This is a genomic window from Chitinophaga sp. CF118, assembly GCF_900112615.1.
Taxonomy (GTDB): Bacteria; Bacteroidota; Bacteroidia; order Chitinophagales; family Chitinophagaceae; genus Chitinophaga.
Map to the genome: position 1 here is coordinate 2,018,497 of NZ_FOMK01000001.1, position 57,131 is coordinate 2,075,627.

General features: G+C 43.5%; 60 protein-coding genes, 1 tRNA gene and 1 riboswitch (2 of these 62 only partly in view). Of the genes, 39 read left to right on the forward strand and 22 right to left on the reverse strand.

What is annotated here, in order from left to right:
- Positions 1 to 887, reverse strand: the 5' portion of a protein-coding gene (locus BM176_RS07940) for a pyridoxal phosphate-dependent aminotransferase (RefSeq protein ID WP_090101334.1). 373 nt of this gene lie to the left of the window's left edge; the window shows 887 of its 1,260 coding nt (coding positions 1–887); it begins with the start codon at positions 885 to 887; its stop codon lies beyond the left edge, outside the window.
- A 386-nt stretch (positions 888 to 1,273) separates the two neighbouring features.
- Here BM176_RS07940 and dnaN point away from each other — a divergent pair, with 386 nt between their 5' ends.
- The 3 genes from dnaN (at position 1,274) to BM176_RS07955 (ending at position 3,681) form a co-directional block, all read left to right on the forward strand.
- Positions 1,274 to 2,392, forward strand: a complete 1,119-nt coding sequence (gene dnaN, locus BM176_RS07945; RefSeq protein WP_090101336.1) for a DNA polymerase III subunit beta — start codon at positions 1,274 to 1,276, stop codon at positions 2,390 to 2,392.
- Positions 2,393 to 2,582: 190 nt separating this feature from the next.
- Entirely contained in the window at positions 2,583 to 3,419 is an 837-nt protein-coding gene (locus BM176_RS07950; RefSeq protein WP_090101338.1) for a sterol desaturase family protein, read from the forward strand.
- A gap of 4 nt (positions 3,420 to 3,423) precedes the next feature.
- A complete protein-coding gene (locus BM176_RS07955) occupies positions 3,424 to 3,681 on the forward strand; it encodes a hypothetical protein (RefSeq protein WP_090101340.1) in 258 nt (85 codons plus the stop codon).
- Between the two features lie 34 nt (positions 3,682 to 3,715).
- Here BM176_RS07955 and BM176_RS07960 read toward each other — a convergent pair whose 3' ends face one another.
- Positions 3,716 to 4,222: a lipocalin family protein gene (locus BM176_RS07960; RefSeq protein WP_090101342.1), complete on the reverse strand. Its 507-nt coding sequence runs from the start codon at positions 4,220 to 4,222 to the stop codon at positions 3,716 to 3,718.
- 36 nt (positions 4,223 to 4,258) lie between these two features.
- A riboswitch (TPP riboswitch) is annotated at positions 4,259 to 4,365 on the forward strand.
- A gap of 53 nt (positions 4,366 to 4,418) precedes the next feature.
- Between BM176_RS07960 and thiS the strand changes: the two genes are divergently transcribed.
- From thiS to thiH, 6 genes are all read left to right on the forward strand, one after another.
- A complete protein-coding gene (gene thiS / locus BM176_RS07965) occupies positions 4,419 to 4,622 on the forward strand; it encodes a sulfur carrier protein ThiS (protein WP_090101343.1) in 204 nt (67 codons plus the stop codon).
- Positions 4,623 to 4,705: 83 nt separating this feature from the next.
- Positions 4,706 to 6,508 (forward strand): phosphomethylpyrimidine synthase ThiC, encoded by a 1,803-nt coding sequence (thiC, locus tag BM176_RS07970; RefSeq protein WP_090101344.1) that lies wholly within the window; start codon positions 4,706 to 4,708, stop codon positions 6,506 to 6,508.
- A gap of 30 nt (positions 6,509 to 6,538) precedes the next feature.
- Entirely contained in the window at positions 6,539 to 7,141 is a 603-nt protein-coding gene (locus BM176_RS07975) for a thiamine phosphate synthase (RefSeq protein ID WP_090101346.1), read from the forward strand.
- A gap of 5 nt (positions 7,142 to 7,146) precedes the next feature.
- Entirely contained in the window at positions 7,147 to 7,776 is a 630-nt protein-coding gene (locus tag BM176_RS07980) for a thiamine phosphate synthase (RefSeq protein WP_090101348.1), read from the forward strand.
- The gene (locus BM176_RS07985) at positions 7,758 to 8,525 is read left to right on the forward strand and encodes a thiazole synthase (protein WP_090101350.1); all 768 of its coding nucleotides are present in this window, start codon (positions 7,758 to 7,760) and stop codon (positions 8,523 to 8,525) included. The genes BM176_RS07980 and BM176_RS07985 overlap by 19 nt, the downstream gene beginning before the upstream one ends.
- Positions 8,526 to 8,538: 13 nt before the next feature.
- Positions 8,539 to 9,648 carry a 2-iminoacetate synthase ThiH gene (gene thiH / locus BM176_RS07990; RefSeq protein WP_090101353.1) on the forward strand — a complete coding sequence of 370 codons (1,110 nt, stop codon included), beginning with the start codon at positions 8,539 to 8,541 and terminating at the stop codon, positions 9,646 to 9,648.
- 66 nt (positions 9,649 to 9,714) lie between these two features.
- Here thiH and BM176_RS07995 read toward each other — a convergent pair whose 3' ends face one another.
- Positions 9,715 to 10,182 (reverse strand): ferritin-like domain-containing protein, encoded by a 468-nt coding sequence (locus BM176_RS07995; RefSeq protein WP_090101355.1) that lies wholly within the window; start codon positions 10,180 to 10,182, stop codon positions 9,715 to 9,717.
- A 344-nt stretch (positions 10,183 to 10,526) separates the two neighbouring features.
- Here BM176_RS07995 and BM176_RS32130 point away from each other — a divergent pair, with 344 nt between their 5' ends.
- A complete protein-coding gene (locus BM176_RS32130) occupies positions 10,527 to 10,679 on the forward strand; it encodes a lmo0937 family membrane protein (protein WP_143097749.1) in 153 nt (50 codons plus the stop codon).
- Positions 10,680 to 10,896: 217 nt separating this feature from the next.
- On the forward strand, positions 10,897 to 12,003 hold the full coding sequence (locus tag BM176_RS08000; protein WP_090101357.1) for an esterase-like activity of phytase family protein: 1,107 nt from the start codon (positions 10,897 to 10,899) through the stop codon (positions 12,001 to 12,003).
- 196 nt (positions 12,004 to 12,199) lie between these two features.
- Here BM176_RS08000 and tmk read toward each other — a convergent pair whose 3' ends face one another.
- Positions 12,200 to 12,892, reverse strand: coding sequence for a dTMP kinase (tmk, locus tag BM176_RS08005; RefSeq protein WP_090101358.1), 693 nt, complete (start codon positions 12,890 to 12,892; stop codon positions 12,200 to 12,202).
- Positions 12,893 to 12,971: 79 nt separating this feature from the next.
- Positions 12,972 to 13,045, reverse strand: a tRNA-Ile gene (locus BM176_RS08010).
- A 154-nt stretch (positions 13,046 to 13,199) separates the two neighbouring features.
- On the opposite strand from BM176_RS08010, the gene BM176_RS08015 reads away from it, so the two are divergent.
- Complete coding sequence (locus tag BM176_RS08015) at positions 13,200 to 13,814, forward strand: HAD family hydrolase (protein WP_090101360.1); 615 nt, start codon at positions 13,200 to 13,202, stop codon at positions 13,812 to 13,814.
- Between the two features lie 3 nt (positions 13,815 to 13,817).
- On the opposite strand, the gene BM176_RS08020 is transcribed toward BM176_RS08015, so the two are convergent.
- From BM176_RS08020 to BM176_RS08030, 3 genes are all read right to left on the reverse strand, one after another.
- Complete coding sequence (locus BM176_RS08020) at positions 13,818 to 14,066, reverse strand: hypothetical protein (RefSeq protein ID WP_090101362.1); 249 nt, start codon at positions 14,064 to 14,066, stop codon at positions 13,818 to 13,820.
- Between the two features lie 137 nt (positions 14,067 to 14,203).
- Positions 14,204 to 14,557: a TM2 domain-containing protein gene (locus tag BM176_RS08025; protein WP_090101364.1), complete on the reverse strand. Its 354-nt coding sequence runs from the start codon at positions 14,555 to 14,557 to the stop codon at positions 14,204 to 14,206.
- On the reverse strand, positions 14,554 to 14,871 hold the full coding sequence (locus BM176_RS08030) for a DUF2752 domain-containing protein (protein WP_177230327.1): 318 nt from the start codon (positions 14,869 to 14,871) through the stop codon (positions 14,554 to 14,556). The genes BM176_RS08025 and BM176_RS08030 overlap by 4 nt, the downstream gene beginning before the upstream one ends.
- Before the next feature lie 186 nt (positions 14,872 to 15,057).
- On the opposite strand from BM176_RS08030, the gene BM176_RS08035 reads away from it, so the two are divergent.
- The 6 genes from BM176_RS08035 (at position 15,058) to BM176_RS08060 (ending at position 24,669) form a co-directional block, all read left to right on the forward strand.
- Positions 15,058 to 15,522 (forward strand): LSm family protein, encoded by a 465-nt coding sequence (locus BM176_RS08035; RefSeq protein ID WP_090101366.1) that lies wholly within the window; start codon positions 15,058 to 15,060, stop codon positions 15,520 to 15,522.
- A 22-nt stretch (positions 15,523 to 15,544) separates the two neighbouring features.
- Positions 15,545 to 16,798: a transcription termination factor NusA gene (gene nusA / locus BM176_RS08040; RefSeq protein WP_090101368.1), complete on the forward strand. Its 1,254-nt coding sequence runs from the start codon at positions 15,545 to 15,547 to the stop codon at positions 16,796 to 16,798.
- A 126-nt stretch (positions 16,799 to 16,924) separates the two neighbouring features.
- Positions 16,925 to 20,521: a translation initiation factor IF-2 gene (infB, locus tag BM176_RS08045; protein ID WP_090101370.1), complete on the forward strand. Its 3,597-nt coding sequence runs from the start codon at positions 16,925 to 16,927 to the stop codon at positions 20,519 to 20,521.
- 88 nt (positions 20,522 to 20,609) lie between these two features.
- Positions 20,610 to 21,998, forward strand: coding sequence for a peptidylprolyl isomerase (locus BM176_RS08050; protein WP_090101372.1), 1,389 nt, complete (start codon positions 20,610 to 20,612; stop codon positions 21,996 to 21,998).
- A gap of 119 nt (positions 21,999 to 22,117) precedes the next feature.
- Positions 22,118 to 23,965, forward strand: a complete 1,848-nt coding sequence (locus tag BM176_RS08055; protein WP_090101374.1) for an amidophosphoribosyltransferase — start codon at positions 22,118 to 22,120, stop codon at positions 23,963 to 23,965.
- Between the two features lie 203 nt (positions 23,966 to 24,168).
- Complete coding sequence (locus BM176_RS08060) at positions 24,169 to 24,669, forward strand: SixA phosphatase family protein (protein WP_090101375.1); 501 nt, start codon at positions 24,169 to 24,171, stop codon at positions 24,667 to 24,669.
- A gap of 6 nt (positions 24,670 to 24,675) precedes the next feature.
- Here BM176_RS08060 and proC read toward each other — a convergent pair whose 3' ends face one another.
- Complete coding sequence (proC, locus tag BM176_RS08065; RefSeq protein WP_090101377.1) at positions 24,676 to 25,476, reverse strand: pyrroline-5-carboxylate reductase; 801 nt, start codon at positions 25,474 to 25,476, stop codon at positions 24,676 to 24,678.
- Positions 25,477 to 25,586: 110 nt separating this feature from the next.
- On the opposite strand from proC, the gene BM176_RS08070 reads away from it, so the two are divergent.
- Positions 25,587 to 26,144: a thermonuclease family protein gene (locus tag BM176_RS08070; RefSeq protein ID WP_090101748.1), complete on the forward strand. Its 558-nt coding sequence runs from the start codon at positions 25,587 to 25,589 to the stop codon at positions 26,142 to 26,144.
- Between the two features lie 89 nt (positions 26,145 to 26,233).
- Here the strand turns inward: BM176_RS08070 and BM176_RS08075 are convergent, their stop codons facing one another.
- A complete protein-coding gene (locus BM176_RS08075; RefSeq protein ID WP_090101379.1) occupies positions 26,234 to 26,803 on the reverse strand; it encodes an NUMOD4 domain-containing protein in 570 nt (189 codons plus the stop codon).
- A 32-nt stretch (positions 26,804 to 26,835) separates the two neighbouring features.
- Positions 26,836 to 27,900 carry a tRNA dihydrouridine synthase DusB gene (gene dusB / locus BM176_RS08080; protein WP_090101381.1) on the reverse strand — a complete coding sequence of 355 codons (1,065 nt, stop codon included), beginning with the start codon at positions 27,898 to 27,900 and terminating at the stop codon, positions 26,836 to 26,838.
- A gap of 92 nt (positions 27,901 to 27,992) precedes the next feature.
- On the opposite strand from dusB, the gene BM176_RS08085 reads away from it, so the two are divergent.
- The 5 genes from BM176_RS08085 (at position 27,993) to BM176_RS08105 (ending at position 31,082) form a co-directional block, all read left to right on the forward strand.
- On the forward strand, positions 27,993 to 28,928 hold the full coding sequence (locus tag BM176_RS08085) for a CPBP family intramembrane glutamic endopeptidase (protein WP_090101393.1): 936 nt from the start codon (positions 27,993 to 27,995) through the stop codon (positions 28,926 to 28,928).
- Between the two features lie 31 nt (positions 28,929 to 28,959).
- Positions 28,960 to 29,181 carry a putative signal transducing protein gene (locus BM176_RS08090; protein ID WP_090101395.1) on the forward strand — a complete coding sequence of 74 codons (222 nt, stop codon included), beginning with the start codon at positions 28,960 to 28,962 and terminating at the stop codon, positions 29,179 to 29,181.
- A 99-nt stretch (positions 29,182 to 29,280) separates the two neighbouring features.
- On the forward strand, positions 29,281 to 30,168 hold the full coding sequence (locus BM176_RS08095; RefSeq protein ID WP_090101397.1) for a phosphatidate cytidylyltransferase: 888 nt from the start codon (positions 29,281 to 29,283) through the stop codon (positions 30,166 to 30,168).
- A 24-nt stretch (positions 30,169 to 30,192) separates the two neighbouring features.
- Positions 30,193 to 30,846 carry a phosphatidylserine decarboxylase family protein gene (locus BM176_RS08100; RefSeq protein WP_090101399.1) on the forward strand — a complete coding sequence of 218 codons (654 nt, stop codon included), beginning with the start codon at positions 30,193 to 30,195 and terminating at the stop codon, positions 30,844 to 30,846.
- Positions 30,847 to 30,878: 32 nt separating this feature from the next.
- Positions 30,879 to 31,082 (forward strand): hypothetical protein, encoded by a 204-nt coding sequence (locus BM176_RS08105; RefSeq protein WP_090101401.1) that lies wholly within the window; start codon positions 30,879 to 30,881, stop codon positions 31,080 to 31,082.
- A 226-nt stretch (positions 31,083 to 31,308) separates the two neighbouring features.
- On the opposite strand, the gene BM176_RS08110 is transcribed toward BM176_RS08105, so the two are convergent.
- Positions 31,309 to 32,010 carry a YjjG family noncanonical pyrimidine nucleotidase gene (locus tag BM176_RS08110; RefSeq protein ID WP_090101403.1) on the reverse strand — a complete coding sequence of 234 codons (702 nt, stop codon included), beginning with the start codon at positions 32,008 to 32,010 and terminating at the stop codon, positions 31,309 to 31,311.
- A gap of 63 nt (positions 32,011 to 32,073) precedes the next feature.
- On the opposite strand from BM176_RS08110, the gene BM176_RS08115 reads away from it, so the two are divergent.
- From BM176_RS08115 to BM176_RS08125, 3 genes are all read left to right on the forward strand, one after another.
- A complete protein-coding gene (locus BM176_RS08115) occupies positions 32,074 to 32,778 on the forward strand; it encodes an SDR family oxidoreductase (protein WP_090101750.1) in 705 nt (234 codons plus the stop codon).
- A 111-nt stretch (positions 32,779 to 32,889) separates the two neighbouring features.
- Positions 32,890 to 34,845, forward strand: a complete 1,956-nt coding sequence (locus BM176_RS08120) for a BatD family protein (RefSeq protein WP_090101405.1) — start codon at positions 32,890 to 32,892, stop codon at positions 34,843 to 34,845.
- A gap of 14 nt (positions 34,846 to 34,859) precedes the next feature.
- Positions 34,860 to 35,621: an SH3 domain-containing protein gene (locus BM176_RS08125; protein ID WP_090101406.1), complete on the forward strand. Its 762-nt coding sequence runs from the start codon at positions 34,860 to 34,862 to the stop codon at positions 35,619 to 35,621.
- Between the two features lie 13 nt (positions 35,622 to 35,634).
- On the opposite strand, the gene BM176_RS08130 is transcribed toward BM176_RS08125, so the two are convergent.
- From BM176_RS08130 to BM176_RS08160, 7 genes are all read right to left on the reverse strand, one after another.
- Positions 35,635 to 36,390, reverse strand: coding sequence for a LytR/AlgR family response regulator transcription factor (locus BM176_RS08130; RefSeq protein WP_090101408.1), 756 nt, complete (start codon positions 36,388 to 36,390; stop codon positions 35,635 to 35,637).
- Positions 36,391 to 36,510: 120 nt separating this feature from the next.
- The gene (locus BM176_RS08135) at positions 36,511 to 37,140 is read right to left on the reverse strand and encodes a sensor histidine kinase (RefSeq protein WP_177230328.1); all 630 of its coding nucleotides are present in this window, start codon (positions 37,138 to 37,140) and stop codon (positions 36,511 to 36,513) included.
- A gap of 441 nt (positions 37,141 to 37,581) precedes the next feature.
- Positions 37,582 to 38,289 (reverse strand): response regulator transcription factor, encoded by a 708-nt coding sequence (locus tag BM176_RS08140; RefSeq protein ID WP_090101412.1) that lies wholly within the window; start codon positions 38,287 to 38,289, stop codon positions 37,582 to 37,584.
- 23 nt (positions 38,290 to 38,312) lie between these two features.
- The gene (locus BM176_RS08145; RefSeq protein ID WP_090101414.1) at positions 38,313 to 39,329 is read right to left on the reverse strand and encodes a sensor histidine kinase; all 1,017 of its coding nucleotides are present in this window, start codon (positions 39,327 to 39,329) and stop codon (positions 38,313 to 38,315) included.
- Entirely contained in the window at positions 39,310 to 39,819 is a 510-nt protein-coding gene (locus BM176_RS08150) for a gliding motility lipoprotein GldH (RefSeq protein WP_090101416.1), read from the reverse strand. Before BM176_RS08150 ends, BM176_RS08145 begins: the two co-directional genes overlap by 20 nt.
- 48 nt (positions 39,820 to 39,867) lie before the next feature.
- Positions 39,868 to 40,743, reverse strand: coding sequence for a YicC/YloC family endoribonuclease (locus BM176_RS08155; protein WP_090101418.1), 876 nt, complete (start codon positions 40,741 to 40,743; stop codon positions 39,868 to 39,870).
- Between the two features lie 79 nt (positions 40,744 to 40,822).
- Positions 40,823 to 41,410 carry a pseudouridine synthase gene (locus BM176_RS08160; RefSeq protein ID WP_090101421.1) on the reverse strand — a complete coding sequence of 196 codons (588 nt, stop codon included), beginning with the start codon at positions 41,408 to 41,410 and terminating at the stop codon, positions 40,823 to 40,825.
- A gap of 63 nt (positions 41,411 to 41,473) precedes the next feature.
- Between BM176_RS08160 and BM176_RS08165 the strand changes: the two genes are divergently transcribed.
- From BM176_RS08165 to BM176_RS08220, 12 genes are all read left to right on the forward strand, one after another.
- Positions 41,474 to 42,184 carry a Crp/Fnr family transcriptional regulator gene (locus tag BM176_RS08165; RefSeq protein ID WP_090101423.1) on the forward strand — a complete coding sequence of 237 codons (711 nt, stop codon included), beginning with the start codon at positions 41,474 to 41,476 and terminating at the stop codon, positions 42,182 to 42,184.
- A gap of 83 nt (positions 42,185 to 42,267) precedes the next feature.
- Complete coding sequence (locus BM176_RS08170; protein ID WP_090101425.1) at positions 42,268 to 44,661, forward strand: heavy metal translocating P-type ATPase; 2,394 nt, start codon at positions 42,268 to 42,270, stop codon at positions 44,659 to 44,661.
- 86 nt (positions 44,662 to 44,747) lie between these two features.
- On the forward strand, positions 44,748 to 44,966 hold the full coding sequence (gene ccoS / locus BM176_RS08175; protein WP_090101427.1) for a cbb3-type cytochrome oxidase assembly protein CcoS: 219 nt from the start codon (positions 44,748 to 44,750) through the stop codon (positions 44,964 to 44,966).
- Positions 44,967 to 45,002: 36 nt separating this feature from the next.
- Entirely contained in the window at positions 45,003 to 47,114 is a 2,112-nt protein-coding gene (ccoN, locus tag BM176_RS08180) for a cytochrome-c oxidase, cbb3-type subunit I (RefSeq protein WP_090101436.1), read from the forward strand.
- 12 nt (positions 47,115 to 47,126) lie between these two features.
- A complete protein-coding gene (locus BM176_RS08185) occupies positions 47,127 to 47,300 on the forward strand; it encodes a CcoQ/FixQ family Cbb3-type cytochrome c oxidase assembly chaperone (protein ID WP_090101441.1) in 174 nt (57 codons plus the stop codon).
- 19 nt (positions 47,301 to 47,319) lie between these two features.
- A complete protein-coding gene (locus BM176_RS08190) occupies positions 47,320 to 48,396 on the forward strand; it encodes a cbb3-type cytochrome c oxidase N-terminal domain-containing protein (protein ID WP_177230329.1) in 1,077 nt (358 codons plus the stop codon).
- A gap of 22 nt (positions 48,397 to 48,418) precedes the next feature.
- Positions 48,419 to 49,807 carry a cytochrome c oxidase accessory protein CcoG gene (ccoG, locus tag BM176_RS08195; RefSeq protein ID WP_090101446.1) on the forward strand — a complete coding sequence of 463 codons (1,389 nt, stop codon included), beginning with the start codon at positions 48,419 to 48,421 and terminating at the stop codon, positions 49,805 to 49,807.
- An 11-nt stretch (positions 49,808 to 49,818) separates the two neighbouring features.
- Positions 49,819 to 50,247, forward strand: coding sequence for a FixH family protein (locus BM176_RS08200; protein ID WP_090101447.1), 429 nt, complete (start codon positions 49,819 to 49,821; stop codon positions 50,245 to 50,247).
- Positions 50,248 to 50,254: 7 nt separating this feature from the next.
- The gene (locus tag BM176_RS08205) at positions 50,255 to 50,971 is read left to right on the forward strand and encodes a sulfite exporter TauE/SafE family protein (protein WP_090101448.1); all 717 of its coding nucleotides are present in this window, start codon (positions 50,255 to 50,257) and stop codon (positions 50,969 to 50,971) included.
- Between the two features lies 1 nt (position 50,972).
- Complete coding sequence (gene hemN / locus BM176_RS08210) at positions 50,973 to 52,331, forward strand: oxygen-independent coproporphyrinogen III oxidase (RefSeq protein WP_090101449.1); 1,359 nt, start codon at positions 50,973 to 50,975, stop codon at positions 52,329 to 52,331.
- A 516-nt stretch (positions 52,332 to 52,847) separates the two neighbouring features.
- Positions 52,848 to 53,792, forward strand: coding sequence for a UDP-3-O-(3-hydroxymyristoyl)glucosamine N-acyltransferase (locus BM176_RS08215; protein WP_090101450.1), 945 nt, complete (start codon positions 52,848 to 52,850; stop codon positions 53,790 to 53,792).
- A gap of 91 nt (positions 53,793 to 53,883) precedes the next feature.
- Positions 53,884 to 54,555: a hypothetical protein gene (locus BM176_RS08220; RefSeq protein ID WP_090101451.1), complete on the forward strand. Its 672-nt coding sequence runs from the start codon at positions 53,884 to 53,886 to the stop codon at positions 54,553 to 54,555.
- Here BM176_RS08220 and BM176_RS08225 read toward each other — a convergent pair.
- The 3 genes from BM176_RS08225 to pheS form a co-directional block, all read right to left on the reverse strand.
- Positions 54,544 to 55,530, reverse strand: a complete 987-nt coding sequence (locus BM176_RS08225; RefSeq protein WP_090101452.1) for an NAD-dependent epimerase/dehydratase family protein — start codon at positions 55,528 to 55,530, stop codon at positions 54,544 to 54,546. The genes BM176_RS08220 and BM176_RS08225 overlap by 12 nt on opposite strands.
- Before the next feature lie 74 nt (positions 55,531 to 55,604).
- A complete protein-coding gene (locus BM176_RS08230; protein ID WP_090101453.1) occupies positions 55,605 to 56,465 on the reverse strand; it encodes a 3-hydroxyacyl-CoA dehydrogenase NAD-binding domain-containing protein in 861 nt (286 codons plus the stop codon).
- A 127-nt stretch (positions 56,466 to 56,592) separates the two neighbouring features.
- On the reverse strand, positions 56,593 to 57,131 hold the 3' portion of the coding sequence (gene pheS, locus BM176_RS08235; protein ID WP_090101454.1) for a phenylalanine--tRNA ligase subunit alpha. It continues 490 nt past the right edge of the window; only the last 539 of its 1,029 coding nucleotides appear in the window; its start codon lies off the right edge, out of view; it ends in the stop codon at positions 56,593 to 56,595.

Below are 57,131 nucleotides of genomic sequence, written 5' to 3' on the forward strand. Positions count from 1 at the left end.
TTACGACGCAGGTATTTCGCAGCAGCATGTTGTTCTGCCATTGGGCTCCATGCGCCTACGTGAGAAAGGATGGCTTTCATTTTGCCAATCACATGAGCGGGGCCTAATGCCCAACCCACTCTTACACCGGTAGCAGCAAATGCTTTACTCATACCATCGATAATGATAGTATAATCTTTCAGCTCAGGGCGTAATGATACGGGAGTATAATGCACCGTCTGTCCAAAGGTTAAAACCCAGTACATCTGATCAAACAGGACGTATAAAGGTTTTTCATCTGCACCACGACTCTTGTTCTCAGCAATCACAAGATCACAGATTTCTTCCAGTTGTTGTTTGCCAAAAGCAGTACCTGTAGGGTTCTGAGGAGAACATAATGCCAGCAGGGTAGCGCCTTTCAGTAAAGGTTTCAGCTCGGCAGCAGTAGGCATAAAATCATTTTCAGCCTTTGTTTCCAGTACTACATGCTCTGCTTCAAGAAAATGGGTATAGTGATTATTGTTCCAGGATGGAGTGGCATATACAACCTTTTCTCCTCTGTCCAGGATTGTTCTGAAAGTGGCATAAATAATCGGACGACCTCCGCATGAGATAACAATCTCCTTTGCAGGATCATAAGTCAGGTGTTCATGTTCTTCAATGAACTCACCTACTGCTTTTCTCAACTCAAGGATACCATCTGCCGGTGGGTAGTTGGTATAATGTTCCTTATAAGCAGTTATGATCTCTTCCTCAAACTCAGCCGGAATAGGAAATACCTTGGGGTCAAAATCCCCAATTGTAAAATTGTAGATCTTCTCGCCCTTGGCCTGCTTCTCCTTTATCTCACCGGCCAGCTTAATAATTTCAGACCCGATCAACGTTTCGGCTAAATGAGACAGTTTCATAACCCAAAAGATTTTTAAGTTTTAGAAATATTTTTTTTGAGTCCGCAAAGCTAACGGATATGCAGATCATTTAAAAGAAACCCTACATTTTTTCAGAACATTCGAAATATAGACCAAATTATTAAGTATAATTCAATAAACGACCTATTAAATGTTATTTTATTCAACATAGCATTTTACCTTAATATCTGTATCAGGTAATACATCTCTTGTTTATTGCATGCCTGTTTGTAGATTGACAAAACTTTCTATCTTTGTTTGCTTTCATATAAAAGGATTATTTTTAGTGGCTTTTACAGCCGGAAATATGGGTTACAATCCCCACAGCCTTAATGGCAGTATGTTTCATGAATAGTTCGACAAAAAAGTATAAATAATAATATCACATGAAGTTTATCGTTTCTTCCTCTACTTTGTTAAAACAATTGCAGCAGATCAGCGGGGTGATTAACTCCAACACCGTGTTGCCTATCCTGGAAGATTTTCTTTTCCTGATTGACAAGAACGAACTAACTGTAGTAGCTACAGATCTGGAAACTGTAATGAAGGTAAGGCTGGAGGTAGAAGCCAAAGAAAGCGGCCGCATTTGCATACCGGCTAAAATAATAATGGATTCTCTCAAGAACCTTCCCGATCAGCCACTTACTTTTCATATAGACCTGAACTCTTACGCAGTTGAGATCACGTCGGACAATGGTAAGTATAAGGTGATGGGCGAAAATCCGGAGAACTTCCCCAAAGAGCCGACTGCCGACGATACAACCTCTTTCACGCTTCCATCTACTGCACTGGTAACAGCAATCAACAAAACACTGTTTGCTGTAAGCAATGATGATCTCCGTCCTGCTATGACAGGTGTGTTCTTTGAACTCACCACCAGCAGCCTGACCTTCGTGGCTACAGATGCTCACCGGCTGGTAAAATATGTAAGAACAGGCATAGAATGCCCTAAAGCAGAAACTTTCATCGTGCCTAAAAAACCTTTGAACCTGCTGAAATCTTCATTACCGGATAATGAAAGTGAACTGAAAATATCATACAGCCAGAATCACTTCTTTGTATCACATGATGGCTCCCAGATGATCTGCCGCCTCATTGATGCCCGCTTCCCGGACTATAAAGTGGTGATTCCAAAAGATAATCCTTACCGCCTCACCCTGGTAAAAAGCGACTTCCAGAATGCACTGAAACGTATCAGCGTATTCTCTAACAAAAGCACCAACCAGGTAGCATTGAATATTACCGGCAGCGAACTGCAACTCTCTGCACAGGATGTGGACTTCTCTTTTGAAGGTAACGAACGCATGAATTGCCAATACACCGGTGAAGACATGCAGATCGCCTTTAACGCCAAGTTCCTTATAGAAATGCTGAACGCCGCTGAAGGTGATGAAATCACCATCGAATTGTCCACACCTACAAAAGCAGGGATACTCAGACCTTCCGAAAAAGAAGAAAATGAAGACCTCCTGATGCTGGTTATGCCGCTTATGCTGAACAATTAGCAGACCGGACAACAACTAATAACTTATATATATTTATAAAGCAATCTCTCACAAGGAGATTGCTTTTTTCTTTTCCAGCAAGCATTTCAGAGCAAAAAAAGTCGTAAATTATCATCAGAAATAAGACAAAAAAGGACAGTAACGACGTTATTACCCCCTGTTCTGTTTATCCCACAAACTCAATTCCCGTATGGAATCGTTTTTTGACAGCATTCCTTCATGGTATCGTACTGCCATTCTGGTAGCCGGATTATTATTGCTTTGGATTATAGAAGGTGCTATTCCGCGCTTATCTTTTAAAAGCAACCGCTATCGTCATGCAGGTACAAATCTATTCTTTACACTCACAACAGCTGTTGTGAATCTCGGCTTCGCCTTTCTGATAGTAAAAGCATCTGAATGGAGCAGCAGGGAACAATTCGGTCTGTTATATATCATACACCTTCCAATTTGGCTGCATCTCATCCTGGCATTACTCATGCTGGATTTTATCGGTGCTTACCTGGTACATCTCATCCAGCATAAAATAGCCTGGATGTGGCACTTCCATAAGGTCCATCACATAGATACAGCCATTGATGCCACTACCGCCTTACGGCACCATCCCATAGAGAGCATATTCCGCGTAATAGCATTGTTCCTTGCTATTATTACTATGGGGGTACCCATCTGGATGGTAATGTTATATCAGACCCTTTCCGCGTTTATGTCGCAGTTTAATCATGCTAATATACACCTGCCCCAATGGCTGGACAATGCACTGAGCTGGATCATCGTATCGCCCGATATGCACAAGGTGCACCATAGCCATTACCAACCAGAAACGGACTCTAATTATGCGAATATTTTCTCTTTGTGGGATCGCCTTTTCGGCACGTTTGTTAAAGTAAAGGACACCACCTTAATCCGGTATGGGCTGGATGAATACCAGGATGCCCGTTACCAGGAAATAGGACAACTGCTGAAAGTGCCATGGGAGAAAACGAATAATGAACAGTGTAATCAATTATATAATTCAAAACAGTAATTTTATGCAACAGCACACCACCTCCACTCCGACTAAAATAGCCTGCTTCGTATCGCTGTTTGCAGGCGTATTTTCTGCCATTTATTCTTTCGCGGCAAGAACTCCGGGCACCGCCCTCGCATTCGGTATTGCCTCAATATTGATAGGTGGATTTTCTGTACTAAAAGCCCGTAGAAATATTGACGATATGCAGGTAGCAACTGCCGGTATATTCATGGCCGTAGTAGCCTGCGCCGTAGCATTGTGGCAGATGTATAGCTGAAAAAGACACGGAGGAAAGGGGAACGCAGGGTCTCCTACTTTTTCCCTTTTCTCCCAGTATTTTCTTTTGTGTATTTTTCCTCGTAACCGATTGCCGCTTTAATAGGGAATAACACCAGTGTGTTGTCTGTAAGCGACTTGATGATCGTAGTATCTATTGTGGCTGCAGTGTCTGTGCTATGCTCCCCCTCCACGTAACTCCACAGCAATAATGTATCATGCTGTAATCTCCACCTGTCATAAATAACAGCATACGTATTGATAGAAAAAGCTTTTCCGTTCTTCTTCAGATGAAACCCCTGTAACTCTTTTTCAAGTCCTGCAACTGGTTGTAACCACCGTCCCAGTAACTGATTCTCACTATATGTTATCGTATCTGTTGTTGGCATAATGGCCACTGAATCTATGATCTGCATTGGCGTACTATCCGGCACATCAAGCAAGCTGCTGTCCCTTGCTGCGATAGTAGTAGCTGGTCTGGAAGATGGCTCACAGCCATATAAAATAAAGAGGGATGTTGCCAGCGCAATACATTTTTTCATAGCCTCAAAGATATGGACTTTTTCCCCTACCTTTATGCCTCACTTTAGGGGTGTTTTCCGGAAATAAACAGCCGGGAAGCTGAGATGAGACCCTCAGACCTGACGCAGTTCATACTGCCGTAGGGAAAAGTACCTGAACTCTCTTCATCTTTTACCATCCTTAAAGTTTATTGTTTCACTTAAATTCCTTGCAAACATGGAAGTGTGCGTAAACAATAAACTTTATGCGGTGCAGCCTGGTATCACCATCGCTGCTCTCTTACAGTTTATTCAACTCTCATCAGACAAAGGCATTGCTATTGCCATTAACAGCCAGGTTATACCAAAAACTACCTGGCAGCAACAAGTGCTGCAAAGCGCAGATAATATAACGATTATCCGCGCTACACAAGGAGGGTAAATCCAATCTCCATACAGGAAAAATTTATGGTCAGACGGCTCAATGCCGCCCGCCCTCTCATGTCCATACTCTAAAAAAAATTTATGCAATCACAACCCATTTCCCGTGCGCCCTTTACGGGCTCAAAAAAGATTTATGTAAACGGCGTAGCCATGAGAGAGATAACGCTAAGCCCCACACGCCTGCATGGCAGTCAGGGTGCAGAAGTCTCTAATCCGCCAGTAGTCGTATACGATACCAGCGGAGCATACACAGATCCCGACATCCAAATCGATGTAAAAAAAGGATTACCCAGACTCCGTGAAAGCTGGATAAAAGACCGCAATGATGTGGAACAACTCACCGCCATTACTTCTGTATATGGACAGGAAAGACTGGCAGACAGTCGCCTCGATGAGTTACGTTTTTCCTATCTGCACTCACCCATGAAAGCAAAGAAAGGCAGTAATGTTACACAACTACATTATGCCCGGAAAGGTATCATCACACCGGAAATGGAATACATTGCCATCCGTGAGAACCAATGCCTGGAACAACTCTTCGAAAAAGATAATGCACTCTGGGAACAACATAAAGGACATTCCTTTGGTGCTAATACTCCAGTAAAATTTATCACACCGGAATTTGTACGGCAGGAGGTAGCCGCAGGCCGTGCCATCATCCCCGCAAATATCAATCATCCTGAAAGTGAGCCGATGATTATTGGCCGTAACTTTCTCGTAAAAATAAATGCCAATATTGGCAACTCTGCTGTTACTTCAAGTATAGAAAAAGAAGTGGAAAAAGCTGTATGGTCCTGCCGCTGGGGAGCAGATACTATTATGGATCTCAGCACGGGTAAACATATTCATGAAACCCGGGAATGGATCATCCGCAATTCTCCTGTTCCCATCGGTACTGTTCCCATCTACCAGGCTCTGGAAAAAGTGAATGGTAAAGCAGAAGCCCTTACCTGGGAAATATTCCGGGATACACTGATAGAACAGGCAGAACAAGGCGTTGATTACTTTACCATCCATGCTGGCGTATTACTCCGCTACGTGCCTTTAACAGCCAAACGTACTACCGGTATTGTATCCCGCGGAGGTTCCATCATGGCAAAATGGTGCCTGTCCCATCACAAGGAAAATTTCCTGTACACACACTTTGAAGAAATATGCGAGATCATGAAAGCTTACGATGTAGCCTTTTCGCTGGGCGATGGTCTTCGCCCCGGTTGTATCGCAGATGCCAATGATGCCGCACAGTTTGCAGAACTGGAAACGTTGGGAGAATTAACACAGATTGCCTGGAAACATGATATCCAGGTAATGATAGAAGGACCAGGCCATGTGCCCATGCACCTGATCAAAGCCAATATGGAGAAACAACTGGAACATTGCCAGGAAGCGCCTTTTTACACCCTTGGACCACTGACTACAGATATTGCTCCTGGTTATGATCATATTACCTCTGCCATCGGTGCAGCCATGATAGGCTGGTTTGGAACCGCAATGCTCTGCTATGTAACTCCCAAAGAACATCTTGGACTGCCAAATAGAGAAGATGTACGCCAGGGAGTAATAGCCTATAAAATAGCTGCTCATGCTGCCGATCTCGCCAAAGGACATCCCGGTGCACAACACCGTGATAATGCCTTGAGTAAAGCCCGTTTTGAGTTCCGCTGGGAAGATCAGTTCAACCTCTCCCTGGATCCAGAAACAGCACGCTCTTATCATGATGAAACATTACCGGCAGATGGAGCCAAAGTGGCCCACTTCTGCTCTATGTGTGGCCCACATTTCTGTTCTATGAAAATAACACAGGAAGTTCGTGATTATGCCGAATCAGGTATGGCGGCCCAGGCGGCAGCCTTTAACGAACAAGGGGGAGAAGTCTATTTCTAAAAGACCGTTGTAAACAAAAACTTTCAGGCTTTGATACAGATAATCACCCATACGGAAAACATTCCCGACGAAACAGACATCTGGAAACAATTACTGAACGAAGGAGCGGACAGCATCCTGGTACGTAAACCAGGATGGCAGGAAGCCGATTACGAGCTATTGTTGTTACAGGCAGATCCTGGTTGTTACGGCAGACTGATGATCCCTGAACATGCCACTCTTTGTGAACGGTATGGATTACTGGGCCTGCATTTCGGAGAAGCTGCCAGAGGGAATATTACCATGGAACATCTTAACAGCTACCGACAAAAAGAGTGGTTGTTAAGTACCAGTATCCATAATGTAGAAACCCTGCATGCCACAAGCAATGACTGGAATCAGCTTCTGCTAAGCCCTGTGTTCAACAGCATTTCAAAAAAGGGTTATGCCGCTGCTTTTGACGAAAACTTCCGGCTCAACAAAGAGGGATTCGAAGGAAATGTACTGGCCCTGGGAGGCATCAATGATATTACCGCCAACAAGGCCCGTGATATGCAGTTTGATGGTATAGCCCTGCTGGGAGCCATCTGGCAAGAACCGGAAAGAGCCGTCAGGGAATTTTGCCGTATAAGGGATATCTGGAGAAAAAACTAACAGACATGATCAGCAAACTACAATACATTTCACAGCATAACCACATCGATAATATACAGGCAGCCTGCGAAGCAGGTTGCCGCTGGATTCAGCTCCGGATCAAGGACGCTCCTGAAAGTATCATTATGAGTGAAGCCCTTGCTGCTAAAGCAATCTGCGCTACTTATGGTGCGAAACTGATTATCAACGATCATCCGCATATAGCAAAAGCAATAGGGGCAGATGGCGTACACGTAGGTAAAAAAGATATGACAGTAGCTGCTGCCAGGAAGATCGTCGGGAACGATATAATTGTTGGAGGTACAGCCAACACATTATCCGATATTCTCCAGCATGTGCAGGACGGGGCCAGCTATGTAGGACTGGGACCCTACCGCTTTACCACTACGAAGCAAAAGCTCAGTCCTATTCTGGGACTGGAAGGAATTGGTTCCATTATGCAGCAGCTGAAAACACAGGGAATTGATATCCCCATCATTGCCATTGGTGGTATTCTGGAAGACGATCTCCCAGAACTGATGAGCACCGGTATTCATGGGATCGCCGTAAGCGGACTGATTACACAGGCAGCAAACAAACAACAACTGGTATTTTCCATCACTAATTACTTTGAGTCATGCAACCTCTTATCATAGCCGGGCACACATTTACGTCCCGCCTCTTTACAGGCACCGGCAAATTTTCATCTCTGCAGCTAATGGAAGCAGCACTGCTTGCTTCCGGCTCAGAATTGGTAACCGTCGCATTAAAAAGGGTAGACCTGCAAAATGAAGCAGATGATATGTTGCAACACCTGCATCATCCGTCTTTTCGCCTCTTGCCCAATACCTCTGGTGTTCGCACAGCAAAGGAAGCGATCTATGCTGCCCAGCTTGCCCGTGAAGCCATGGAAACAAACTGGCTCAAACTGGAAATCCATCCTGATCCCCGGTATCTGCTGCCAGATCCTGTGGAAACACTTAAAGCGGCAGAAGAACTGGTGAAGATGGGCTTTGTGGTATTGCCCTACGTGCATGCAGATCCAGTACTTTGTAAACGCCTGGAAGCCGTTGGGACAGCAGCGGTGATGCCCCTGGGCGCACCAATAGGCAGTAATAAAGGATTAAAGACAATCGACTTCCTTGAGATCATTATAGAGCAAAGCAACATCCCGGTTGTAATAGATGCTGGCATTGGCAGCCCCTCAGATGCCGCAAAAGCGCTCGAAATGGGGGCCGATGCCGTATTGGTCAATACAGCTATTGCGGTGTCTAAAAACCCGGTAATAATGGCTCAGGCATTTAAGCAGGCGGTTATAGCCGGTAGAATGGCTTATGAAGCAGGACTGGCTCCTGCACATAAGGAGGCCATCGCTTCCAGTCCACTGATAGGTTTTCTTGATTAAATCATCTCAACTTATGTCAAGTTTCAAAAACATCTTTGATCAGTATAACTGGAATGAGATAAAAGAAAGCATTTATGCCAAAACAACAGCAGATGTGGAGCAGGCCTTACATACACACAAGCGTACCCTGGAAGATTTCAAGGCGCTGTTATCTCCTGCTGCATTGCCTTACCTGGAGCAAATGGCACAACTGAGCCGCCAGCTGACACAGCAACGCTTTGGCAATACCATGCAGTTATACATCCCCCTGTATCTCAGCAATGAGTGTCAGAATATTTGTACTTACTGCGGCTTTAGTCTGGATAACAAGATCAGCAGGAAAACATTGGATCATTCAGAGATACTGCAGGAAGTAGCTGCCATAAAAAAAATGGGATACGATCATGTATTGCTGGTAACAGGAGAAGCCAGCCAGACTGTGGGAGTGGATTACTTCAAACAGGCACTGCAACTGATACGCCCACACTTTGCTAATATCTCTATGGAAGTGCAGCCTATGGATGAAGCCGAATATAAAGAATTGATTCCCCAAGGACTCCATGCAGTATTGGTATACCAGGAAACATATCACCGGGAAGATTATAAGCTCCATCATCCCAAAGGACGTAAATCGAACTTTGATTACCGGCTTGAAACCCCGGACAGATTGGGACGGGCGGGGATTCATAAAATAGGGCTGGGGGTATTGATCGGGCTGGAAGACTGGCGTACGGATAGTTTCTTTACAGCGCTGCACCTGCAGTACCTGGAACGAACTTACTGGCAAACAAAGTATAGCCTTTCTTTTCCACGCTTACGCCCATGCTCGGGAGGATTACCTCCTAAAGTGGAGATGAACGACAGAGAGCTGGTACAACTGATTTGCGCATACCGGTTGTTGGATCAGGAGGTGGAATTAAGCCTTTCTACCCGTGAATCGGCCCGCTTTCGTGACAACGTAGTAAAATTAGGGATCACTGCTTTAAGTGCTGGATCCAAAACAAATCCCGGAGGTTATGCAGCCGCAGTTTCTTCTCTTGAACAGTTTGAGATTTCAGATGAGCGTGCGGCTTCAGCTATTGCCGGAATGCTGCGGGAACAAGGTTATGAGCCTGTATGGAAAGACTGGGATGCAGGTTTCTGAAAACACTTTGATGATATTGGTATAAAGTGGGGTACCCTTTTTTAAGGGTACCCTAACCTAAATCCATCACTGACCATTAACTGCTTTCTCAAGGTCTCTGTAGGTCTTAATAGTATCGTGAGAACTTTTGAGCGCGCTCTTCTGATTTGCAATCAGTTCACGTACACTATAAGGCATTGATATATCTGAGCGTAAGGCGTCTTCATATGTTCTTTGTGCGGCATCTTCGCCATATTCACATGCAGCAAGAATAGCATAGCGGCTCTTTCCGGTAAAGGTGGCCTTTATATCCATCCAGGTACGGTATAACCGTCCGTAGATAGTTGTATTCCTTTCAATATTATCTCCACCTTGCGTTAATTCCGCATTTAATTGTTCCGTATAGGTTTTGCTTTCGTCTGCCATTCGTTGAAACAATGCTCTCAGGTCAACTTCCTCTGTCTGTTCAATGGCTTTCTGATATCCTTCAATGCGGTCGTTATTGATTTTAACGAGGTCGCTTAGGGCTTCCACTAGTTTTTCATTGTGTTGCATGTGTATTAAAATTTTATTATAGTGATGAATGAAACTGCTCATTGGGGCCAAACAGTCTCTTAAGATACTTCTTCTAACTGATTCCCAAAAATACGTCCAGTTATAAACATCTGTTCCGGCACGCGTTTACAGCGCTTAATATCAATAATTCTTACATGTTTATACACCTTATGGGGAATCCCTTCCCCACCCATCTGCTCTTCCCGAGACATTCCGGATTGACCGCAACAGGCCCGTAATCCGGCATAAATGCTTACAACCCTGCTTTATAGCCTGATTATATCAAGGCTGCTTTGTATCTGGCATAGATTTTTAAATACTATTAATAACCAAATCTTTTTGACATGAATAGCTTACTGTATTTGATCGCAATTATTCTCGTTATTGGATGGGTTTTGGGTGTATTCGTTTATTCTGCAGGTGGTTTGATTCATGCACTGCTGGTATTAGCTATCATCGCTATTCTAATAAATATTATACGCGGCAGGGCGGTCTGAATTTAGCCCCCAAAGCTGATTATTTTAACTGGATAACCAATTGCAAATTATAATCAAAATCTGCAATTGGTTATCCTTTTTTATATAATATTTATTATCCCCGAACCCCACTTATCTCCCTCAAAAAAGTAAGGTCGTCGTCACAATTGTTTTTAACCACCGGGGTATTCTTATATTGTATTCATTACATTTGCACGCAGGTAACAACTTTGCGTATATGAAAAAATATTGGCTGTTCTGCATCCTGCTTACCGGTTGCAGTGTAACCCATAAAACAACTACTCCTGCTGTTTCGCAACTCCGGTTTATCCATAAGTATATAGTACCTTATAACCTTTCCTTCAATGGTACTACCGTAGGAGGATTATCGGGTATTGATTACGATACTGCCAGAAAGGTATATTATCTCATTTGTGACGATCGATCTGAAAAACAATCCGCGAGATTTTACACTGCCCGTATTCCTTTAACAGGAGACAGTATTGTATTTACTTCTGTCACTTCATTGCGCATGAATAATGGTAACGTATATCCAGGTACGAAAAATATGGCTCCGGATCCGGAAGCAATGCGTTACAATCCACATACCGGTAAGCTTATCTGGAGTAGTGAGGGCGAGCGGATTGTCAGTGATAAAGACACAATATTGAAAGATCCCGGTGTGTATGAAATAAATAAAAACGGCTATTTCACAGATTCCTTTGCCATTCCTTCCCTGTTCCGGATGCAGGCAACTAATGCCGGTCCTCGTCGCAACGGTACCTTTGAAGGATTGGGATTTACATCTGATGGCCGTTATTTGTTTGTGAGTCTGGAAGAACCCCGTTATGAAGATGGACCGCGTGCCGGATTTACAGATACTACTGCCTATATCCGTATTCTCAAATACGATCTGCATACCCGCCAGCCGGTAGCACAGTTTGCCTACAAACTTGCACCTGTAGCACATCGTCCCGTACCTGCGGATAAATTTTATACCAACGGTATTTCAGACATCCTTGTATTATCAGACACTCAGCTGCTGATTATGGAACGTTCATTTTCTATAGGAACGAAAGATTGTACTATCCGGTTATTTGTAGCTAATCTGGACCATGCCACAGATGTCAGCAATATTCATTCCCTGCAGGCAACAAAGGTATTTACACCTGTAAAGAAAACTCCTTTGTTCAACTTTGACAGTTTGCATACTTATGTGGATAATGTGGAGGGTATGACCTTTGGACCTCGTTTGCCGAATGGCCACAGAAGCATAATCTTTGTTGCAGATAATAATTTTTCAGCAGAAGAAGAGATGCAATTCTATCTTTTCGAAGTAGAGTAATAATGCTTTTTTATCTATCTCTGATACGAAATACAGTAAAGTTGGAATTGCTATTTGTTTGTTATAGATTGTTATAACAATTAGAGATCACGTGTAATAACTTATGCCAACTTTATTACAATATTAATATTATTAATCCCTGAGATTATATCTTTTCTTTCACTTGTCAGATCTTTCCCTCAGATAACGACTCCTCTCAGATAATGCGCTCTATACATGTGATGATAGCAGCATGGATATCTGCCACAGATTTCATCTTATTATCTTCGTTATAGCAGGTGATCTTCGTAATAGTATCATCTGAATCTGCCAGCACTTCATATTCATGCTTTACGGCCAGTTGCAATGAGAAATCTTTTTCATGGATATCTTCTTTTCCGTTGAGATACTTTCTGTCTTCTCCGGAGCGTCTTTCCGTGAGTGCTTGTTCTGTAAAAGAAAAGGGAACATCCAGATAAAAAGACAGATCTGGCCGTGGAATATTGTTATGCTCATATTCGAACATATTGATCCACTCCCTCAGTTCTTTTTTCTCTGCTTCTGTTTTCAGCTTGGCGCACTGAAAAGCTATGTTTGATAATACGTATCTGTCTACCAGCACCACATGGCCATTTGCCTGCCAATCATTGATTGTTTGAGCAAATGCTTTCCTGTCTTCTGCAAAGAGCAATGCTACCAGTTGCGGATGCACTTGTTTTACATCCCCAAAGTCGCCACGCAGAAATTTTGCGATCAGTTCCCCGAATACGCCTTCCTGGTGCCGGGGAAAATGAACGAATCTTGTTTCAATGCCACGTGCATTAAAATATTCTGTGAGTAATGCGATCTGAGTAGACTTACCAGCGCCATCCAGACCTTCAACAGCGATGAATTTGCTTTTTATCTCCATGTGGGATCAGTTAAACTGAAAAAGAGGTAACATAAAAAAGGCCGTCTCGTTCTTTTGAGACAGCCTTCTTAATTTTGTGTGGTCCCACCTGGGCATGATCCAGGGACCCCCTGATTATGAGTCAGGTGCTCTAACCAACTGAGCTATAGGACCTGTTCTTTGCAGAACAAATATATTGACACTTTCGTGGGTACCCTTTTCAGGGGAGGGCAAAATTAATTATTTTTTCTTCAATTAACCAACCAATTTATAATTTTTTCTTTCAGACATATAAATTTGTGCTTTCTCATCATAGCAGATATTCATTATGAAAGGTATTAAGCATATTATTTTCGATCTGGGTGGCGTTATTCTAAACATCAATTACAAGCTTACCTACCAGGCATTTGAAGCATTAGGCGTTAAAGATTTTACCAGTCTGTATAACCAGTTTACGTTATCCAGCTTATTTGATGACCTGGAAACCGGTAAGATAGAAAAGGAAGACTTTTTCACCGAGATGAAAAGACATGCGCCCTCAGGAACGACAGATCAACAGATCACGGATGCCTGGAATGCGATGCTGCTGGACTTCCCTTTACGGCGTTTGCAGATTCTTCAACAACTGCGGCAGCATTATAGCTTGTACCTGTTAAGCAACACCAATGCTATTCACCTGGAGGCGTTTAATAATATCCTGCAGCAAAGCAGAGGTATTCCATCTCTTGCCGAATTTTTTGACAAAACTTATTATTCACACCTGATTGGCCTACGGAAACCGGAAAAGGAAGCGTATCAGCTAGTACTGGAAGAAAATGGGCTAAATCCTTCCGAAACGTTATTTATTGACGATACGTTGCCAAATATAGAAGGAGCGAAACTGGTAGGACTTGAAACAATTCACCTGCTGCCACCTAAAACTATAGCAGATATTTTCAGATAATGATTATTTAACCTCCTCGAAATCCAGGTAATCACTGTTATCTGCTTTTTTAGCAGAGGCAGATGCCTGTGGTCTCTGAGCACTGGCAGCCTGTTGCTGTTGCTGCTCCTGGTATTGCTGGCGCATACGGTCCTGGAGATCCCCCATTTGGCGGCGAACCTGTTTTGTGGACTGGTATACAGGAACGATAAAATCGAATATCAGCTTGTACAGCAGCCAGAATATGAATGTGTAGAAAATGATCTTAAGCATAGAGCAAATGTAGCAGTTAATCAGCTACGAGGGCCGAAAAACAGGTAGATTTTAAGTTTTCTTTAACAGCGTAATAATATACATCAATTGCAGACTAACACTCTATATATGAGAATAGTCTGCAATTGATCATGCCGTTAATATTTTTTAAGCTCCGATAAAGAACTAGCCTCTATTGCCGCTTTTTTATTAAACTCCCAGGTAAGCTTGCGATAGTTAACAGCATCTACAATGGTGCCTATTAAACAGAAACCCACTGTAAGAAAGTACAGAATACCCATTCCTACCTGTTTTAACAGGAAACGGTGGATCCCAGCTGTTCCGAGCAGTCCAATAAGGCAGCAGATCAGAATCGTTTGTGGGTCCTGGCGGCGGGACTGATAAAGAGCCAGAAAGCGCAGGGTTGTTTCCTTATCGTAGTTTTTGGTAAGTTCCTGTAGCCAAAGAAGCTCTTCTTGTTCAATACCTGGCAGTAAGGCAAAATCTGTCATGTGAGGCGTTTTTTTAGTTCTGTGAAAGACTGTATCTGTAATTGTCCAAGTTGAATTGTTCTGTATAATAAGATGATCACGGCAAATCCACCCAAAGGATGACTTTTCAGGGAAGCCATCCACTGTCCATGGAGGAGATAATTGATAGAATGCCCCATTCCACACCCCGGACACCAGGGAATTCCGATTTGCTTCAGCAGGCAAAAGCTTTTGTCGTTTGAAGCGTGAGGATCCATAAAATACAACAATACTAACGCAGTTGGCCATATGAACAATTCTATATGAAGGTGTTGTATGTATGGTTTAATTTGCATATTGCTGGAGGGGGCGTGAGTTTATTAAAATCTTTTCTAATCTTTGAAGCTTGGGGCTTTGGATATATTAAATTATTTAGTACAAGTTAAAGAAATAGTTTTTGGATTAAAATAAATTCCTAATTTTGCATGTAGGAAAATGATTCAATTGAAGGGGACTGGACTGTCCCCTTCTCGTTTTTTTATATGGCAAACGAACATGTTTTAATAAACATCCGGGATCTGGCAGCAGAGATGCTGGCCCCTTACCCGGAATATTTTGTGGTAGACGTGCGGATTAAACCCACTAATAATATCAAGCTTTTTGTAGATGGTGACAATGGTGTGCCTGTGGAGAAGCTTGTAGCCTTCAATCGCAATTTATACCCCAGACTGGAAGGTGCAAACCTTTTTCCTGACAATGATTTCTCCCTGGAAGTTTCTTCTCCCGGATTAGATGAGCCACTTAAACTCAACCGTCAGTATCTCAAAAATATTGGCAGGAAAGTAGCTGTGACTCTACTGGACGGCACTGAAAAGGAGGGTCAGCTGCTGGCAGCTACAGAGGAGAAGATCACTATTGAAGAAACAGTGGGTAAGAAGAAAGAAAAAATAACAACGGAAATTAATTTAAGCGAAATAAAGCACACTATGGTGTGCATCGTGTTTTAAAATATAATAATATAATCGAAACATGGCAAGTATTAACCTGATTGAGTCATTCACGGAGTTTAAGGAGGCGGAGAACATTGACCGCCCTACCTTGATGAAGGTATTGGAAGATGTGTTTAAAACGCTTCTTCGTAAGAAGTATGGCTCTGATGAGAATTTTGACGTGATTGTAAATACTGAGAAGGGTGATCTGGAAATTTTACGCCGCAGGACAATTGTGACTGATGGAGAAGTAGAAGATGATAATGCCCAGATTGCTTATTCTGAAGCCATTTTAGTAGAACCAGATTACCAGGTAGGTGAAGATCTGTACGAAGAAGTGGAAATCCAGGATTTTGGTCGCAGGGCCATACTGGCTGCTAAGCAAACACTTTCTGCCCGTATTGGTGATCTGAAAAAGAACATTCTGGTTAAGAAATACGCAGATAGAGTAGGTGAAATTGTAACCGGTGAAGTTTATCAGGTATGGAAAAAAGAAGTTTTATTGCTTGATGATGAAAGGAATGAGTTAATTTTACCTAAATCTGAACAAATTCCTACCGATTATTTCAAGAAAGGGGAAAATGTAAGGGCTGTAGTGAAGAAAGTGGAAATGAAAAATAACGCACCACTAATCATCCTCTCCCGCACCCATCCTACCTTCCTGGCGAAATTGCTGGAAATTGAGGTTCCCGAGATCTTTGACGGCCTTATTGTAATTAAGAAAATCGTACGCGAACCCGGAGAAAGAGCCAAAGTGGCTGTAGAATCCTATGATGACCGCATAGACCCTGTAGGTGCCTGTGTTGGTATGAAAGGAAGCCGCATCCATGGTATTGTTCGTGAGCTGCGCAACGAGAACATAGATATCATCAATTACACTGCTAACATTCAACTGCTGATACAGCGCGCACTGACGCCTGCAAGAATTAGCCGTATGGAAGTGGATAATGAGAATAAATATGCTTCTGTTTACCTTAAGGCAGACCAGGTATCCCTGGCTATCGGTAAAAAAGGTGTAAATATTAAACTGGCCTGCGAATTGACAGGATATGAAATAGATGTGTTCCGCGATGAAGAACAGGAACAAACAGAATTTGATATTGACCTGGAAGAATTCTCTGACGAAATTGAAGAGTGGGTGCTGGATGAACTTAAACGCATTGGTTGTGATACTGCGCGTAGTGTGCTGGACCTGACAGTAGAAGAACTGGTTCGCCGTTCTGATCTGGAAGAAGAAACAGTAAAAGATATTAGAAGAATATTACAGGAAGAATTTGATAAGGATAAAGAGTAAGGCCACACCGCAACTTCCCCAGGATGTGGGCTTACTTGACAGGAAATATTTTTTAGTTATTGTTAATTGTTAAAAAACGGAGTCCCGTTAGCTAACGGGAAAAATGGGGAGGCCCGAGATTACAATATGCCTGAAGTAACAAACAACACGCCACGATTGCTGGCTGCAGCCAAGGAGTTCAATATTGGTAAGGAAACACTGATAGATTTCCTTGCTAATAAAGGCTATGATATGGGGGGCTTTGGTTCACCCAACGCACGCCTGACTTCTCAGATGTATGTAGCCCTGCAATCTGAATTCCAACAGGATAAGGCTAATAAACGCAAAAGCGATCAGATAGCCCTGCCTAAAGGAAGCGTGTTAGATGCAATGAAGAAGAAAGAGAAGGAAGAAGCAGAGGCAGCAGCAGCCAAAAAGAAGGAAACGGAGCCCACATCCCCGGCAGCAGTGGAACCAAAACCCGAACTCAAACCAGAACCAAAGCCCGAGCCTAAAGCAGAGCCAAAACCCGAACCAAAACCGGAGCCTAAGCCTGAACCAAAGCCCGAGCCTAAACCTGAACCAGTTGTGGCAGCGGTAGTACCTCCTGTGAAAGCAGAAGAGGTAAAGAAAGAACCACCTGCTCCTCAACCACCTGTTGTTGAAAAAGCCCCTATCGTTCCATCACAACCGGAAGCCCAGGCTCCCGAAGTGATCAAGACGGATGCTCCCAGAATCAATGGCCCCAAAGTGGTTGCCACAATTGACCTGGATGCGCTTAACAAGCACAAAAAACCTCCTCCTCCGGTTGCCAAAAAGCAGGAACAGGAAGAAAAACCGGTTGCCAAACAACCGGAACCACCTGTAACTCCTGTGGCTCCAATAGCCCCTGTTGCTCCTGTAGCACCCGTGGCAAAAGAAAAAGAACCTGTTAAGGAACCCGTTGTGCAAGCGCAACCTCCTGTACAACAACAACGCCCGGTAGAAGCAGTGAAACCTGCAGAACCGGAAGTGAAACCTGTACAGCCCATACAGACAGAAAAAGTTATTGCACCTGCTGCAGAAAAACCAGCCGTTAAAGCTGCGGAAGAGAAGCAGGCGCCGGTAGCTGAGAAAACAGCCATCGCTCAGGATAAAACAAAAGAACCGGTAGCAGCGAAAGAACCCGCACAAAAACCGGCCGCAAAGCATATGGAGGAAGTTGCAGCAGCAATTGCATCAGACCAAGATGATAATGGCGGTAATGCCGTTATTGAAAACATACAGGCAGAAAAGCTTACCGGACCCAAAGTCATCGGTAAGATTGAGCTGCCGGTACATACCGACAGACATCCCCGCGAAAATAAAGGGAATAACAATTTCAATCGCGGCGGTGGCGGTAACAACAATAATAATGACCGCGATGATAAACGCAAACGCAAGCGTATCATCGTAGAAAAGAAACCAGAACCTATCCAGCCAAACGAGGGTGGTGCTGGTCATACCGGTCATAAAGGCGGTCATGAAGGTGGTGGTAACCGTGGTCCGGGTAACCGTGACTTTAACAGGGACCACAACAGAGCTGCCGGCGCTGGTGGAAACCGCGGAGGTGGTGATGCTAACAGCAACAAACCTGCCGGACCAAGCAGACCACATGCTGCACCGAATCGTGAAAACAGACCAGGTGGCAACAGACCAGGTGGACCAGGCGGCCATCAAGGTGGTGGCGGCAGACCAGGTGGACCAGGCGGTAACAGATCTGGTGGTGGACCAGGTGGTAACAGACCAGGTGGATTTGGTAACAGACCAACCACAGGTAGTACTTACGGTGGTAACCGCGACAGAAGGCCTGAGGATAAAGAAATCGATAAGAACGAAATCCAGAATAAGATCAAGGAAACCATGGCCAAAATGAGTGGTGGGGGTAACCGTGGTAAAAATACTAAAGCCAAACAACGCCGTGAAAAACGTCATGAGCTCGCAGAGCAAATGGCTAATCAGGGTGCTGATGGCAACAAACTCCAGGTTACAGAATTCGTTTCTGTAAGTGAACTGGCCAATCTGATGGATGTAAGCTTCGCAGAAGTAATCTCCAAATGTATGGGCCTCGGTATCATGGTATCTATTAATCAACGCCTTGATGCGGAAGTAATAGAACTGGTTGCCGGTGAGTTTGGATACGAAGTAGAATTCATTGGTGTGGATGATGCCGATGATATAGATGAAGAGGAAATAGTTGATAATGAGGAAGATCTCATACCAAGAGCACCTATTGTGACCATCATGGGTCACGTAGACCATGGTAAAACCTCCTTGCTCGATTATATCCGTAGCGCAAATGTGGTATCCGGTGAGGCCGGGGGTATTACCCAGCACATTGGTGCTTACCAGGTAACTACCGCTACAGGAAAACGTGTCACCTTCCTGGATACTCCAGGTCACGAAGCGTTTACAGCGATGCGTGCCCGTGGTGCCAAAGTAGCGGATATCGCCATTATCGTAGTAGCTGCGGATGATGCAATCATGCCACAGACAAAAGAAGCGATCTCTCACTCACAGGCAGCAGGTCTGCCAATGGTATTCGCCATCAACAAGATTGATAAGGAAGGCGCTAATCCTGAAAAGATCAAAGAACAGCTGGCTGGTATGAACCTGCTGGTGGAAGACTGGGGTGGTAAATACCAGAGCCAGGAAATTTCTGCCAAGAGCGGTTTAAACATAGATATCCTGCTGGAAAAAATATTGTTGGAAGCTGAGTTACTTGAACTGAAAGCAAACCCAAACAGGGAAGCTTCCGGTAGCGTAATTGAAGCATCACTGGATAAAGGACGTGGTTATGTAGCCACTCTGCTGGTTCAGGCAGGTACCCTCCACCAGGGAGATACCATCGCCTCCGGCTCTCACTTCGGTAAGATCAAAGCAATGTTCAATGAACGCGGTCAGCGTGTTGAATCGGCAGGACCTTCAGCACCTGTACAGGTACTGGGTCTGAACGGTGCTCCTCAGGCTGGTGAAAAGTTCAGGATGTTTGAAGACGAATCAGAAGCGAAAGAAATGGCTACCCGCCGTGCACAGATTATCCGTGAACAGGGTATCCGTACCAAGAAACACATTACGCTGGATGAAATCGGACGCCGTCTTGCTCTGGGTAACTTTAAACAGCTGAACCTGATCATCAAGGGTGACTTTGATGGTTCTGTAGAAGCATTGAGTGACTCCCTGCAGAAACTGTCTGCTGAAGAAATCGTGGTGAGCGTTGTACACAAGGCAGTTGGTCAGATCACAGAATCCGACGTATTGCTGGCTACCGCTTCAGATGCGATCATCATCGGCTTCCAGGTACGTCCTTCTTCTCAGGCCTCCAAACTGGCAGAGAAAGAGAACATCGAGATCCGTACTTACTCCATCATCTACGACGCTATCGACGAACTGAAGAGCGCAATGGAAGGTATGCTTGAACCGAAGATCGAGAAGAAAGTTATCGCTAACGTAGAAGTTCGCGAAACCTACCGCTTCGACAAGGTTACCGTTGCTGGTTGCTTCGTACTGGATGGTAAGATTGCCCGTAACAACCGTGTAAATCTGGTACGTGATGGTATCGTAATCTACACAGGCGATCTGGGCTCTCTGAAACGCTACAAGGAAGATGTGAAAGAAGTTGCATCCAACATGGAATGCGGTCTGAGCATCAGGAACTACAGCGACCTCCACGTAGGCGATATCGTTGAAGCATTCGAAGAAGTAGAAGTAAAGAGAACACTGTAAAACAGCATAAACTTTTGTTAAAAAAATAAGCCGCTATTACGCGGCTTATTTTTTGGTTACTTTTGAAATTCACTGCACTAGAGTTATTATGAATAAAATATTGGCAATTTCTGCTGGCGCATTACTGCTTTCTCAGGTAGTTACTGCACAAGCTCCGCAGAAGAAAATGGTGGCGGACAAAATAGCTGCCATAGTAGGGGACAAAATCGTGTTAAGATCAGATGTGGAAGGGGAAATGGTAAACCTGCAACGTAATACTCCCGATAATACTATACCTCCCAATGCCTCCTGCCTGATCATGGAACAGATTATTGCGCAGAAAGTAATGGTTATGCAGGCAGAACGGGATAGTTTGCCCGTTAGCGATGCAGACGTAGACGGTCAGATAGAAAACCGTATCCGCTATTTCGAAGAGCTGTACGGTACCCGTGAGAAAATGAAAGAAGTAACCGGGTATTCTATTTACCAGCTGCGTGAACGTTTCCGTCAGCCTATCAAAGAAGGGCTGCTGGCAAAAGCAATGCAGGATAAAATTACCGGAACGGTAAAAGTGACTCCCTCCGAAGTAAAGAAATACTTCGATGGAATTCCTCCTGATAGCCTTCACTTCTACGAATCAGAACTGGAAATAGGTCAGCTCATCCTCCTCCCTAAGGCTACCCACGAAATGGAGCAATATTCCATCAGCCGCCTCATGGATTTCAAAAAACAGGTACAGGATAAGACCAACGACTTTAGCAGACTGGCCATCTTATACTCAGAAGACCCAGGTGCTAAGGAAAATAAGGGTGTATATATCCTGAACCGGAACGATAAGCAATGGGACGCAGACTTTCTCGCGGCTTCATTCCGTCTGAAAGAAAATGAGATCTCCAATCCCATAAAAACGCAGTTCGGCTACCACCTGATTCAATGTATTAAACGTCAGGGAGATAACGTAACTATTCAGCATATTCTGCTTAAACCCAATATTACCCGCTCGGATATTACCCAGGCAATGAACAAACTGGATACTATCCGTGCCAATGTGATGTCTAACAAGTACACCTTTGCAGAAGCGGTTACCAAATACAGCGATGCACCCATGGCGAAGTTTGATGGAGGTATGCTGCAAAACAAAATGAATGGTAGTACACTAATCACTATCGATCAGCTGGATGACCCTTCTGAAAGAAACATCGTATTGATGCTGGACTCCCTGAAACCAGGCGGATTATCCAAACCTGTTCAATATACAGACGAAAAAGGTAACCTGGGTTGTCGCCTTATTTTCCTGAAAACACGTACCCAGCCTCACCGTGAGAATATGACAGATGATTATGCCCGTATTCAGCAACGTACCCTGCAGATCAAACAGGAAGAGTCGCGCGACAAATGGTTGAAGGAAAAGATCCCCACTTATTACATTCATGTGGATGATGAATTCAAACAGTGCAACCATATCGCCAAATGGATGGAGAGCATAGCAAAACAATAAAACATAAGTTCATATATAATTAATCCCCGGTATACACATACCGGGGATTTTCTTTTAAACATGAACTTTAGGCTTTTTCGGCTTTTTACACGTAACTTTGCGCCTTCAATTCTATAGGGATGAGTGATGCCATAAAGCATGAATGCGGTTTAGCATTTATAAGATTAAGAAAACCGTTTTCTTATTACCAACAACAATACGGAACGGTTTTCTACGGCCTCAATAAGCTGTATCTGTTGATGGAAAAACAGCATAACAGGGGACAGGACGGAGCAGGAATCGCAACAGTGAAATTGAATACAGAACCAGGCGTTCCTTTCATGCAACGTCTCCGTAGCAGCGCAACACAGGCAATCGGTGATATCTTTGCGAAGGTGAAGGACGAGATAGACGAGATAGAGAAATACCAGCCTGAAATCACTAAGTACCCCGGCCTGATGAAAGGGCATATGCGCTTTCTGGGCGAACTTCTGCTGGGGCATCTCCGCTACGCAACCCAGGGCAGAAACAATGTAGAACTCTGCCATCCTTTTGTACGATACAATACCATTCCCGCACGCAACCTGGCAATTGCCGGCAACTTTAACCTGGTAAATGCTGATGAACTATTCAAGTTCGTAGACGTACAGCCGGGAGAAACTCATAAGAACAGCGATCTTGCCGCCATGCTGGAAGTAGTACACCACTTCCTGTGTAAGGCAGATGAAGAAAGAACCAATGGCCTGGATGTGAAACAGATTCTGCAACAGGCGTTCTCTATGTTTGACGGAGGTTATCATGTATGCGGTCTTTTAGGTACCGGAGACTCTTTCGTAATCCGCGATGCCCATGGTATCCGCCCTTCATACTACTATGTTAATGATGATGTGATTGTAGCCGCTTCTGAACGTGCTGCCATCCGTACCGCTTTTAATGTGGGCGAAAATGAAGTGCATGAACTCATGCCAGGGAATGCACTCATCGTAAAAGAAAACGGAGAATACAGTATAGAACAGATCCTGGCGCCTAAAGAGCGCCGCGCCTGTAGCTTTGAAAGGATCTATTTTTCACGTGGTAACGATGAAAAGATCTACAAGGAACGTCATGCACTTGGTCAGAACCTGTCTGAAACGATCCTGAAGAATATTGATAACGACCTTCGTAATACCATCTTCTCCTTTATCCCCAATACGGCTGAAATAGCATTCTATGGAATGATAAAAGGACTGGAGGATTATCTGAATAAAATTAAGATTGAACGTATCTCTTCCTGGGGCAAAGACTTCGATGAAGAGAAGCTCACGGAAATGATCAACCGTCGTGTGCGCATTGATAAGATCGCCATCAAGGATGTAAAAATGCGCACCTTTATTTCGGCAGATACCGGCCGTAATGAAATGGTACAGCACGTATACGACATTACTTACGGCACTGTACGTCCAGGTATCGATACCCTGGTTGTAATAGACGATTCTATCGTTCGCGGTACCACCCTGCGGGAAAGTATTATCAAAATGCTCGATCGACTAGGCCCAAAAAGAATCATTGTTGTTTCTTCCGCTCCGCAAATCCGTTATCCAGACTGTTATGGTATTGACATGAGTAAGATGGGCGATTTTGTTGCCTTCCAGGCCGCCATCTCCCTGCTTAAAGATCATGGAAAAGAACATATTCTGCAGGAAGCATATGGCCTCTGTATGGAACTGCAACGCACCAATACCTTACATGCACAGAACGTGGTACGTAACATCTACAAACCTTTTACTACTGAAGAGATTTCTGCCAAGATTGCTCAGATCATCACCCCAACAGGTATTAGTGCCAAGGTGGATGTGATATATCAATCCATAGAAAGCCTGCATAAATCATGTCCCAATAATACAGGCGACTGGTACTTTACCGGTAACTATCCTACTCCGGGAGGTAACCGTGTGGTGAATAAGGCTTTCATGAACTATATGGAAGGCAAGAATGAAAGAGGATATTAATTGATACGACCCAGCCTTTGGCAGGTCCTTAATATAAAAATATATGGCTCACCAAAGGTGAGCCATATATTTTTATATTAAGTTTACTTTAAATCACCATTTCCACTGCCCCTCTACCGCACCTGTCCGCTCCAACTCCCGGTAAAATCCGTAAATTAGTCAGTACTAAACATTTAAATTCACGCAGCTAACTGTAATGTGTTATGAAAACATTACTACTCATCCGCCACGCTAAATCCAGCTGGAATGACCCGGACGTAGACGATTTTGACAGACCGCTCAATAAAAGAGGCAAACAGAATGCGCCAGAAATGGCTTCAAGACTTCTATTGCGCGGTGTAGTACCAGAACTTATTATTGCCAGTCCGGCCAAACGGACCAGCAGCACAGCCAAGATCATGGCCAAAGAATGGCAGTATCCCAAGGAAGCGATCTTGTTTGAAGAAGAGCTTTATCTTTGTTATGCATCTACTTTTTTGAAAGTAATCACTAAAATAGACGACGACTTCAATGCTGTTGCCATCTTCGCACATAATCCGGGTATTACGGATTTTGCCAATTATCTTACCCAGGAAATACGCATTGATAATGTGCCTACCACTGGCATTTTTGCCGTGCAGGCATATACTGATTCCTGGAAAGATTTTGACCGCGCCAGAAAATCATTTCTCTTTTTCGATTACCCGAAACAGGAAACAGTCTGACCCTATTTAGTCCTTCGCAATCTTATTATATGAAACCGTGATTCCTTTGATCAGTGAGGAGCTGAATCCCTGATGCTCCATTTCGTTCAGGCCTGCGATTGTACAACCCTTGGGTGTTGTTACCTTATCAATCTCTTCCTCAGGATGACGTTTTTCACGGATCAGAAGTTCTGCAGCCCCCTTTACGGTTTGCGCCGCAATCAGATTGGCAGTTTTTGCATCAAACCCGATCTCAATTCCACCCTGGATATTTGCGCGGATAAAACGCAGTGCATAGGCAATCCCACAGGCTCCTAATACTGTCGCGGCTTCCATCAGCTTTTCATCTATATTTACTGCAACCCCCAGTTGATCAAACATATCCTTTATATAAGCCGCCTGTGATTCAGAAACATTCTTATAACAGATACAGGTCATGGATTCCTGGATAGCGATAGCGGTATTAGGCATAGCCCGAACAACCGGCATGCCGGTTCCCGCTATTTCTTCCAGATCGTTTATAGATACCCCGGTCATCACGCTGATCAGCACCTGCCGCTGAGGGTCAAATGCATGCTTCACTTTTGCCAGTACCTCTTTTACATTATAGGGCTTTAACGCCACCACAATTATTTCTGCTGCGCGGATAGCCGCTTCATTGTCAGAAATCGTCTGCACACCCAGTGCCTGCAAACCGCTTAATGAAGCGATATTTCTTTTTGTAACGATAAGATCTGCAGGTACTGAGAAATCGCTCTTTAATAATCCCTGCGCTATCGCTGATCCAAGGTTGCCCCCGCCAATGATGGCTATTTTCCTGTTGGACATGTCACTATTGCTTTAAATGTTATGGAAGGTATAACAAGATGATCAGATACACAAGAAGACTAGTCACATTAAAATAAAATGTGTTACTTCGCATGCTTAAATCCAATTACATGCCCACTCGTTTCTATCACATACTTATTTTTATCCTTTGTTTTTTTACGCAGTCTTTAACAGCTCAACAGACTGGAAAAGCGCCTGAAAAAGTAAAAGGTAAAGTAGTACGTATCATAGATGGGGACACCTTTGAATTATTAGTAAAAAAAGAAACATACAAAATTCGTTTGAGTGCAATAGATGCACCAGAAAAAGGACAGGATTATTATCAGCAAAGCAGGCAGGCACTGGCCGACCTGGTATTTGGTAAGATAGTGACCGTAGAATTGCTGAATAAAGACAGATACCAGCGTTGGGTAGGAGATGTTTACAACAGCAACAATGCGTATATCAACGGATGGCTGATAGCAGACGGGAATGCCTGGCATTATGTGAAATATTCCAAGAGTGCACCGTTGGCAGCATCGGAGGCGAATGCACGCAGACAGAAGCTGGGCCTTTGGGCACAGGCAAAACCTATCGCTCCCTGGTTATACAGGAAGGAATCCAGAGAAACATCAAATGACAAAGGGAAAACGGGAAAAAAGAAGGTATCGAAAGGGAAAACGGCATAAGGTAATGGATTACAAATGGCCCTCTATCGAAAGGCTGACGGATGGCCATAGCGATACAATATCATCTGATCCCTTTCCGAATAACTGGCTTAATCCAGGGTTACATGGCTCCAGTTTTCTCCGCTTTTGATACGGTAGAGCTGCATTTCGCTGATATCAAACTGCTCAGCAATCTGCTTCATTGTTTTCTTACCGGGTTTAGCCAGCAGGCGTTTGATACTCTTTACTTTAGTGATATTCAGTTTCAGCCCTTTTACGCGGTTCCGTTGCTTTTCCTTATAGGCCAGCTTAGCAGGACTAAACTGCTGATGCGCTTCCATTTCTTCCTTGGTAGCCCATTGCAGGTTAGTTACTTTGTTGTTCTTTTTGTCATAGTCTATATGGATCACATACTTGTAAGTACGGCCGGGCTTTTTGTTAAACAGTTTGGCTACCTCCCTGTGCAGGTATAGCGACTGATAACTGTCTGCCGGCTTTACGTTTAGTACAGTATAGCCTTCCACTGTAGAGCCGGACAGCAATTTCCCGTCTGTAATATCCTCGTAATAACTGATCACTCTTCCCATGTTAGATACTGCGTATTTTTTACGCAGGGCAGATTTATTCTTAATCTGCAAGTCTTTCCAGACTTCATTTTTCAGGTTTTTAATCGTGGCCATGTGAAAGAAAGTTTAATAATTGAACCTGGGGTTTATCCGTAAACGTTACAATCTACTACTTCATTATTCGCCGGCAATAAATTATCTTCTGAAATGGGGGATGTCCGCTCTATTATATAATCCTTATAATGTACTGCTACTTTGTCTAAAACGTCTTCTACAGCTGCCAGCGTACTGCAAGTTACTAATTGTTGTCTGAATTCTTTTATGTGAGGTAATCCTTTCAGATAATTGGTATAGTGCCTGCGCATTTCCAGTATTCCTACGATGTCCCCTTTCCAGGATACTGATTGTCGCAAATGCTTTTTACAAACTTCCACCCTCTCAAAAACAGTTGGAAGAGGCAAATGTTCACCCGTTTTCATAAAATGCTTGATCTCATTGAAGATCCAAGGATATCCTATCGCAGCACGTCCTATCATGATACCGTCCACGCCATATTTCTGACGGGCGGCAACTGCCTGTTCTGGTGTACAGATATCTCCATTACCAAAGATGGGGATATGAATACGGGGATTGTTTTTCACTTTGGCAATAAGGGTCCAGTCTGCACTTCCCTTGTACATTTGGGTACGTGTACGCCCATGAATAGTAAGGGCTTGTATGCCTACATCCTGCAGCCGCTCTGCCACTTCCTCAATATTCTTGGTATCATCGTCCCAGCCAAGGCGGGTTTTTACAGTTACCGGCAGGCGGGTAGCCTTAACTACTGCAGACGTTAACTTAACCATTTTAGGGATATCCTTCAGTATCCCGGAACCAGCCCCCTTACATACTACCTTCTTTACCGGACACCCATAGTTGATATCCAGTAGATCCGGGTTAGTAGCCTCTACAATCTGGGCTGCCATTGCCATTGGTTCCTCATCCCCACCAAATATCTGAATGCCCACAGGACGTTCATAATCAAAGATATCCAGTTTCTGCCGGCTCTTGATCGCATCACGTATAAGGCCCTCCGAAGAAATAAATTCAGTATACATCAGGTCCGCTCCCTGTTCTTTACAAACCGCACGAAAAGGTGGGTCACTTACATCCTCCATTGGAGCAAGTAATAGCGGAAACTCACCTAATATTATATTCCCAATTTTTACCATTTTATTAATTGATAGCTAAATATTAACCCCCATTCATCCTGAAACCAATTGCCAACTCGATTTCGCACTGTAAATTTACGCAAAAATAATCTATGACAGGCTACCTGAAGCAGTATCCGCCGGCATTACAATTCGCTACATTTATTGGCTTATTCATTGGCTTCTCACTGCTGTACGGAATCTTCCTGATTGCCATTTTCCCTCACATTAGCGGCTATACCATAGAAACACTTCAAACGGCGGATCCTTCCCTTCCTAAAGTTCTCGGCTATCTGAAATTAACGCAATTCCTATATACTTTAGTCGTTTATCTGGCTCCTCCGGCCGTTTTTGCCTATCTGGCAGATCCAAGGCCTTCAGAGTGGCTGCACTTGGAGAAATCCCCTAAGATCTTGCCGTCAATACTTGCACTCCTGGTAATGCTTGCCGCCCTCCCAATGGTTGGCTTTGCAAGCGACTGGAACCATACCTGGCATCTGTCCGACACCTCCAGACAAATGGAAGAACAGGCAGAAGCCCTCACCAGGGTATTACTCAATATGCCCCACTTCAGTACCTTACTGGTAAACCTGGTACTCATAGCAATTATACCCGCTATTGCGGAAGAGTTCTTTTTCAGAGGGGTGATGCAGCGCATCCTGATACAAATACTTCACAAAGCACCCTGGGTGGCAATTATAATCACCGCAATCATTTTCAGTGCTATCCATATGGAATGGCTGGACTTTATACCCCGGATTATTCTTGGTTTCCTGCTGGGTGCCCTCTATTATCTGAGTGGGAACCTCTGGTTACCCATTCTGGGTCACTTCCTTAATAACGGAATGCAGGTGGTGATGGTATATCTTTATCAGGTGAAAGTGATCCATGAAGATCCTATGAAGTCCGAAAGCACTGCCTGGTATAGCGCGGCCCTCAGTCTGGTTATTACAGTAGCACTGTTGTGGTACCTGCGTAAGAAGTCAGCACCGGCCAATACAACAGAAGAAAAGCCATATGAGACTGATATAGAGTCAATAGGAGAGTAAATCGTAAATTACAGGCAACAATAAAGATTTTATGGAAAAAGACTGGGTGAAAATATTTGCTACTAACCAAACTTTTCGTGCGGAAATAGTGAAAGGTATGTTACAGGAATATGGTATAAATGCAGTACTGATCAACCGTCTGGACTCCTCCTATCTGGGAACACTGCCAGGAATGGCAGAATTGTATGTACACTTGTCTCAGGAAATGGAAGCTAAAAAATTATTGATGGAGAATCCGGAAAATGAGGAGTAAAACTATTTCTTCCAGCTTTCGTAAATTATCAGAGGCCGCCACCTTCTTTCTGTCCACCGGGCAGAACAGCGGACTTCCACATTCAAATTATACGCTTAGATGAAAACATTCTTCACCCGTGCAGCCACTGCCCTGGTTTTCGTAATAGTGATGCTGGGCGGGATCTTATATAGTCCCTTTACCTTTTTCCTGCTTTTCTTCCTGATCAATTTCTTTGCTTTACAAGAGTATTTTAAACTGATCAGGAACATAGATCCTGAATATGCAAACATTTCCGGCTGGCATAAAAATGGATTACTCATCGCCAGCTGTGCACTGATCATGGCCTTTACAGGTGAGCATTTTATCTCTTCCGCCAACCTTTCACTGGGTTATCTAGGCTGGTGGTTAGCTCTCATTTTCCTACTGGTATTGCCGATTGGAGAAATCCTTCTGAGCAAAGAGTTCACGCTGAAAAACATGGCTTATTCAGCCCTCGGACTCATTTATATTACTTTATCCCTGGGATTATTGATCCATCTCTGCCTGAACTACAGCAGCATCCGGTTTACTCCTGAGAAAACCGGTACCGGGCCAGGCTGGCTTATTCCTATGTTGTTGCTCTTCTTCATCTGGATCAACGATACCATGGCCTATATTGTTGGGTCCCTGATAGGAAAAACCCCGTTCGCCCCCTCCATTTCACCTAAAAAAACGATTGAAGGTACCGTGGGAGGAATGATTCTGGCTATTGCTACTGCTGGCATCTATGGCTATTATTGGGGTTACCAGTGGCTTGCGCTGCCGCATTGGCTCGTATTAGCTGGCATAGCAGCTGTTTTCGGTACCCTGGGTGATTTACTCGAATCAAAACTCAAACGTATGGCGGGCGTAAAAGATTCCGGAAAAATTATGCCAGGACACGGAGGATTTATGGATCGCTTTGATTCTCTGCTACTTGCAGCTCCTTTTGCATGGGTATATGTACATTTATTCGCAATGATTTAACTTCGTATCAAATAACAACACAACATGAAGATCCATCGAGAAGGATTGGCCACTATTTTACTGACTTTTGTAGTTCTGGCAGTTATCAACAGCGCTGTTTTCTATTTTCTGGGAAACAACCCGCTTTTATGCCGGATTATTGCTGCCTTTTCCCTGGCGCTTTTCCTCTTTATCATTTCCTTTTTCCGTATTCCAAACCGGGAAATGAAACAGGACGAGTCCCTGGTATTAGCTCCCTGCGATGGCAAAGTAGTGGTGATTGAAGAAACCTATGAACCTGAGTATTTCAAGGACAAACGCCTGCAGGTATCTATTTTTATGAGCCCTGCAAACGTGCATGTGAACAGGAACCCTATCAGCGGACAGGTAAAACTGTCACAGTACCATTCTGGTAAATACCTGGTAGCCTGGCATCCTAAATCATCTACCGAAAATGAACGTCACACCGTGGTGATCGGTAACAAAAAAGCAGATGTACTTGTAAGACAAATTGCCGGAGCTCTTGCCCGCCGTATTGTAAACTATCTGAAAGCGGGTATGGAAGTAAGGCAAAATGAAGAAATGGGCTTTATCAAATTTGGTTCAAGAGTAGACCTTTATCTCCCCGTAGGTACCAAAGTAAATGTACAACTGGATGAGGTGGTACGTGCAGGACAATCTGTAATTGCTACTTTATAAATACGTATCTTAATAGTATAATTTAAATAGCTATGAAGAAATTAATTATTGGAGCAGCTACTCTATTATTCATTACAGGGGCTGTATTTGCCCAGGAGAAAACCAAGGAGAAATCCTGCTGCAGCAAAACTGCAAAAGGAAGCGCCTGCTGCAAACAACCGAGCAAAACAGCCAGCCTCCGCACTGCTGCAAAGCCCGCAAAACCAGCTCAACCTGCGAAGCCTGCTGCCAGGTAATAATATTCTTGTAAAAAGGACGGCCTCAGCTACTATGTAACTGGGGCCGTCCTTTTTACAAGAATGCATGAGCTGACTAAAATGTGTCCCTCCCGGATAACAAATGGAGACAAGGCACCCATTTCGCGAAAGCCTTGATTATTTTTATCCTGCCTTATATAGATTACTTTTTAGCATGCCTCACATTATCAATATGTTAAAAGGATCTCTGATGCTTGCGACTGTACTATAATATCTCCTTGAGTTCGTGTAAACTCTGAATGGTGTAAGTTGGTTTAAGATCTCCTGTGGTTGCCAGTGAAAGCGGATTGAAATATACCTGGTCTATTCCTGCATTAAATGCCCCAAGCACATCAATATCCAGCGCGTCTCCAATCATAATACTAGTGTCTGTCGTTGCTGCGGCCCTGCTAATGGCAAAGTCAAAAATCTCCCGATAGGGCTTCAGGCTACCAACAGATTCGGATGTGATCACATGCGTAAAGAAATGATCTATTCCTGAACTGCGCATTTTATGCAGCTGGGTTTGTTCAAACCCATTAGTGATAAGATGGATGGGGTAGTCTTTAGCAGTCAGATATTCAAGCACTTCTTTAGCATGAGGGAACAATATTGTTTTAGTAGGTAATAACTCCAGAAACTGTACCCCCATTGCTTCAGATAATTTATCATCCCCGATCTTGAAGTCGAGCAACGTTACCCGGAAACGTTTAACACGCAATTCATTTCTGTTAATAAATCCTTTTCTGAAACGGTCCCACAGTTTCTCATTATGCACAGAAAAACTCTTATAAAAGGCATCAAAAGAGGATACTCCTCTGCTCTCTAAACCGTGGTGGTAATACAATTCCTCTAAAACCTCGGATGAGTTAGCTTCAAAATCCCACAATGTATGATCCAGGTCAAAAAATATATGTTTGTACTTCATCTTAAAATGCTGCTGAAAGCAGGCATAAATTTACTATTTTCCACCCTCTTTAAACAGGAATTTATGAACGCAGTAATCACGGGAGCCAGTAAAGGCATAGGGAAGGCCATTGCTGAAAAGCTTGCCCGGGAAGGATTTAATATCGCCATTTGCGCAAGGAATGTTAAATTCCTTAATCAGGCAGTGAAAGATATACAGGCTCAGAATCCAGCAGTCAAAGTAATATCCATGCCTGCAGACATGGGGAAAAAAGAAGATGTGCTGGCCTTTGCAGAAAAGATAAAATCAGCTTTTCCGGTAATAGACATCCTGGTGAACAATGCCGGCATTTTTGTACCAGGCAGCCTTGATGAACAGGAAGACGGATTGTTGGAAAAGATGATGGCTGCAAATGTATATAGTGCCTATCACCTCACCAGGCAGTTATTGCCTGCCATGAAAGCACTCCGCAAAGGGCACATTTTTAATCTTTGCTCTACAGCCAGTTATAAGGCTTATCCCAATGGAGGAGCCTACAGCATTACCAAGTTTGCCCTGCTGGGATTTTCCAGAAACCTGCGAGAGGAACTGAAAACGCATAATGTGAAGGTAACCTCCCTAAGTCCCGGCCCCACCTTAACAGCGTCCTGGGACGGTTTTGAAGGTCCGCCGGACCGTATGATGGAACCGGCAGACGTTGCAAGCCTGCTTTGGGCAGCTTATACATTGTCTGCCCAGGCTGTTGTTGAAGAAGTACTTATGCGGCCAATGCTGGGAGATATTCAATAAAACCCTTACCAGTAAACGCTTTTCACCTTCATATCTATTATTTTTTTAACTAAGTTTTAACTGGCAGTCCGACAATAACAGGGCTTGCTTTGGTTAAATTTGTTATGCATTATGATGGTTACTACTGTTAGTATAAGGATGAGTGTACTATCCCTGTTTTTTTCTCTGGGTATAGTATCATGCCTGCAGGCGCAGGAATTTAAGTTCACCACCACTGTAAGTAATACAAAAGTGGCATTGGATGAGCCTTTCCAGATACAATTTCTGCTGGAAAATGCCCCTAATGTATCTAGTTTTACCCCCCCTTCCTTTAGTGATTTTGAAGTGATGCAGGGGCCTTCCCAGATGCAGGGGCAGTCTATTATGAACGGTCACCGTTCTGAGTACATTGCACTGATTTATGTATTGCAGGCTAAAAGAGTAGGTAACTTTACCCTTACAGGTGCTACTGCCCGCAGTAACGGGAATGTAGTACATTCCAACCCGGTAACGATAGAAGTAGTGAAAGGTGCACGTAACCTGAGCCAGCAGCAACAACAACAGGTACCCCAGGGGGCTTATCCACCGTCACGCGGACCACAGAGACAGGATGAAATGGAAGGGGTGCTGAAAAACGGGGAAGATGTTAACGCAAAGCTGAAAAAAAATATCTTCGTCAAGGTAGATGTAGATAAAACAAGCTTATATGAAGGGGAGCAGTTAACTGTTACCTACAAATTATACACGCGCCTCCCAACCAATTCCAGTGTAACTAAAGTGCCTGCATTCAAAGGATTTTCCGCTAAAGATATAGAACTTCCTAATCCTCCTCAGGCAACAGAAGAAGTAGTGAATGGCATACCATTTAAGGTATTCATCATTCGCAAAACGCTGCTATTCCCACTGCAGTCCGGCTCTCTTGAACTGGACCCTGTAGAAGTGGATAACCATGTAAAGCTGGTTAAACTTGTAAAGAACAATAAGAGAGCACGTGATCCTTTTGGTGATGCTTTTAACGATCCGTTCAATGATCCGTTCTTTGATGATTTCTTTAACCGTCCTGAAGTAAGTTATGAAGATGTGCCTTATAAAATACAGACCTCTCCGGTAAAGATAACAGTTAAACCGCTGCCGGTAGATAGTCGTCCGGCCAGTTATACCGGGGCTGTAGGGAAGTTCAACATGACAGCGTCTATCGACAAACAAACTCTGAGTACAGATGATGCGCTTACGCTGAAAGTGGTGATATCCGGCCAGGGGAATGTGAATCTGCTGAATGCACCCAAATTAGATATTCCATCAAGCTTTGAAAAGTACGATCCAAAGGTTACTGATAATATTGAGAAGAATAGTAATCCCCTTTCGGGCTCCCGCCAGTTTGAGTTTGCGCTCATGCCGCTGGAAGCCGGTGATCAGACGATACCTCCGGTAGAGTTTTCTTACTTTGATGCAGCGTCCAACAGTTTTAAAACTACACGATCGCCTGCATTCACTGTGCATATAACACCAGGAAAACAAGCTAAGAAAGATAAAGAAGACTTCAGCGAAAACAGGAATACCCTTGCGCCTAACTTTACCAAAGCAATAGACCTGATTAAAGAAAAAAGTTTCCTGCTTGCAAGTCCCTGGTTTTATATCTTATTATTACTACCAGTGGTAGCTCTGATAGTCGCACTATTCTACCGCCGCAAACACGATTACCAGCAAAATAACGCTGCATTCCTGAAGCACCGCTTTGCAAATAAAGTAGCGCTTAAACGACTGGAACTGGCTGCGCGTTATCTGAAAGAAGGAAAGGATAAAGCCTTCTATGAAGAAACATCCCGTGCCGTATGGGGCTATCTCAGCAACAAACTGCACATTCCTTTTTCAGATCTGAGCAAACAGCTGATACAGGATCGTCTTTCACAACAACATATCAATGGGCAGAATACCACTGAGCTCTTCGACCTGCTTGATAATTGTGAAATGGCGCTGTATACACCTATGCATAACAATGACAAAATGCAGGGCACTTATCAGCAGGCTGTAACAGTTATCAGCCAACTGGAAGATGAACTTGAGCGGGCCAAAAGTAGTGTTGCATAAAAATAACTATACGGATGAAATCTCTATTAACAGCATGCTGCTTTTTCTTTCTGCTATATAACTCATCAAAAGCTGGTGAGTATCCAGAACTGATTAAGTACGATCAGGCTAATGCTATTTTTGGACAAAAGAAATACAGCGAGGCCGCTGCAATGTTCCAGCAACTGATTGACGAAGGCTATAATCACCCTGAATTATATATCAATGCCGGCAATGCCTGGTATAAGGCAAATCGTACAGGATTAGCTATCTATAATTATGAAAAGGCGCTTATCCTTGATCCTTTTAACAAAGCCGCTCTCCATAACCGTTCGGTAGCTAACCAGAGGGTAGAAGGTTATGTAAATGATCTTCCCCTGCTGTTCTTTCAAAGATGGTGGCTGCAGCTGCAACACTTTTATTCTCCAAATGGATGGGCAATCGGGAGCATTGTCTTCTTCTGGTTCTTAATAGCCGTTGTCATAAGCATCCTGCTTAAACCGTCTCTGAAGCCTGCTTTATTAAAATGGGGTGCTGTTACCAGTGGTATCCTGTTCTTATGTTTTATTAGTCTGGCCGTCAGCGCTTATGTCAGCGTCAATACACATGATACGGGTATAATAATGGGTAATGTAGTAAAGGTAAAAGCCGGACCAGATCAGGGAAGTAAAGATGTTTTTGAATTACATGAAGGTACTAAGGTTCAGGTAACAGACGCTACACAGGAATACTGCAAAATAATGCTACCAGATGGCAAGACAGGATGGCTGACTTGCGCAGAAATAAAAAGGCTGTGAGGGATGCGATCCTTTACAGCCGCTCTATCCGTTCCATAAACTCCTGCTTGCGGTTTCTTGACACGGGAATGTTGCTTCCATCACTCATAATAATATCTCCACCATCTCCCTTTATATATCTGTCCATATAAAAAAGGTTCACTACATAGCTATGGTGCACCCTGAAAAATCCTTTATTCTTTAGAGAGCTCTCTACTTCTTTTAAAGTACGGTTTACAAGAGATGGCCCTGATGCATTTTGCAGATAGATCCGGGTATTTTCCCCATCTGCCGCACAATACACGATATCTTTTACCAGTAACATTCTTAATCCTTCCGGGCTTGGTAATGCGAGTCGTTCGCCAGGATGCAGATGTTGATGCAGAAACTCCATCAGACTATCTGTTTTGCTGGTAGCTTGTTCCTTCTTTTTAGTCAACCGTAACAGGGCTTTATCCACGGCCTCCTGCAAATCGTCTTTGATAATAGGCTTCATCAGATAGTCCAGTGCATTATGGCGGATAGCCTCCAATGCATAATGATCATGTGAAGTGGTTATAATAATAGAGAAAGAGGCCTCTTTGCAAGCCTGTAATACTTCAAATCCGTTTAAACCGGGCATTTCCACGTCCAGGAACAGTAGTTCCGGTTTATGTTGTTCAATAGCCTCCAGGGCGGTAATCCCATCGGAGCAAACAGCCACTATGTTTAGTGCCGGGCAGTGCTTTTCCAGCAAAAGCTTTAATACACTTCTGCTAAGCTTTTCATCATCCACTATGACGGTACGCATGTTTCTACTAAGTTCGTTGTCCCCAAATTTCCCCCTTGATATTTACATAGGTGGGTTGGGAGAAAAAGTACACTTTTTCCGCTAAAAATTTGAATCCGATTTTTAATAAAATAAGCAGGGTTAGTTTAATCGGCTGGAAACGTGTTGCATAGTGATAATAACTTTACTCCCATCGGGCTCATCCTGGTCATTATAAAGACCTTCTTCTTTTACAGAAGCCCGCAGGTTATATTTTTCATTGATGGCTGCAAGTCTTTCTCCGGCTATCCTTATTCCTTTTAAAAAGGATGTTTCTTTGGATGCCAGGACTGCATTATGCACACCATTATCAGCTATCTGGATGCAAAGCATCTCTTTTTCCCGGCTGATGATGATCTTCAGATGTCCGCCTGTCTTTTCAGGTCTCAGCAATATGCGGTGCCAGATAGCTTCCTGTACGTATGGCTGGATAATAAGTGGGGGGATCATGGTAACTTGCTGAAATACTTCGGGCAGTACTTCCAGTTGATAGTCGAATTGAGTTCCAAATCTTAGCTGCTCCAGTTGCAGGTATAGTTCCAGAGCCTCTACATCTTCTTCAAGATTCACCCATTCTTTATTACAGTTCCGAATCATGAACCGCATAAGTTTTGCAAAGCGGGTAAGGTAGAGAGAGGCCAGATCCGTGCTTGTAGTGAGGATATAGTGATGGATTGCATTCAGGCTGTTAAAAATGAAATGAGGATCCATCTGTGCCTGAAATGCATGCATTTCGAGGTATACAAGTGATTGTTGCCTGATTATTTCTTTTGCTGTAATCCGTTTTATCCGTCTTTCCCTATTAAAAAAAAGAACCCACAAGATCATTACACTTGACAAAAAAAACAGCCAGTACGGCCAACCTGCTGCATTGAGTATGTTATTACAAAGACTCAACTCTTTAACGGTTTTTATTTGAAAGGATATAATTTTAAATTATCTGCACTGTACAAGGCGCACCATCACCAGGTTAACAAGAAGAAAACCTCATTAGGTACAGCATTGTAACATCAGTTAAGACCAGTATTAAATATCCGTCAAATATGTATGAAATTAAAGTGACAATTATTACAAGGCAGCATTTCTCCTGAAATTGGGGGAAAACGCATGGTAAGTGGTATTTGAGGTTTGGGATTAAAAATGAAAAGCTCCAGGCGGAGCTTTATATTTTGTCTATTCGGTGAATTTATACCCAACTCCTCTGACTGAATGGAAATATCTGGAGTTCCGGCTATCTTCTTCAAAGTATTTACGGAAGTTCAGGATAAAGTTATCAATGGTACGTGTGGTGGGATACACATTATAGCCCCATACCACCTGCAGGATCTTCTCACGGGTTACCACTTCCCCTTTGTTTTCGATCAGCAATTTCAGCAGCATTGCTTCCTTTTTGCTTAGTTCATAATGCTTCCCATCTTTTCCTATACATTCCTGTGCCCCAAAATCGATTTCATTACTACCAAAGCGGTAAACACTTGGAACACTATCTTTATCCTGGATTTTCTTATTCTTTACGATCAACTTTTCTACCCGGAGTAATAATTCTTCCAGGTTAAATGGCTTGGTCATATAATCATCTCCACCTTTTTTCAATCCGAGCACACGGTCAGCACTGCTATTCTTGGCACTAAGGAATAAGATGGGTACTTCATTATTCTGGATCCTGATGTTTTCACATACAGCAATACCATCCATTTCCGGTAGCATGATATCCAGGATAATCAGGTCGAAATATTCATTCTTAACCGCCTTTAAAGCAGCGGTGCCATTATCTACAGCCGTAACTTCATATCCTTCAAGCTCCAGGTTCAGCTTCAATGCTTCCTGGAGGTTCTCTTCGTCCTCTACCAGTAGTATGGATGCTTTTGTAGCTTCCTTCATAGTTTATAATTGCAATAGCTAATTTACATTGTTTGAGCCGAATATATAGGCCATGTTATTTCGAAACAGGCGCCAGCCGGCACATTATCCTTTACAATAATGGTTCCTCCATGTTGCTGTACTATTTTCTCTGTAAGGAATAAGCCTAATCCTGATCCCTTTGATTTCCGCGTATTTTCATTGCCTATACGATAAAATTTCAGGAAGATTCGTCTCCGTTCATCTTCAGGTATGCCAGGTCCTTCATCCGTTACTTTTAGCTTTAGTTGGTTCCCTGTTTCTATTAACTGTACATCTATCACCGTATGTTTAGGTGAATATTTGGCAGCATTCTCTACCAGGTTACTCAGCATGATCTGCAACATGAATTTGTCTCCATTCAACCACACATCAGGCAAAATATGTGCCTGTATGGTATGTGTCGGTATCCGGGATTGAATTTCCTTTACACCGGCTTCCAGCAGAGAGGAAAAATCAAGGTCTTCCCGGAATAGTTGGTATCGCTGGGATTCCATCTGGGATGCCAGTAAGATATTATTACAAAGCTGATCAAGGCGGTTGGTTTCGCGGATCGTATTATCCAGCAACCGATGTTGTTTTTCCTCATCCAGCTTATGTTTCCGTAATGTTTCCAGATTTAGTTTTGCAGCGGCTATAGGAGATTTCAATTCATGAGTTACTGCCATCATAAAATTCTGCTGTTGTTGTGATAGCTTCATCTGTTTATAGATAGCCAGATATACAAAGAATCCACCCAGCAGGATGATAGCAAGAAAAATAACACCTTCCCCAAAGAACATGACAGATCGTCGCTCTTCTGTAGTTTGTATACGTTGCAATTCCTGATGATATTCTACGGGGTGGGCTACGCTATCCGTGCGTAACATCAGGTTCTGGATCTCAAATCGGGTTATCTGTTCACTTTGCATAAACAGGAGGACTCCCCACCATACCAGTGCAAGAATAGTGTAAGCAAGTATGAAAAGATAGATGAAGGAAATTACCTTTCCTTCGTGCATTTTAAGGAATAGCTTTCTCATTTTGTCGTAACCCGGCTTTCTCGATCCGCAGGCCTACATTCATAATATCTGGCAACGGATTTTGCCGCATGTTTTGTTCAAAAGTAAACCGGTAAGTACCCGGCTTGTTCAATATTGCCCGCTGTTGAATAGGAATCTGATGTTCGTAAATATCATCCAAACCGCTACCCAGCCATTTACCAGACATATCTGCCAGAGGCAATTCAACGCGTTGGGGAATTGGCTGACCTTCCGGAAACTGTGTATTTACCACCAGCCATATATTACTGTAAGGGTAAGAATCCTTATGCCTTACATTCACATAAATATTGTATACATAGGCAGTATCCTGTGGTTGCAGAGTCACCTCAAAAACAGGCTTGTGGCTGTAAGACCATTGATGGCCCGGGATCTCCAGGTTCTTTTCATAGGTGTCCATCTTCATGGGTTGGCAAGATGCTGTTGCCAACAACATACCCGCGGCCACAATAATCCGGCAGAAATTATTCATATACTTCGAAATACTTTTTATGCATGACGGCTGATCATCTGTAATTGATTACAGTACGTTGAGTACTTGTTCTTTTGCCTTTTCCAGCTCATCCTTCATTAGCACAACCCATTGTTGTATGCTGGCATCGTTTGCCTTTGAACCTGTAGTATTGATCTCTCTTCCTATTTCCTGCAACACAAATCCCAATTTCTTTCCTTTTGCAGAATCAACTTCATGTAAGATCTCTTTAAAATAACGGCAGTGATTTTCCAACCTGATCAGTTCTTCAGAGATGTCCAGTTTTTCTAAATAAAAGATCAGTTCCTGCTCCAGACGGTTCCCATCCACATTCTCTTTCCCCACATGTTCTGCCAGCAAACTTTCCAGTCGCAGACGAACTCTATCTTTACGCAGAGGGTCCAGTTCCCGCACCTTTACACAATAAGACTCTATATTATCTATCCGTACCAACAGATCTGCAGCCATCATCTGTCCCTCATCCTGGCGATGTGCATCCAGTTCTGCCAGGGCGGCCTTCAGCACTTTCTCCACCTCTTTCCACTCTTCCTCTGTAATCTGCTCTGTGGCGGGTGTCACTACCTCCGGAAGTTTCATCAGTACATTCAGCATCTCTTCCTGAGGAAGGTTTAGCTCAGTAGCAAGTGTACTGATAGACTGGTGATAAAACCTGGCCAGTTCTGTGTTGATCATTACCGGACGGGTAGCACCGTTTTGCCTTACATTCACCGTTGCATCCAGCGTACCACGCAGCAATGCCTGCTGTAACTGGTTGCGGATATCGAACTCGTAAGGCTTTAATAACGGGGAAATTTTCAGATTAACATCAAACTGCTTACCATTAAGCGATTTTACTTCTGCCACAATAGTGGTCTCTCCCCTGGTATTTTCCGCCCTTCCGAAGCCGGTCATTGATTTCAGCATAATAGAGATTTGTGAGTAACAAACCTACCTAAATTAGGGCAAAGCGCAAAAGAATAGCTACAAGCTACCTAGAGTGAGCCTATCCAAACAATAGGCCGTAGATCTCCCGCTGGCTCATTTCCCTCATTTGTCCGGGCTGAATTCCTTCTATGGTAACACCAGCTATACGATAACGGATAAGTCTCAACGTAGGGAATCCCGCAGCAGCAGTCATTTTACGTACCTGCCGGTTTTTGCCTTCCCGTAGCACCAGTTTGATCCAGGGAGCCGGAATATTTTTACGGAACCGGATGGGAGGATTCCTTTCCGGCACCACTGGTTCCGTATTAAATATTTCTGCGTTGCAGCGACGGGTCTGATATTTTTTCCCATCTACCGTAATCTGAACTCCCTGACGTAATTGCCGGATAGCAGGATCGTCAATAGCGCCATCTACCTGTACCCAATATTCCCGCTCATGCGCAAATTTAGGATCCAGCAACTTGTTATTCAATGATTTATCATTGGAAAGAATAAGCAATCCCTCACTATCATAATCCAGCCTGCCTACCGGATAAACATCCGAGGGGACTTTAAAATAATCTGCCAGACTGTCCTTCCCATCCTCCTTCCCAAAACGGGTAAGTACCTGGAATGGTTTATATATAACATAATAATTAAACGGCATACACTAACAACTCACTACTTAAGAGTAAATTGCCCGTAAATTAGTAATTTTGCGGTCGAATATATGTGTACAGCTTTCCATAATGCTTCTTGTCTGAATTGCCAGGCCCGCTTTGGATCAATCCTTTTCAAAGCTGAAAAGTGCAATCTGGAAGAAATTGAAGCCGCCAAAGTATGCTCAATGTATAAAAAAGGGCAGGTAGTATTCCAGGAAGGAGCATATCCTTTTGGGATCTATTGCGTGAATACCGGTAAGATTAAATTGTCACATTGTGGAGATGATGGTCGCGAGCAGATTGTGCGACTTGCCAAACCAGGCGACATCATAGGCTATAAAGCACTCCTTAGCGCTGAACGCTATACCGCTTCTGCAATCGCCCTGGATGATGCTTCTGTATGCTTTATTCCCAAAGATCTTTTCATGAGCGTGTTACAGAAAGATGCCAGTCTTTCCTTTGAAATGATGCGCATCATTGCCAGCGAACTACGTAAAGCAGAGCTTAAGATCACTCACCTCTCCCAGAAGCCTGTACGCGAACGACTAGCAGAAACACTCCTCTTTATTAAAGAAACCTATGGTGTGGAAGCAGACGGCTTCACTCTTAACGTTCGCCTCTCCCGCGAAGAAATAGCCAACCTTGTTGGCACCGCCACAGAATCGGCCATCAGGCTGCTGTCTGAATTTAAAAAGGACGGTCTCATCGAACTTCAGGGTAAAAAAATCCGCCTGCTCAATACTGAGGAATTAATGCGTACCGCCAATCTCCAGGATTAAGGATGACCTCCATCACATTTTAGGTTGATGATGATCATTGTCATCCGTAAGCTATACGGCTAGCTTTGTTCCAAATCTTCAATATGGCTACGCTATCCGCTATCCCTGGGACACAAGTACAATGTGATCACTGCGGAGAAACATGTACGGACACCAACATTACTCTTGGCGATAAATCTTTCTGCTGCCAAGGCTGTAAACTGGTATACGAAATATTGAACGAGAACGACCTCTGTGAATATTATTCCCTTAATGATAAACCTGGGCTGGCACAACGTATCTCTGTGAGAAAAGATAAATTCGCCTTTCTCGATGATGAAAAGATTCAGCAGCAACTGCTGCAGTACCGTGATGATGAACAAACACATGTTACATTTTACATTCCTTATATTCATTGCAGCTCCTGCTTGTGGTTACTTGAAAATCTTCATCGGCTTGATCCGGGCGTACAGAAAGTAACGGTCAACTTTACCAAAAAAGAAGCACAGATCATTTTCCGGCACACCCAGACATCAATGAGAAAAGTGGTGGAAGCATTGACCCGAATCGGATATGAACCTTACATCAGCCTACAAGATCTGAACCGGAAAAAGCCGCGCCTGCAACGCGACCTCATTTATCGCATTGGCGTTGCTGGCTGCTGCTTCGGAAACATTATGCTGCTCAGTTTTCCTGAATATTTTTCCGGACATAGCTACTCAGATCCAAAACTAAACACCCTCTTTCGTTATCTTAATCTGCTCTTGTCATTACCCGTATTCTTCTATAGTGCACAGGTATTTTTCAAGTCTGCCTGGAACAGTCTGAAAGCTGGATTCCTCAATATTGATGTACCTATTGTACTGGCTATCATTGTTACCTTTGTGCGTAGCCTGTCAGACGTTCTTTCCGGTAATGGCGCGGGGTATTTCGACTCAATGACCGGCATCGTTTTCTTCATGCTGGCCGGCCGCATCCTGCAGGAAAAAACATATCAGGGCCTTTCTTTCGACCGCGACTACACAGCTTATTTTCCAGTAGCGGTTTCTGTTATTAAAGCAGGTAAGGAGATACCTTCTGCATTGCCGGATATAAAAGTTAATGATACCTTACTGATTCATCATGATGAACTGATCCCTGCGGATGGAATATTAATAAAAGGTAGTGCTTTAATAGATTACAGCTTTGTTACAGGAGAGTCCCTTCCTGTCATAAAGGCAACAGGAGAGATTGTATATGCAGGAGGGAAACAACTTGAGGGTAACATCGAAATACTCACTATTAAAGAAGTAGCCCAGAGTTATCTTACCAGCCTGTGGAACCGTGAGGAACTGAAAGATCCAACAGATAAACAAGAATCATTTATTCATTTGCTGTCACGTAATTTTACCTGGGTAGTACTTTGGATTGCTGTCATTTGCGCAACTTACTGGTGGGCACACGATCCGGCCCGTATATGGCCTGCCGTTACAGCTGTCTTGATTATTGCCTGTCCCTGTGCGCTCTTGCTGGCATCCTCTTTCACCAATGGACATATTCTCCGGATCTTAAGTCGTCATAAATTATATCTGCGCAATGCTGCTGCAATAGAACGCCTCGCTGGTGTAGATCATATTGTATTTGATAAAACAGGTACACTGACAAGTAAAGCGAACAGTACTGTTACCTACACCGGACAATCTCTTACTCCTGATCAAACAGTTGCCATCGTATCCCTGGCAGCACAATCCACACATCCGCTCAGTAAAATAATAGCGGGTCATTACAAAAATATAAATCATCTGCCGGTAACCAGCTTTAAGTCTACTACTTCACAGGGAATCCGCGGATGGGTACAGGAACATTTTATAGAACTGGGGAGTGCCGCATTTGTAGGTGCACCCGAAAATATTACTTCCGAAAACAGTGTTGTATTTGTCGCTATTGATGGTAATATTATCGGCTACTTCAGTATTGGGAATCAATTCAGAGAAGGCATTTCTTCTTTATTAAAACAACTGCAGACAAGATATCAACTCTCTCTTTTGTCTGGCGATAACAGCGCGGAGAAGATAAACCTCCGCAAGCTGATGGGACCCAAAGCCACACTACGTTTTACCCAACAACCACATGACAAACTGAACTATATACTACGATTGCAAAAAGAGGGATCAAGTGTGCTTATGATCGGCGATGGACTAAACGATGCAGGTGCATTAAAACAAAGTGATGTTGGGATTTCTATTGCAGAAAACAGTAACAATTTTACGCCTGCGAGCGATGGAATATTAGAAGCCGCAAAATTACCGCAATTACCACACTTTATAAAAATCTGCAAGGCCAACAACCGAATCATCATCATCAGTTTTATCATTTCACTGATCTATAACATTACCGGACTTTACTTTGCAGTACAAGGTATATTATCCCCGCTCACAGCCGCTATCCTCATGCCGGCAAGTTCTATCAGCATAATACTGATCACCTATGGATTAAGCGAATGGGCAGACAAGCACTGATGTAAATCAGGAGGTGCATTGAGTTCCATCATGATCCCGGTACATACGGTGTCATAGCTTTGTTACTGCAATAAAACTATTACATTATGAGCGTGATCATTATTCTACTGGGAGCCAGCCTTATGGTGGCATTGTTTTTCCTCGCAGCATTTATATGGTCTGTAAAAAATGGCCAGTTTGAAGATAGTTTTTCCCCTGCACACCGTGTGCTTTTTGACAATCCACAAACACCCAATGTACATATCTGCAAATCACAAAAGCAGTGCAGTAACAAGAACTGCAAATCTGCTATTTGCAAAAACTAGCATCCTCCTACATTATCAACTAGTAATTGAATATATATGCCTCTTGAAAAATTCTCGTACGACAATCGTACTGTAAAATGGTTTGCATATGCATGTATTGGCTGGGGCCTGATAGGCATGCTGGCAGGACTCTGGGCTGCACTTGCATTAGTGTGGCCGGATATAAATCTTGGTTATGCACCTACAACTTTTGGTAGGGTGAGGCCCGTACACACCAACGCTGTAATCTTTGCCTTTGTGGGCAATGGTATCTTCATGGGAGTGTACTACTCACTACAACGCCTGTGCAAAGCACGCATGTTCAGTGATGTATTAAGTAAAATCCATTTCTGGGGATGGCAAGCCATTATCGCCTGCGGCGCTGTTACCCTGCTGATGGGATGTACTACCGGTAAAGAATATGCAGAACTGGAATGGCCTATCGACATCGCTATTACTCTGGTATGGGTAGTATTCGGTGCCAATATGCTGGGAACTATTCTTCGCCGGCGTGAAGCGCATCTGTATGTAGCTATCTGGTTTTACATCGGTACCTGGGTAGCCGTTGCAATGCTACATATTGTGAACTCTTTTGAAATGCCGCTGTCTTTTATGAAAAGCTACTCCTGGTATGCAGGGGTGCAGGATGCGCTGGTACAATGGTGGTATGGACACAATGCGGTAGCATTCTTCCTGACCACACCCTACCTGGGACTTATGTATTACTTTGTTCCCAAAGCGGCGAACAGACCCGTATATTCTTACCGCTGGTCTATCATTCATTTCTGGGCACTCATTTTTATTTATATATGGGCAGGGCCGCATCACTTATTATATACTGCATTACCTGAATGGGCACAATCCTTAGGTACTGTATTCTCCATTATGCTGATCTTTCCTTCCTGGGGTGGTATGCTGAATGGGTTATTAACACTACGTGGTGCATGGGATCGCGTAAGGGAAGATGCTATCCTGAAATTTTTCGTAGTGGCGCTCACCTGCTATGGTATGGCCACTTTCGAAGGACCAATGTTATCTCTTAAAAATGTAAATGCAATCAGCCATTATACTGACTGGACTATTGCACATGTGCATGTGGGTGCATTGGGATGGAACGGGTTCCTGACTTTTGGTATTCTCTACTGGATGCTGCCACGTATTTTCAGCACCAGTTTATACTCTAAAAAATGGGCGAATACACACTTCTGGTTAGGTACGCTGGGTATTATTTTTTATGTGATTCCGCTTTACTGGGCAGCATTTACACAGAGTATGATGTGGAAACAGTTTACTCCGGAAGGACAGTTAAAATTTCAGTTCCTTGAAACCGTAAATACCATAGTGCCAATGTATGCATTACGTGCATTGGGAGGTACATTATACATTTCCGGTGTGATCCTGATGATCGTGAATCTCACAAAAACAGTACGCCGCGGAGTATTTGTACCAAATGAACCTGCTGAAGCAGCCCCCCTACCAAAAGTAATTGTTACTCATGGTAAAACACACTGGCATAACTGGATAGAACGCCGGCCTATACAATTGGCGGTATTCAGCCTGATAGTAGTGGGAATCGGGGGTATTCTTGAACTGATACCAACGTTCCTGATTAGAAGTAACATCCCTACTATTACCAGCGTAAAACCATATACACCGCTGGAACTGCATGGTCGTGATATTTATATCCGTGAAGGCTGTTATACCTGTCATTCCCAGATGATCCGTCCTTTCCGTGATGAGGTGGCCCGTTATGGAGAATATTCCAAAGCGGGCGAGTTTATATATGATCATCCATTCCAGTGGGGATCTAAACGCACCGGACCAGATCTGGCCAGGTTAGGAGGCAAGTATCCAAACTCATGGCACTACAATCACATGATAGACCCTACTTCTATGTCACCCGGATCTATCATGCCACAATATCCGTGGTTATTTAACGATAAAATCGACAAAGCATTAACGCCAGCCATGATCAACGTGATGCGCAAACTGGGTGTGCCTTATACCCCTGGTTACGAAAAACAGGCCAATGCTGATATGGAAAAACAGGCACAGGAAATAACAGTTTCCCTGCAAAAAGATAAGTTGCCTATTCAGTCAGATCGGGAAATTGTTGCGCTCATTGCTTATTTGCAACGTCTGGGAAAAGATATTAAAGCCACCCATTAAATTATACTACTTATGAAGTTCGTCAACTACCTGGAAACAATTACCGGTGTGAGCGTATATCCGTTGTCCTCACTGATAATCTTTACCATCTTCTTTACAGTAGCCACTATTTGGGCTCTTAAAGCAGATAAAAGCATGATAGATCATATCAGTCATATCCCACTGGATGGAGAAGAAGAAGCGTAATAATCTAACTGCAACAAATATGAATAAGAAACTAATCAATATATCTGTATTTATGCTCTGCCTGTTAAGCAGCCTTTCCGCTTCTGCGCAGGACAGACCTGAACCTCCTTCTGAGTTAAGTAATCCTGTGGCTATCGTGCTGCTTACTGTGATAATAGGCCTCTTCATTGCCATTGCCATCCTGGGCAATGCTGTAATAGCGTCCATGGATATCTATCGCGAAAGAATGAAAAAGGCCGGAAAAACAGTATTAACCGTATTAATACTACTGGCCGCTACTCAGGTAATGGGCCAGGAAACTATGAAAAAAACAGCCATTTCCAATACGATCAATGGTTTGTCCCAAACATCCTTTTACATGTTGGTTACAGTCATTGCGTTGGAGATAAGTATTATTATCAGTTTGCTGTTCACCTTACGGATTCTGGTTGGTATTGAGCGTAAAAAACGGATCAAACCGGTAAAGACAATCGTTCCTGGTAAGCCGGCAGTTAGTTGGTTCGACAAACTGAACGATACCCAAAGCGTAGATGATACAGCAGAAGCTGACGTGGATATGGGACATGATTATGATGGTATCCGCGAATTAAATAACCCTACACCTCCCTGGTGGAGATATGGTTTTTATTGCAGTATCGTGTTTGCTGTGATCTATATGTGGCGATTCCAGATAGTTCACTCAGCCCCATCCCAACTGGAAGAACTGGCAATCGCAGAAAAAGAAGCCTCAGAAGAGAAAGCCGAATATTTGAAGAATGCAGCTAACAACATCGACGAGAAAAGTGTGAAGTTGTTAACAGATCCGGCAGAGCTGGCGGCGGCACAGAAATTATTCACTGCCAGTTGTGCGCCCTGTCATGGACCTCAGGGGCAGGGAGTAGTAGGACCAAACCTGACAGATGATTACTGGTTGCATGGCGGAAAGATCAGTGATGTATTTACTACCATCAAATACGGCGTGCCGGATAAAGGAATGAAGTCCTGGAAAGACGATTTCTCTCCACGGCAGCTTGCCCAGCTGGCTAGTTACATCAAAAGTATCCATGGTTCTAACCCTCCTAATCCAAAAGAAAAACAAGGAATACTTGAACAATGATCTTAGTTAAAAAGTATTTGTGATGGAAGAAACAGAATCGTTCAGAGATAGTATAGCCACTGTTGATAAACAGGGGAAACGCAATTGGATCTATGCACAGAAACCTTCGGGTAAATATTATAATGCCAGGAGTATTCTAAGTTATCTGTATTTCATTGTGTTTTTTGTTGGCCCATTTATTAAAATAAATGGCCGGCCCTTGTTTTTACTGAATGTAGTAGAGGGTAAGTTCATTCTCTTTGGGGCCATCTTCTGGCCACAGGATTTCTTCATCTTTGGACTGGCAATGGTAGCCTTTATCCTGTTCATTGTATTGTTCACAATGGCCTTTGGCCGTCTCTTCTGTGGATGGGCATGTCCACAAACAGTATTCATGGAAATGCTTTTCCGGAAAATAGAATACTGGATAGAAGGAAATGCCGCCGCACAGAAGTTGTTGAATAAAGCCCCCTGGAATACCGAAAAGATCAGGAAGAAAACAATTAAACATGTGCTGTTCTACGTTTTATCCTTCCTAATTGCCAACACCTTCCTGGCGTATATCATCGGCATTGACAGCCTGATGCATATTATCAAGGGCCCAGTATCTGTACATGCCGGGGGGCTGGCAACCATGCTCATTTTCTCTGGCATTTTCTATGGCGTATTTACCTTCTTCAGAGAACAGGTATGCACCGTGATTTGTCCTTATGGCCGTTTGCAGGGAGTATTGTTAGACAGAGATTCATTAGTGGTGGCATATGATTATGAAAGGGGTGAACCGAGAGGACATTTTAAGAAACAGGAAGAACATTCAGGAGGAGATTGTATAGACTGTTTACAATGCGTAAAAGTGTGTCCTACAGGAATAGATATTCGTAATGGTACCCAGCTGGAATGTGTGAATTGCACTGCCTGTATTGATGCCTGTAATTTCATGATGGAAAAAACAGGCCGTCCACTACACCTCATCCGTTATGCTTCAGAGAACGGGATTGCCAACAAACAGCCTTTACATTTCAGCACCCGTTATAAAGTATACAGTCTGTTACTCATTACCATACTGTCGGCTATTTCCTGGATGCTGATCAGCAGGCAACCAGTAAGTGGTGCTGTAATGCGCACTGCAGGCATGCTGTACCAGGAAAGAGGCATGGATAGTATTACGAATCTGTACCGCATTAAACTGGTAAATAAAACAACGGGCAACATCCTGGTCTCTCTAAAACTGGAAGACACTCCAGGCTCAATAAATCTTTTAGGCCAGCCAGTTATCCATGTAAAGGCAGAAGATCAGGGAGAGGGAACTTTCTTTGTTGTCCTGCCCCGCAAGAACATCAAAGACCGTAAAACTATCCTGCATATAGCACTATATACAGGCAATAAAAAAACCGGATCCATCAAAACCACTTTCCTGGGTCCTGTAAAATAAAACACATCACTATGAACTGGGGACATAAAATCATCATCGTATTTACCCTTTTCGCGGCCGGCATTCTTACTCTGGTCACCAAAAGTATGAATACCAGGCTAGACCTGGTAACACCCGATTATTACGGAGAAGAGCTGAAATATCAGCAGGTGATAGATGGCCGGAAACAGGCATTAAATCTCTCATCTCCCATTGCAATAAGCCAGGAAGAACATACGATCACACTGGCATTCCCATCAGAGATGCAGAATATTCCTCTTACAGGGAATGTACTTTTCTACCGTGCTTCAGACTCAAGGCAGGATGTAAGCCTGTCACTGAAAAAAGGCTTGCTTATTATTGATAAAAACCGTTTGCACAAAGGCAATTACCGGATACAGTTGAAATGGCAGGCAAACGGCAAACAATACTTTCAGGAAAACGAAATGATGGTAAACTAAATTGAGTATGCTTTTAACATTTCTTTATGCACTGACACTTGGCTTCATTGGCTCTTTTCATTGTATTGGTATGTGTGGGCCAATAGCTTTAACGTTACCAGTACAACACCTGGATGGCAACAGGAAGATGGCCGGGATTCTGCTGTACAATTCAGGAAGGATCAGTGCATACAGCGGAATAGGTATTGCCTCCGGATGGCTCGGCAAACAATTTTATATAGGGGGGCTACAGCAATGGTTATCCATTACACTGGGATGCGGATTGTTGCTGGTTATCATACTACAGTACGGTGGTCGCAATACCCTGTTCCATTTTAATACAGGTATCTACGGTACCCATATTAAAATAATCCTGGGCAAACTGCTCCGTAAACAACAGTTACGCACCCTCTTTTCCATTGGTTTCTTCAATGGAATGCTTCCCTGCGGACTGGTTTATTTCGCTGTAGCAGGAGCCATAGCCACCGGCAGTATCTGGCAGGGGGCTTTGTTCATGTGTGCGTTTGGAGCCGGTACCTTGCCTGCTATGGTTACTATTACGTGGTGCAGCCAGGTTATAACTCTCAACATGCGCAACAGATTGCGCCAATTTATACCATGCGCAGTAGGCCTTATGGCAGTACTACTGATTATGCGCGGGTTAAATCTGGGAATCCCTTATATCAGTCCTACATTATCTCCCCAGCATGGAAAAATTATCGAACACTGTTATAAATCTTCATAGTATGAGCCTCATTCAAAAATACAATGTTGCGGCACCCCGCTATACGAGTTATCCTACTGTTCCCTATTGGAATAACGCCGGTTTTGAGATGGACAACTGGCAACAGCTATTAAAGCAATCATTCCGGGCATCGAACGATACAGAAGGTATCAGCATTTATATTCATCTGCCTTACTGTGAACAACTTTGTACCTATTGTGGATGCAACAAGTACATTACTGTTAATCATGCTGTGGAGGAACCTTATATCGACACGCTTCTCAAAGAATGGCGGCTATATCTCGCGCTGTTTGAAAAGCGTCCGCAGATTCGTGAGCTACATCTTGGTGGTGGCACTCCTACATTTTTTACACCCGCAAATCTACATCAGCTTGTAAGCGGTATTTTCCGGGAGGCAGATGTATTAAAAGACGCTTCCCTCAGCTTTGAAGGACATCCGAATAATACCACTGCCGCTCATATGCAGACATTGTATGATCTGGGATTCCGACGTATGAGTCTGGGTATACAGGACTTTGATATCCGGGTACAGAAAATCATTAACCGTATTCAACCTTTTGAAACCGTAGCACATGTGATGAATGAGGCAAGAGCAATCGGTTATACTTCCATCAACTTTGACCTTGTATACGGATTACCGTTGCAGACAGCAGCAAGTGTAACAGATACCATTAATCAGGTAATGCAGCTACAGCCGGACAGGATCTCCTTTTACAGTTATGCGCATGTGCCCTGGGTGAAAGGAGTAGGACAGCGCCGGTATTCAGAAGCAGACTTACCGAAAGATGAAGAAAAGCGCGCGCTATATGATCTTGGTAAAGCAATGTTTGCAGCAAACAGTTACACAGAGATAGGAATGGATCATTTTGCCCTACCGGAAGATCCGCTTTATGAAACCTTTATCCGGGGAACATTACACCGCAATTTTATGGGTTATACGGATCATCATACCTCCGTGATGATAGGATTAGGTTCCTCTTCGATAGGGGATAGCTGGTATGCCTATGCACAAAATGAAAAACAGATTGCTGCCTGGCAACAATTGGTGAATCGCGGACAGTTTCCAGTAGTACGTGGTCATATACTAAGCCAGGAAGACCTCCTGTTACGGCGCCATATTCATGCACTCATGTGTAGTTTTGAAACTACCTGGAATAAGGCTGATACCCAATGTGACGCTATTGTAGAGGGCTTGCAGCGCTTACAGGAACTTGAAAAAGACGGGCTTGTGATTATACATCCAAAGAAAGTCTCTGTAACAGAGAAAGGGCGTCCGTTTATACGGAACATTTGTATGGCATTTGATGCTCGCTTATGGCAACAATTACCACAATCGCAACTCTTCAGTAATGCGATCTAGTATATTCTCTTCATTCTTACCGCTTTATGTTCCTATAAAATCAAGAGTATTCAAAAAGAGAAAAACTTTTTCCAGAAAATGGACTTCAAAAACGGAAGCGGATTACAAAAATGATGATTTCTCTATTTTTGCGTTCTACTTCATATGGAAATAAAAATGTGTAGATAGGAGGCATGATGAGAGGTGATAATAAAAAAGCAAATTGGCGGAAACTCTTGCGGGGAAAGGATTCTAACGGGCATTAAAAAAGTCTGACCGTGTTTACAATCAGACTTTCTTGTTATGTGAATGGGTTAGTAAGTACAGGAAACATAAATTCCCTACACAATATTAAAAAGAATTTCATCACAAAAGAAAAAAAATGCAAACTTTTTTATTCACACCAGTAAAAAAATTGTGGATAACAACCATTACTACAACGAGTGATTACTTTATTTCTTCTTCAGAACAAACCAGAACCTTCAATTAATTATTCCGGATTCTCTACTACCTTTACACCACTAAACAGTACACTACATGAAGTTGAACGCACCGCTGGCGGTAACGGAAATAGCAGCATTCATAGGCGCAGAGCTGGTTGGCAATGACCAGTTAATGGCTACAGGCATTAATGAGATCCATAAAGTTGAACCTGGAGATATCTCCTTTGTAGACTTTGAAAAGTATTACAACGCCTGTCTGCAATCTGCAGCAACTATTATTATCATAAATAAAAAAGTTGATTGTCCTCCGGGCAAAGCATTACTCGTTTTACCTGATCCGTTCAGTGCTTATGTGAAACTTGTTAAACGCTTCCGTCCCTTTGAACCAGCCACCAAACCCATCAGCGATTCCGCTGTGATAGGGGAAGACACCATCATACAGCCTAATGTTTTCATTGGTAATCATGTGCGCATAGGCAGCAATTGTATTATACATCCCAACGTAACTATTTACGACAATACGATCATCGGTAACAACGTAATTATTCATGCCGGAACAGTAATCGGTGCAGATGCTTTCTACTTTAAGAAACGGGCAGACAGGGAAGTAATGTATGATAAACTGGAAAGTTGCGGACGCGTAATTATTGAAGATGATGTGGAAATAGGTGCAGGATGCGCGATCGATAAAGGGGTAAGTGGAGACACCATCATCGGCCGTGGTACTAAATTTGATAACATGATCCATATAGGTCATGGTACCGTAATAGGTCGCAATTGTTTATTTGCCGGTCAGGTTGGTGTGGGCGGAAAAGCCATTATAGAAGACAACGTAATTTTATGGGGACAGGTAGGTGTATCTAAAGATCTTACCATACACAAGGGTGTGATAGTACTTGCACAAAGTGGTGTAGGTGGCGACCTGGAAGCTGGTAAAATATACTTCGGATCTCCTGTAGAAGATGCCCGCGTGAAGAAGAAAGAACTGGCCTGGATTAAACGCATTCCAGAGATGTGGGAAAAACTCAATGGAAAATAATTCCTGATGTGGGGCCGGTCCAGAAGTCTTTCAGTTTATCAGAAAGAGGTATCTTTTTAGCCGGCCCTGCATTCAGTTTTAAGTATTCAATATGGTCCGCACCCTGCTTACTTCTTTTCTCCTGATTGCCTGTTGTACTGCCGGATATTCCCAGAAGGGACTATATACCCCCGCACAGGAATGGCCGGTAAAGATCAACGATGGTTGGTTCACAGCTAAAACCATCACTTACGGGCCATATACCACAACCGACCGTAAAAATGGTATTGCAGATGCAGCAGCTGTCAGTTTTATCAAAGACCCTCAGGCTCCCTTTAATTTTATAGTAACCGGACAAGATGAAAGGATTCTGGTGCAGGAACTCAGGGCACTTCATGTTGCCTTTTCAAGCCGGTCTTTACCCTCTTTTCTGGACAATATGCCTTCAACGGCTCCTTTCTCCTATGTACAGATCAACGGTACTAAAAATGACCCTTTAAAACGCTGGGAACTGATTCTGAAAGAAGCAACTTACCTGGAGCTAAATGAAAACAAACCGTTGGGTACCCTGCGCTCTGACCAGGATGAGATCCGCATAACGGCTCATAATGACTTCGGAACTAAGAATTCCTATGAGAATATCTGCTATGAATTTCACTACCGCCGCAAGGATATAGCGGCCGTAATACCGGGAGAAAAACCCCGTATATGGATGAGTACGGAAATTCCTGTTACCCTCCAACCTGTGCTGGCTGCTACTATTGGCGCATTACTATTGAGATAGTACCTGATGTTCCTTGAATGCACGGCACATTCTGGCAATCGTTGCCTTTAATGGTGTAAATGTAAATCCGGGCAATGCAGACTGGATCTTACTGTTGTTATAATATACTTTTAGCTGGGCTGTCCGGGCTGTCTCTTTTGTCAGGAGCGCTTTCTTTCCCGTGAACTTTGTTTTAAGACCTTCAACACGCCACACAATTTCTGCTAACCATGGTTTCACAGCAATATGAGGAGGCTTCTTACCAAGCTGTGTGGCCATTTCAGTAAACAGTTCACGGTAACCGTAGTTCTCTGCAGACAAAATAAATCGCTGTCCCTTTATATCACTTTCCATCAAACGCATCATCACTTCTGCCACATCATTCACATCTGTAAAACCATTAACACCATTTGTATAAAAAGGAAATTCTTTCCAGGCATTCCTCACAAGCATACTGGAAGGATCGTCCCAGAAACCACTTCCCAGTATAATAGCAGGATTTACAATCGCAGTGGCAAGGCCCTCTGCATTTGCTCTCCATACTTCCATTTCTGCCAGATATTTACTCACCGCATACTGCGAATTGTTCTTGCTTTCCTGCCATTCATTCTCCTCATCAATCACACCATTTGCTTTAGCACGGCCCAGCGCAGCTACAGAACTCACATGCACCAGCTTCTTTACACCCGCATCAATTGCCATGTTCACCACATTAGCGGTACCTTCCACATTCACCTTCATCATCTCATTATGATTCCCTGGATGAAAAGAAACCACCGCTGCGCAGTGATATACCTTATCTACTCCAGCCATCACATCTTCCAGCACACATACATCCAGGATATCGCCGGTTACCCATTCAATCTTGTCCTGTATATCCTGTAACTGATAAGGAATTTTTTTACGAAACAATGCACGTACCTGTTCCCCATCATTCACCAGTTTCCGTAATAAATGACTCCCTAAAAATCCTGTTCCTCCCGTAACTAAAATCATGTCCTAAGTCCCGTTTTGTATAAGAATCCAAAGATAATTATGAATTATCAATGTGTGGCTGAAATGATCATGCCTCAACCGTAATTATAAAACCCCTTTCCGCTTTTCTTTCCTAATGCCCCCTGCTGTACCCGTTCTATCTGTAATCTGTTAGGCGTAAATCTCGGCGCTTTATCAAATGAATCGTACAGAGATTGTGTAACTGCCAGGTTCACATCGTTTCCTATCAGATCCATCAGTGCAAACGGCCCCATACGAAAGCCGGCGCTCTCCAGCAACCTGTCAGTTGCTTTATAATCAGCTACACCATCTTCAGCTACCTTCATCGCTTCAAGATAATAGTGGCGGGCTACACGGTTCACGATGAACCCTGGTGTGTCCTTTACATTTACCGGCGTTTTACCCAGTTTTAATGACAGCGCATACAACAACTCAACTACCTGCAGAGATGTTTGTATCCCCTGCACAATCTCCACCAGCTTCATCACTGGTGCCGGGTTAAAGAAGTGCATGCCCGCTACTCGCTCGGGATGTAAGATGCCAGCTGCGATAGCCGACACCGCGAGGGAAGATGTATTTGTTGCAAAGATTGTTTCATGACTATTGATGGCGGCCAGCTCATTAAACAATCCTGTTTTGACAGTTATTTTCTCTACAATGGCTTCAATGATCAATTCTGCTACACAATCTTTCACATCATTGGTGAACTGTATGCGTTCCAGTATAACTGTTTGCTGATCCACCGCCAGTTTCCCTTTTGCTACCGCAGTTTCCAGCTGCCTGATTATCTGCTGCTTTGAGTTATCCAGTACCACCTGTTGAAGATCAAAAAGTACTGTACGGTAACCCGCCATAGCAGCTACCTGTGCGATGCCTGCCCCCATAGTGCCTGCGCCACAAACGGCGATCGTATTTATCTGGTCAATTTTGATCATATTCGTTTTGGTGTGTACAAAAGAAAAAGGAGAATGACGCTGATATAAACACCTTCGCCGTTCTCCTTTTCCCTTTAATATTTTCTGGTTACTGAGATAAAACTATCTCATAAACAAATTTGCCTGTCTAGATTGCTCCCTCAAACTGCTCCAGGAACCTGGTATCATTCTCTGAGAACAGACGAAGATCCTTGATCTGGTATTTTAACATTGTGATACGCTCTATTCCCATCCCAAATGCAAACCCAGTATACTTTTCAGGGTCAATTCCGCAGTTCTCCAGCACCTTGGGATGCACCATACCACAACCGAGAATCTCAACCCAACCAGTGTGCTTACATACGGAACAACCTTTACCACCACAAATGATACAGGAAATATCCATTTCCGCACTAGGCTCTGTGAAAGGGAAATACGAAGGACGGAAGCGGATTCTTACATCCTCTCCAAACAACTCCTTAACAAAGTGATAAAGCGTTTGTTTCAGATCGGCGAAGGAAACATTCTCATCTATATACAATCCTTCTACCTGGTGGAAAAAGCAATGTGCACGGGCAGAAATAGTTTCATTCCGGTATACACGGCCGGGGCAGATAATACGGATGGGTAACTTTCCCAGTTCCATCGTTCTTACCTGAACGGATGATGTATGGGTGCGTAATAACC

Bases quoted from the DNA above. Each gene is read 5' to 3' on its own strand.
- dnaN (WP_090101336.1), top strand. From the start codon at position 1,274: ATGAAGTTTATCGTTTCTTCCTCTACTTTGTTAAAACAATTGCAGCAG.
- BM176_RS07950 (WP_090101338.1), top strand. From the start codon at position 2,583: ATGGAATCGTTTTTTGACAGCATTCCTTCATGGTATCGTACTGCCATT.
- BM176_RS07955 (WP_090101340.1), top strand. From the start codon at position 3,424: ATGCAACAGCACACCACCTCCACTCCGACTAAAATAGCCTGCTTCGTA.
- BM176_RS07960 (WP_090101342.1), bottom strand. From the start codon at position 4,222: ATGAAAAAATGTATTGCGCTGGCAACATCCCTCTTTATTTTATATGGC.
- thiS (WP_090101343.1), top strand. From the start codon at position 4,419: ATGGAAGTGTGCGTAAACAATAAACTTTATGCGGTGCAGCCTGGTATC.
- thiC (WP_090101344.1), top strand. From the start codon at position 4,706: ATGCAATCACAACCCATTTCCCGTGCGCCCTTTACGGGCTCAAAAAAG.
- BM176_RS07980 (WP_090101348.1), top strand. From the start codon at position 7,147: ATGATCAGCAAACTACAATACATTTCACAGCATAACCACATCGATAAT.
- BM176_RS07985 (WP_090101350.1), top strand. From the start codon at position 7,758: ATGCAACCTCTTATCATAGCCGGGCACACATTTACGTCCCGCCTCTTT.
- thiH (WP_090101353.1), top strand. From the start codon at position 8,539: ATGTCAAGTTTCAAAAACATCTTTGATCAGTATAACTGGAATGAGATA.
- BM176_RS07995 (WP_090101355.1), bottom strand. From the start codon at position 10,182: ATGCAACACAATGAAAAACTAGTGGAAGCCCTAAGCGACCTCGTTAAA.
- BM176_RS32130 (WP_143097749.1), top strand. From the start codon at position 10,527: ATGAATAGCTTACTGTATTTGATCGCAATTATTCTCGTTATTGGATGG.
- BM176_RS08000 (WP_090101357.1), top strand. From the start codon at position 10,897: ATGAAAAAATATTGGCTGTTCTGCATCCTGCTTACCGGTTGCAGTGTA.
- tmk (WP_090101358.1), bottom strand. From the start codon at position 12,892: ATGGAGATAAAAAGCAAATTCATCGCTGTTGAAGGTCTGGATGGCGCT.
- BM176_RS08015 (WP_090101360.1), top strand. From the start codon at position 13,200: ATGAAAGGTATTAAGCATATTATTTTCGATCTGGGTGGCGTTATTCTA.
- BM176_RS08020 (WP_090101362.1), bottom strand. From the start codon at position 14,066: ATGCTTAAGATCATTTTCTACACATTCATATTCTGGCTGCTGTACAAG.
- BM176_RS08025 (WP_090101364.1), bottom strand. From the start codon at position 14,557: ATGACAGATTTTGCCTTACTGCCAGGTATTGAACAAGAAGAGCTTCTT.
- BM176_RS08030 (WP_177230327.1), bottom strand. From the start codon at position 14,871: ATGCAAATTAAACCATACATACAACACCTTCATATAGAATTGTTCATA.
- BM176_RS08035 (WP_090101366.1), top strand. From the start codon at position 15,058: ATGGCAAACGAACATGTTTTAATAAACATCCGGGATCTGGCAGCAGAG.
- nusA (WP_090101368.1), top strand. From the start codon at position 15,545: ATGGCAAGTATTAACCTGATTGAGTCATTCACGGAGTTTAAGGAGGCG.
- infB (WP_090101370.1), top strand. From the start codon at position 16,925: ATGCCTGAAGTAACAAACAACACGCCACGATTGCTGGCTGCAGCCAAG.
- BM176_RS08050 (WP_090101372.1), top strand. From the start codon at position 20,610: ATGAATAAAATATTGGCAATTTCTGCTGGCGCATTACTGCTTTCTCAG.
- BM176_RS08055 (WP_090101374.1), top strand. From the start codon at position 22,118: ATGAGTGATGCCATAAAGCATGAATGCGGTTTAGCATTTATAAGATTA.
- BM176_RS08060 (WP_090101375.1), top strand. From the start codon at position 24,169: ATGAAAACATTACTACTCATCCGCCACGCTAAATCCAGCTGGAATGAC.
- proC (WP_090101377.1), bottom strand. From the start codon at position 25,476: ATGTCCAACAGGAAAATAGCCATCATTGGCGGGGGCAACCTTGGATCA.
- BM176_RS08070 (WP_090101748.1), top strand. From the start codon at position 25,587: ATGCCCACTCGTTTCTATCACATACTTATTTTTATCCTTTGTTTTTTT.
- BM176_RS08075 (WP_090101379.1), bottom strand. From the start codon at position 26,803: ATGGCCACGATTAAAAACCTGAAAAATGAAGTCTGGAAAGACTTGCAG.
- dusB (WP_090101381.1), bottom strand. From the start codon at position 27,900: ATGGTAAAAATTGGGAATATAATATTAGGTGAGTTTCCGCTATTACTT.
- BM176_RS08085 (WP_090101393.1), top strand. From the start codon at position 27,993: ATGACAGGCTACCTGAAGCAGTATCCGCCGGCATTACAATTCGCTACA.
- BM176_RS08090 (WP_090101395.1), top strand. From the start codon at position 28,960: ATGGAAAAAGACTGGGTGAAAATATTTGCTACTAACCAAACTTTTCGT.
- BM176_RS08095 (WP_090101397.1), top strand. From the start codon at position 29,281: ATGAAAACATTCTTCACCCGTGCAGCCACTGCCCTGGTTTTCGTAATA.
- BM176_RS08100 (WP_090101399.1), top strand. From the start codon at position 30,193: ATGAAGATCCATCGAGAAGGATTGGCCACTATTTTACTGACTTTTGTA.
- BM176_RS08105 (WP_090101401.1), top strand. From the start codon at position 30,879: ATGAAGAAATTAATTATTGGAGCAGCTACTCTATTATTCATTACAGGG.
- BM176_RS08110 (WP_090101403.1), bottom strand. From the start codon at position 32,010: ATGAAGTACAAACATATATTTTTTGACCTGGATCATACATTGTGGGAT.
- BM176_RS08115 (WP_090101750.1), top strand. From the start codon at position 32,074: ATGAACGCAGTAATCACGGGAGCCAGTAAAGGCATAGGGAAGGCCATT.
- BM176_RS08120 (WP_090101405.1), top strand. From the start codon at position 32,890: ATGATGGTTACTACTGTTAGTATAAGGATGAGTGTACTATCCCTGTTT.
- BM176_RS08125 (WP_090101406.1), top strand. From the start codon at position 34,860: ATGAAATCTCTATTAACAGCATGCTGCTTTTTCTTTCTGCTATATAAC.
- BM176_RS08130 (WP_090101408.1), bottom strand. From the start codon at position 36,390: ATGCGTACCGTCATAGTGGATGATGAAAAGCTTAGCAGAAGTGTATTA.
- BM176_RS08135 (WP_177230328.1), bottom strand. From the start codon at position 37,140: ATGCATGCATTTCAGGCACAGATGGATCCTCATTTCATTTTTAACAGC.
- BM176_RS08140 (WP_090101412.1), bottom strand. From the start codon at position 38,289: ATGAAGGAAGCTACAAAAGCATCCATACTACTGGTAGAGGACGAAGAG.
- BM176_RS08145 (WP_090101414.1), bottom strand. From the start codon at position 39,329: ATGAGAAAGCTATTCCTTAAAATGCACGAAGGAAAGGTAATTTCCTTC.
- BM176_RS08150 (WP_090101416.1), bottom strand. From the start codon at position 39,819: ATGAATAATTTCTGCCGGATTATTGTGGCCGCGGGTATGTTGTTGGCA.
- BM176_RS08155 (WP_090101418.1), bottom strand. From the start codon at position 40,743: ATGCTGAAATCAATGACCGGCTTCGGAAGGGCGGAAAATACCAGGGGA.
- BM176_RS08160 (WP_090101421.1), bottom strand. From the start codon at position 41,410: ATGCCGTTTAATTATTATGTTATATATAAACCATTCCAGGTACTTACC.
- BM176_RS08165 (WP_090101423.1), top strand. From the start codon at position 41,474: ATGTGTACAGCTTTCCATAATGCTTCTTGTCTGAATTGCCAGGCCCGC.
- BM176_RS08170 (WP_090101425.1), top strand. From the start codon at position 42,268: ATGGCTACGCTATCCGCTATCCCTGGGACACAAGTACAATGTGATCAC.
- ccoS (WP_090101427.1), top strand. From the start codon at position 44,748: ATGAGCGTGATCATTATTCTACTGGGAGCCAGCCTTATGGTGGCATTG.
- ccoN (WP_090101436.1), top strand. From the start codon at position 45,003: ATGCCTCTTGAAAAATTCTCGTACGACAATCGTACTGTAAAATGGTTT.
- BM176_RS08185 (WP_090101441.1), top strand. From the start codon at position 47,127: ATGAAGTTCGTCAACTACCTGGAAACAATTACCGGTGTGAGCGTATAT.
- BM176_RS08190 (WP_177230329.1), top strand. From the start codon at position 47,320: ATGAATAAGAAACTAATCAATATATCTGTATTTATGCTCTGCCTGTTA.
- ccoG (WP_090101446.1), top strand. From the start codon at position 48,419: ATGGAAGAAACAGAATCGTTCAGAGATAGTATAGCCACTGTTGATAAA.
- BM176_RS08200 (WP_090101447.1), top strand. From the start codon at position 49,819: ATGAACTGGGGACATAAAATCATCATCGTATTTACCCTTTTCGCGGCC.
- BM176_RS08205 (WP_090101448.1), top strand. From the start codon at position 50,255: ATGCTTTTAACATTTCTTTATGCACTGACACTTGGCTTCATTGGCTCT.
- hemN (WP_090101449.1), top strand. From the start codon at position 50,973: ATGAGCCTCATTCAAAAATACAATGTTGCGGCACCCCGCTATACGAGT.
- BM176_RS08215 (WP_090101450.1), top strand. From the start codon at position 52,848: ATGAAGTTGAACGCACCGCTGGCGGTAACGGAAATAGCAGCATTCATA.
- BM176_RS08220 (WP_090101451.1), top strand. From the start codon at position 53,884: ATGGTCCGCACCCTGCTTACTTCTTTTCTCCTGATTGCCTGTTGTACT.
- BM176_RS08225 (WP_090101452.1), bottom strand. From the start codon at position 55,530: ATGATTTTAGTTACGGGAGGAACAGGATTTTTAGGGAGTCATTTATTA.
- BM176_RS08230 (WP_090101453.1), bottom strand. From the start codon at position 56,465: ATGATCAAAATTGACCAGATAAATACGATCGCCGTTTGTGGCGCAGGC.